This is a genomic window from Shewanella sp. Shew256 (genome assembly GCF_002196695.1).
Taxonomy (GTDB): domain Bacteria; phylum Pseudomonadota; class Gammaproteobacteria; order Enterobacterales; family Shewanellaceae; genus Shewanella; species Shewanella mangrovisoli.
The window spans coordinates 576,713-634,383 of the sequence record NZ_NAJR01000002.1; the positions used below are offsets into that span (position 1 = coordinate 576,713).

Here is a 57,671-nt window from a genome sequence, read left to right on the forward strand (position 1 = left end):
TGATAGTTAACTCAATGAATTAACATCCGCTAAAGTGCCAGTAAACTCAAGGAATACCGCATCCTCGGCGCAAGTTTTGCCTCAGAGTCTGATCTTATTCAAGATTTTGGCTTCTGGAATAGCCAGAGCCTGTTTCTAAAGCGCGATGAGTTTTTGTTTTCATAACCAATAAAAAAGCCCGCAGAAATGCGGGCTTTTGACTATCAATAAACGCAGTTTAGAGCTTGTAACTCATGCTCAGCATCAGCATTTGTGCGGTGTAGTCATGGCTATTGCTGCCAAAGCCTACGACGTTCCAAATGCCATCAACGGCGATATCGTTGGCGGCGTCATTGTCCTTATAGTTCTCAATTTTGTAATCGAAGCGTAGCGCGAGTTTCTCAGTCGCTTGATATTGAGCATATAAGTTAATGTTATGGACTTTGGCGAAATAGTCGCCATAGTCGCCGGTGATACCTTGTCTGACTTGAGTGTTACTGTCGGAGTCTGAGTAAGTGTAATCCAGACCTAGGCGTAACTTATTCTCCAGCAGATTGTTGTAGCTGATGCCTGCGCCCACCACATCCACTTTGTCTTCAATAAAGCCTGTCCAAGTTGGGGTGCTGTAATTGCTGCTACCCGCTTGTTCTGACTCAATGGTTTGGTGGTTGTAGAAGGCCGTTGCCAGTAAGTCAGCGGTGATCATATAGCTGATATTGGCGTCATAACTGGTGTCTTTTGACTCAGTTAAGCCAATCACTGTATCGGTATAATCATCCAGCGCATAACGGGCACCGAAGTCTATGGTCAGGCTGTCGAGTGGCGTATGGGTGATGCGTGCTTCGATTTGGGTTCTGTCACGGTCAGCCAGATTGTACTTACGTAACAGACTGTTGGTTTCAGAAGAGGTCCATTCAGACGCTTGGTATTGTGAGCCGTCACGGTTGCCGTAACTGCCTTTTACCCACATGTCCCACATGTCGAAGCTATTGACGCGCAAACGGGCCCAAACGGTGTTCTCATCCGTGCTTTCACGGTCTTGATACTCACGTTCGTCGCGCTTGAAGTCATAACCACCATCGAGCTTAATGCCGTGGGTAATGCGATAATCCGCCGCCACTTTAAAGCGTTGTGTGCGGTTATCGTAAGGGGTGTTATAGGCCACCTTACCGCTGACATTGTTGATGCTGATCTGCGTCCACTCTTCGATTGGGGTATTGTTGTCACGGTCGTAATAATCGTAACTACCACTCAAGCGAAGCGAGTTGCTGACTTTGCTCACCACTTTGAGGTTCATACCTAACAGGTCGACTTTTGCGTCTACCGCATCCGTTGGCAGTTGATAACCGTAGCCCGAGGTCACCAGTGACTGATCTTGGCTCATTTGTCCGGTTAAAATACGGCCAGACAGTGAGTTACTGCCGTCGTTATACTGACCCATCAGCGACACTGTGTGTGACTGGTTATCGGGATCGAGTGCAATGGCACCAGAGGTTTGCGCACCAAAGGTGGGGTTGAAGGCACTGTCAAAGTTCAGCTGGTTGTATTCATTCTTGAAAATCGAACCATTGTAGCTGAGCGCAGTGAACCAACGATCGCCTTTGAGTTTCACGCCCGCTTCTATGGTGTCAGTGGTGTAATCCACGGGTTCTGCCAACATCATAGATTGGTTGAAGAAGCTACCAGAGGTTTGTTTTAACCCGGTTTTTTCTTCACGCATGTAGTTCACATAGGTGCTCCACAGCGATTCACCCTGATATTCGAACCCAAGGCCTGCACGTTCACGTTTCAGTGATAACTCGAGGCTGTTGAGGCTGTCCATCAATAGTGGCATTTGGCTGCTCGAACCTGCGGTAACCCAGTTATCGGGCAAGGTCAGGTTATTGCCGCCGATACCAGAATAGGGCGAGAGGGCGCTATTGCTATCGTAGGTGGCAATTTGACGGTAGTTTAGATTGATATTGTACTGGCCTTGTTTGCCCGCATTCACATCTAAACGTCCGCCATCCATGCCCAATTGATAGGCTTCAACACTGGCGCGGTAACCTTTTTCACCACGGTAGGCAAGGTCTGCATCGAACTTGCCCGCGACTTCGTTTTTAGAACCAAAGGCATTGGCAGAGCGAATATCCTCTTCGCCATTGTAACCGACGCCGACACCGACAGTGCCAGATACACCGGTTTCAACCACGCAGCCTTTACAGCTCCACGCTGAGAGTTTCACTTTGTCGGTATTGGCATTGGCGAGACCATAACCATCGGCAGCTACGGCGAAACCTGTGTTGGCTAATAACGCTAGAGTGATCAAATTGAGTTTGAATTTCATCTTCTCGTCTCCTTAGCGCTGTAATAGCTTGCCAGATGGATGGTTAGAACCATGGACCTGACTATGGCAATTTAAGCAGCTTCTTCCACCCGTAAAGGCATTGTCACCGACATTTGAACCTAAACCAGTGTTACCTAAGTAGGCATTGCTGGCATGGCCATCGCTGGCGTGACATTGCTGACATAACTGCGGTGCACGGGTTTTCAGCATGGCATCATTCACACTACCGTGAGGATTGTGGCAAGTAACACAACTCTCAGTGACGGGTGCATGCTCCCAGAGTTTTGGGCCGCGCTTCTCGGCGTGACAGGAATAACAAGTTTCGTTAATACTTGGCTTATTCAGATCAGAATCTGTCATGCTCCCATGGGGATTGTGACAGTCGCTACAGGTCATTTGTGCCCATTTGAGTGGGTGACTTGAGCGTTTGTTCATATCCGCTTTTTGCTTAGTGTGGCAGCTTGTACAGACGTCCATCTCAGTGTTTTTAGATAACACAGGGTCTTTCGCGACGTGTACTTGGTGGCACGAGGCACAAGCAACATCGGCGTTGTCATGGTGACCGCCATTCCAAGACATACGCTTATCGTCTTGGTGACAGCTCATACATACGCTGTTTTGCTTGTCGGCACTTAAGGTCGATTGCTTACCAAAAGTGATCATCGGCTCGTTGCCGCCCTTGTTGTGTTGACCTAAAGGTCCGTGGCAAGCCTCACATTGTAGGCCAGCCATTGGGCTTTTAGTGGAGTCAATGGCGCCGTGGACACCTTTGAAAAGGTCCATGACTTTTTCGGATTTTTTATGGCACATCAAGCAAGAGTCGGCACCTTTAGGTGAGTAGTTGCCTTCGGCAAACTTCTTATCTAAGGTCGCTTCGACTTGCTCAGGCGTCATTTTTTCATCCCACTTGGAGGCGTGAGCGCTCGGTGCGATGGCAAATGCCATGACCGCAGACATCATCAATGCCGGCAGTAGGTTTTTCATTTTGTGGCTGTTCTTCATAATAGGCTTCCCAATTTGTCCCAACAAAATTCAAGAAAGGGGGAGCGAACTCCCCCTGCTTGGGCAAATTACATTTTCACTTGAGTGTGATCTGCAACTGTTGGGGTATGGCAGTAGAAACAGGTTTCTGACTGTGCCGCTTGGTTGGCTTGAATATAATCACCGTTCACAATCGCACCCATATTTTCTAAGCCGTGGCCAATTGATTCTGGCGCGTGGCATGAAGTACAAGTTGCTGTGATTGGCGTGGTGTATTTACCAGCAGAAGTGGCCAGTGCACCCTTCACTTTGAATGCGTCTAAGTTGAAGTCGTTGTGGCACTGAGTACATTCTTTGATAACGCCTTGCTCACCGTGAACCACGTGCAGTTTCATTTCGAAACCACCTTTGTTTGCACCGCTTGCGTAGGTACCATCAGGGGTATGACAGGCCACACAGGCATCCACACCGACAATTGGTTTACCGTTTGCGTCTTTAGCATGTGAAACTTGTTCAGTCATCACAAAGCCTGAGTGGTGACCTTTGTGTAGCTCGAAGGTATCACTGTGACAGTTTTGACAAGTGCTGAAGTTCACTGAGTTCACATGGCGCATGCTGGGTGCATTGCCTGATTTAGTACCGAAGACTAAGTCAGCTTTCATGCTGGTGGTTGTGCTATCTGCAGTACAAGCTGTCAGCGTGGTGCCAGTGTTACACATTTCTAGACCGATAAAGGTAAAGGCGGTATCAGTATCGCCAGCACCAAATGGCAGTGCAGGAGTGGTGAATACCAGTTTACCGTCAACTAAGGTCACACCATCTTGCAGTGCACCATCTTTAACGAGGTCTTTGGCTATCTTAGCAGCACCGCTACCTGGGCTCTTGTTGTAGCCCATGATCGGGAAGTTAGGACCGACGTTAGTGATCGTTTCTAAACGTTTGATCTTATCTTGTACGCTTGCTGCATCGATGGCATTACCGTCTTTATCTAAGATAGATACGGTTAATACCGCAGTATTGTCTTCTTGACCCGCGAGTGTGGCAGACATACCTAACTGAGCCATAACCGCTTTCTTCTCAGCGGTTTTACCTGTATGTAACTCGGCAGTCCAATTGCTGTTGTGGCAAGCGATACAGTTAGAGTTATCTAACTGCTGAGAGTGGCCCTTGCCTGCGGCAAAATCAACGGCTGTATGGCAGCTACCACAGGTGGCGGCAGTTGGGATACGTGACCAGTTGCCCCAATCAGGTGCGGCTTCGGTTTCAACGTGACAGCTTTGGCAGCTTTCTAACGAACCTAAGGTGAGGTCTTTATGTTTAGCGTGGACTAACACGTTAAATTCTTTACCTACACCCACTTTGCCAGAAGTATGGCAAGTCGCGCAGTAGTTCACATCTGAGTAAGCGCCGCCGTGTTTCACATTGGCTAAGTCTTGGTGACAAGCATTACAGTTTTCAGTGGCGACGACTTTACGGCTGTAACCCGGTGTTGCACCTGTGTCAGCGGTAAAATCAACATAAGCGTTGCTGTTAGGGACTTGTGTGCCGTCTGGTAATGGCGTGTTGTAAGCGCGGATCAGAACACGTTGAGCCAGCTGGTCGTTATAGGTGATCTTAGCGTTGGCAGTGAGATTCATGTTGAAGGTGTAGCTGTAGTGGCCGTTCTTCATGTCTACGAAGGTACCAGGACAGGTTGATGCCACATCGCAGGTCTCATCACCAAAGTATTGCCATTGAGAGGCATTACCGGCACCTGTTGCACCCTGTGGAATCAGCTGAGCAGCAGCAAAGCGCATTTTTTGCAGGCCCACTACTGGCAAATCGTCTTCGTTAGTCACGGTGAATTCCACACTTGGGACACCGTTAGTCACAACAGATTTGTTAAAGGTAAAATTGAGTTTTTGAATAGCGGGAGCTGGCTCGCCACCTGGCTCACCGGGTTTACCATCATTACCATCGCTTCCACCACAGCCAGTTAAGGCCATAGTGACGGCACTTGCTGCGAGCAGCAGTGCGAATTTTGATTTTTGTACGTTCATCATTTTTTTCCCTGCATAGGTTTGGCATTACTTAACTGCTTATCTCCTGCGCCCGACAGATTCTTTGTCTGTGCTTTGGTCTCGAAGGCAACTTAAGTGGATGCTGGAAATAGAATTCCCCAAAGAAAGGCTAACCTAACATGCCCCTAAAATCTTCAAGGCCTTTGCTAATGTGTGACTTGGATCTTTCTATTTCTAAAGAGGTAGTTAAACCACAGGGGAAAAACAAATTTAGATCAAAAAAACGGCGGATTGTGAGGGGGAAAATAAAAAAGAGAGAGGGGTTACCTCTCTCTTTTTGTCCCGTCTCTTTAATCGCTAAAGAGGTGGTTTATTTAGTTACCGTGTGCTTCGCGTAACTGAGTTGGAGTATGGCAAGTTGCACAGCTTTCAGACGCACGGGTTTGAACATCCGCAGCACTGGTACCATTTAAGATACCGCCGTTAGCTTCAATGTGAGACTTAGCCGCATCAGACAGATACTTCTGGTGACAGCTTAAACATGCACCCGCATCTGAAGATACCCAAATATCAGCGCCACCGTTGGTGATGTCGCCATAGCGCCATACACGCTCAGGAGCACGTCCTAGGGTGATACCTTTATCAGTGTGACAGGTTGAACAATCGGTCTTAAGTACAGTACCTGATTGAACGCCAGCATACTTGAGGTAATGGCCTTCACGTTCGTGCGCTTTCCAAGCAAAGCTGGTTGGGATCTTGCCGCCTGGATAGGCCGCATCATTTTTCAGGGTCTTATCCGATGTATGGCAAGTTTGGCAGTTTACGCCGTTGTCATAGTGGTGGATTTCCTGATTGTGACAGCCTTGGCACTTAGTTGGGTCGATGATTTCACGACGTGTCTTAGCCGTTGCTGCGCTATCTACACCAGTGTCTTTCCAAACGAAGTGGTAAGGGGCTTCTTTCACGGGCACTTTACGCACGTTCGCCACACTACAATCGGTTGGAACGATTTCTGCAACACCGTAACCACCGCTGTTGAAACACACTTCTAATGTAGACCAGAGTTCAAAGGTTTTACCGTTAGCATCCGCTGGTAGGTTGAACTTAGTACCAGTTAATGTATAGGTTTTGGTCGCTTCGTTGTAAGTGCCTTCGCTCAGTGCGATACGACGGTTGCTGTAAGAGGCGTCAGCATAGCTTGGGTAATCTTTATCAGAATCCCATGCCACTACAACGCGTGAGCCTTGGTTTACAAGTGCTTTATCGATAGCGTTGCCATCTTTATCAACCACTTGAACATCAAAGGTAATCTTACCTGTATCATTCACACCCACATTGCTGAACTTGATGCCCATTGCTTGAGTATCAGAATAGGCTTTCAGTACATCACCATGGCGTTTGGCCGCGCTGCCAGTACCGCCGTAAGGCTCAGTAGCATTGTGGCAAGACGTACAATCTGTGCTGCTGTGGTGTGAAGATGGTTTTTCGGTGTGACAAGCAATACAAGCTTGATTGCTTAAATCGGCTTTGAAGAGGTCTGCATTCGCAGGCGCGCCCGCACCTTCAACGTGACATGCAGAACAGTCCGCGGCAGGTTTCAATGGGAAGCCTACTTTGCCGTAGTCGTGTAATGAACCACCGTAACCAACAATCTTGTAAGGTGCTGGAACTTCTGCGCCTGTCTCATCGAAGGTATGACGCTCACCACCTTTGTGGATAGCGTGGATCATGTAAGTGAATTCAATGCTATTGCCTGATTCTGGGTCACCAGAAGTTGCAGTATGGCAAGAGGCACAGTTTTCAAGATCGATACGACGACCACCATGCAGCTCTAAGCTTTCTGGTTGGTGACAGGTGTAACAGGCTTGAATAGAAACCACATTGCGGGTTTGAATGCCTTCAGTTTTGCCTGTAGAGGGTTGCCAATCGAAATGGGCGTTGGCCACAACCTGTGGTAAATCAAGCTCCATTGTGGCGCGTTGAGTCGCGTCGGCACTGTAAGTAACTGTGAGTGGCTCAGTTACATTGGCAATGTTGGCCTGATAGGTGTAGCTATAGCTACCGTCACCGTGGTCAACTAAGCAAGTGTCGCATTTATTTGCCGCTTCAACGTTGGCTTGGAACTGGGCCGATGGATTAAGGTTATCGACACCTGATGGGACAGTGCCAGGCTCTTTTTTGGCATTGATATAGGCTTGCCATTGATAGCCGCGATCAGCTGGTTTAGCTGGATCATCCGTTGCTTCAGTCACATGGGTGAGCTGAGCAATACCGAATCGTAAATCGTGATCTTTCGTTAAGCCGAGTACGGCCACACCATTGGCATTTTCCAATGTAAAATCAACGGTGACTTTGCCAGCATCAACGGTGGCATTTGTGAATTTCGCTTTTAACGTTGAGGTTGAGTCGATATTAACACCAACAACGCCTGGTTTACCGTCTTCACCATCTTTACCGTCACTGCCACCGCAACCAGTGAGAAGAAGTGAAAGTAAACCGGCACCCAACATCGCTTTTGTTGCGGTATTGAAATTGAACCGTTTCATCATGATATTTCCCTGCAATAGTTTTATTCATCATTAAGCGCTTAGCGAATAAGAATAAATCTCATTAACCGCATTTAATGTGTGGAATTAGATCCCACCTGTAAGGCTAACTAAGTCATTGGTATTTATCAGTCACTTTAAGCGGGTAATGTGATTGAGATCTGACTATTTCTTTAGAGGTAGATGACTGCATAGTATGAGTTCCTTTTATATCTGCAGTAGCAGGCCTTTCGGCCTGCATCATAGGGTTATTTTATAGGGTGGACTTTCAATACGTCGGCGACAGCGCCTTGTCCGTGGCAGAAAGCACAGGTTTCTGTACCTGCGGTGGCGTCGGCTTTTGTTCCCGCAAATACCGCGCCTTGTTGCATCATATGGTTGCGGGTGGTATCACTTGAGTGACAGTTACTGCACACCGCAGCTATTGGGCTGGTAAAGGTACCGTTGTTCAGTGCAAGTGGTTGAACTGCCGCGTTTAAGGGGAGGGCAACCGTTGAAACTCCCGCAGCATCTTTGATATGGCATTGAGCACAATTACCGATTTTGCCTGGGTAGTTGAGGTCTTCAAAGCCAGCAAATTGGCTGGTATGGATCCCATGAATTAACTGTTTAAAGTCAAAGGAGGTAATGGAGGGATTTGCGGCTGTTGCATCGGCCTGCATATTCGGGTTGTGGCATAGCTGGCATTGGCCCGCTAAATCGTTGCGTGCACCATGAATATTCAGTTGTTGATCGCCGTGGCAGCTAGCACAGTTGGCATTGCTAATGACTTCGCGTCTGCCAGTGGTACTTAAGGCTGACATATCAAAGTAACTGTGGCTTGCCTTGATAACCAGTACTTCGGCAAGTTCAGTACTGCAATCCACTAATACTTTATCTTTGGCGCAAACTCGGCCTTGAATCGCTAAGCCGCCGTGGTCCGATTCAGTTCCTGCCGGAATCGTGAGACCCGAAATGGTATAAGTGTAAGTGCCGTTGCTGCCAGAGACCGGTGTGGACTCGGGTAGACGAATTGAGCGCGCGGAGCGGGTACTGTAATCGAAACTGGTTCCCCAGTTAGCATAGACCCTTAGGTCGCTGATAAATTTGAGCTTATCTGCGCTATCACTGTATACAGTACCAGTGGATGGATTGCTTAGCGTCACGGCAACTGTCACTGTGCCATTAGCATCCATACTTGCGCTACTGATGCTAGGACTAAACTGGGCTAACGCGGCTGTTTGATCTTCATTACCGTGTACGTTGGCGGTCCAATCGGCATTATGGCAGGCAACGCAATTGCTATTATCTGCTTGCGCAGGATGGCCTTGGCCCGCAGGGAAGTTAATTTGGGTATGGCAGGCTCCACAAGCTTCCATAGTGGGCACCCTATGCCAGTTTTGAGCTTCGGCTAAATCAGGATTATCAACGTGGCAAGTCTGGCAATTACTGATGGATTGAGGGAAACCCGCTAAGTGTTTGCTGTGGATCATTTGCGGGAAAATATCCGCAGGATTGCTGACTTTTTTACTGTTATGGCAAGTTACGCAGGTTTCAACTTGGTTGTAGCGTCCACCATGGAACGCCAAATTACTGTGGCAGCTATTACAGGTTTCAATGGTGACTAAGTTACGGGTGTAGGCTAGGGTATTACCCGAGGTTTGCCAATCGTAGTGTTGATTGGTAATGGGGAGAGCTGTGCCATCGGCTAGAGCATCGCCGCCGAGTTTGATGACGACTCGCTGGGTCGCATCGTTAAGAAAGCTCACACCATTCATACCGTTAAATGTGGCACTAAAACGATAACTGTAATGGCCGTTCTTATGGTCGACAAACGTGCCAGGGCAAGAAGCGGCGCACGTTTCAGAGGTGAAATGTTGCCACTCACTGCTATTACCCGCACCTGTCGCGCCCTGAGGCAGTAATTGCGCTGCAATGAAGGTGGCCGAGGGAATACCGACTACGGCTTCATCATCTTGGTTGCTCACCTGATAATCGACTTGAGCGATGCCGTCGGTCACGGCGACTTTATCGACCATGATGTTTAGGCTAGTAATCGTCATCGCGGGTGGTTTACCTGGCTCACCGGGTGAGCCATCGTTACCGTCACTGCCACCACAGGCGGAAAGCAGGGTGGTTAAGGCCAGTAACAGACTGAATTGTGTGCTAAATCTTGCAAACTTGTTCATATTTCTATCCTTGGAATACGCTGTCAGTGCCTAAGTTACATTTGGTAGCTTAAGGTCAAACCTAAGTAATGAGCATTGTAGTCGTGGCTGATGTCGCCAAAACTGAGCACATTGGGGACTGTGTCCCAAGTGGTGTTTTGGTTTTGCCAGTTTGCATCTTGATATTTCTCGAACAACCAATCGAAGCGTAACGACATACTGTCGGCCAGCTTATATTTGGCATAGGCGTTAATATTGTGCTTGCGGCTGTAATAGTCACCGTAGGGACTGTTGATACCGTAGGTGACTTCGGTGTCGCTTTGGCCGTCGGAGTAGCTGTAGTCCAAGCCCAGATCTAAACGATTATCCAACAGGTTTTGATAGGCGATACCCGCGCCAATCAGGGTCGATTTCTCTTCAGATGTGCTGTACCAATCTGGGGTTGAGAAACGATTGCTTCCAGCCTGATCGGAATCGCGCCAGTCTTGGTTGAGATAGGCGTTGATACTCAAATTATCGCTAATCAAATACTGTGCTGAAACGTCATAGCCAAGGTAAGAGACTTGGGTGAGCCCGACCAAGGTGTGGTCATAGTCATCGTCGATGCTGTGTAAACTCGCTCCCACAGATAAGCCGATATCACTTTGATAATCTGTGTGTAGGGTGATTTTTTGACGTTTCCTGTCCGCGAGGTAGGATTTGCGCAGCCAAGGGTTGCTCGGACTTTGGGTGCTGGTCACAGGATTGTATTCACTGCCATTGCGGTCTAATGCTTCTCCCTTTAACCAAGCAGACCAAGCAGGTGAATAACGGTAGCTAAGTTTGGCAAACAGCCCCGATTCGTCAACGGATTGCCTGTCTAGTTCAGAATAGATAACTTCATCACGGCTATATCCCGCTTCAGCATAGGCTGACGGGGTTAAGCGGTATTTGCCTTTAAGGTCGAATTGTTTGCTGCGTTTATCGTAGAGGCGGTTTTGTTCTGCACCTTGATGAAAACTGTCGGTCACGACCTGTGGGAAATCCAGTTGAGCCGTCTTGTTTTCCCTGTCTTGATAGTTATAACTGGCTTGAACACTCAAATCCTGTGTGATGCGGCCTGAATACTTAAGCACCATATCTAGGATGTCCACTTGGGCATCTAAATTATCGGTTGGCAGTACAGGGGAGGGGCCATTAATGGTAGCAGGAAGAAAAGCTTCATCCTGCGACATTTTGCTGATACCCGCATGCATGAGGATGTTATGGCCATTTTGGCCACCACTGGCCTCGGCGGCGATCCGATAGGCCTTGTTATCTGGGTCGACGGCATTTTGCCCAAAGTAGGCCGCACCAAAGGTGGGAGTATAGGCCGATTGCCATAGCAGCGCCTGATGGTCATTCTTGTATTGGCTTATCTGGCTGTTTATGCCCGCTTGCCAGCCTGCGCCGCCAAAATAGACTCTGGCATCGATTTCATCTGTGCTGTCATCGATTGGCTGCGCCAACATCACACTGTTAGTGAGAATATTTGCGCTGGTCTTTTTCGCGCCGCTGCGGTTTTCATGCTGGTAGTTTACCGAGGCTTTGTAGCGGCTGCTCGATGAGATATGGCCAGCATAGTAACCGCCGAGGTTGAATCTATCCCGCGTAATGCTTAAGTCCTGCTCGATTAAACTCGATTGCAGTAACGGCATGGATTGGGTTGTTGCTCCCTCTACCCAATTTTCAGGCAAGAGCATCTTATCGTTATCGGTGAGATAAGGGCTTTTTAGCTGATTGTATTGGTAATTTGCGAGCCCTTTATAACCCAATTGGATTTGATAGTGCCCGGGTTGACCTGTGGTGAGCTGGGCAGAACCCGTGTCAAATCCCAGTTTATCGGCCTCAAGCCTAGTTTGGTAACCACTCTCAGCTTGGTATTGCATATCGGCGCCCACGGCACCGACCAAGCCATCCTTATCCGTGCCAGTTCGATTACCAAAACGGCTGTCTTCGCCGTCATTGTAGGCGAGCGTGGCGCTGACGTTGCCTTGGCGCCCCGTCTTGGTCTGGCATTGTTTACAGCTCCAAGCCTCACTTTTTATGCCACTACGATTCGCTTTTTGGATTTCATATCCTTCAGCATGGGCGGTGTTGAGGACGCCACTAATCGCCCAAGCCAGTAATGTGAGTGAGAAACAAGCTTTAGGAGTCGATATGTTCATTATTTGCATGATCATTCCCTTGTTATCTCTGGAGCAACTTGCCGGATGGATGGTTTGAACCATGCACTTGTCCATGGCAATTCATACAGGAATTACCCGAGGTGAAGGCATTGGTTTGATTACCAAAGTAAGCATTACTGCTGTGGCCATCGGAGGCGTGGCACTGTTGGCATAACTGTGGCGGTTTACTAATGAGCATGGATTCGTTGACGCTGCCGTGGGGGTTATGGCAGTTCGCGCAATTGTCGGTGACTGGCGCATGTTCCCACAATTTAGGACCGCGTTTTTCGGCGTGGCAGCTGTAACAGTTTTCGTTGACGCTCATTTGTTTCAGACTGGCATCATTTAAACTACCATGGGGATTGTGGCAATCGCTACAGACCATTTGTTGCCATTGCAGTGGATGGGATGAGCGTTTGTGCATATCCGCTTTTTGTTGGGTATGGCATTGGGTACAAATCGCCACTTCGTTGGCTTTGTCGCTGATAGGGTCTTTTGCTACGTGTACTTGGTGGCAGCTACTGCAGGGGATATCGGCATTGTCATGGTGGTTCCCTTTCCACGCGATGCGTTGGTCGTCGTTATGGCAACTCATGCAAACACTGTTCTGTTTTTGCGCGGGAACGGGGGAATGCTGGCCGAAGGTGATCATCGGCTCTTTACCGCCCTTGTTGTGATTACCGAGCGGGCCGTGGCAAGCCTCACACTGTAAATCGGCCATGGGGGAATCTTTGACATTAGGATTGCCATGTACGCCATCAAAAATAGCCATTACAGTGGCACTTTTCTTATGGCACATCAGGCAAGTGTCAGCCCCTTTGGCCGAGTACTTACCTTCGGAAAATTTTTTGTCCAAAGTTGCGACGACCTCCTCGGGGGGCTTGTCATCCCAAGGTGTCGCTAACGTTGAAAGGCTGAGTATCGATAACATCACAGCAAGCATAACCTGAGTTATGCTTTTGAACTTTAACCCAATATCCATGTTCATCTATTCCCGAGTGCGTTTTATTTGTTATTTTTCAAGCTTTCGACATCGCTAATTTAGCTGATTAATACTAGAACAAATTTGCGACAATCGCGTAACATTTTTGTAGGCATTGACAGTAAAGAAGGATGATTTTGCTCGTGATAAATAACGAAGTGTGATCTTGTTCTCACTTTGGTTTGTGGGGCACTCGTTTACAGCTCGTTGACTTTTACTCTAACTTGCACAGCGTGATGTACCTTTATGGGGATTTTTATTTTTGGTCAGGCGTTTATTCATTGAGATTTTTGTCACATAATACTCAACACAATTGAAAACTATTATCGTTACCAGTCATAAAGCTTGATCTAGGTAAAGTTATTAGAGCCATCGCTCAGATACAATGGGCGCAGTTTTTCAAGCTGAAGCTGTTACAAGGTGAAATAGGTAATGAAGTTAAGCGAACTCAGTCCCGGTGACCGTGGCATTATTTCTGAAATCGGGCGATTAGATCTGCCGCAGACAGTGAAGCGTAAATTATTATCCATGGGTATCACCCCAAATACACGATTTTCGTTGATCCGCAGAGCGCCAATGGGCTCTGGTTTAGAGTTGGATATTCGTGGCAGTAAGCTTTGTATGCGCAGAGATCTGGCAGACATCATAGAGGTGGAAAAGGCGAATGACTAAGCAGTTTCATTGCGTCACTGTTGGTAACCCAAACGCGGGAAAATCAACACTCTTTAACGCGCTTACTGGCGCGAATCAACAAGTAGGTAACTGGTCCGGTGTGACCGTTGAGAAAAAAACCGGTCATTTTACCCTTAATGGCGCCGATGTTTACTTAACCGACTTACCCGGCATTTACGATTTACTCCCCGCGGGTAACAGTTGTGATTGTTCCCTCGATGAGCAGATTGCTCAGCAATACCTCGCCGAACAACGTGTCGATGGCATCATTAACTTAGTCGATGCGACCAATATCGAGCGTCACCTCTATTTGACAGCACAGCTTCGCGAACTGTCGATCCCTATGGTGGTGGTATTGAATAAAATCGATGCGGCCATCAAGCGTGGGATCCGTGTCGATTTAAAGAAAATGAGCCAAGAGTTAGGTTGCCCTGTGATTGGCGTGTGTTCTCGCGATCCCGCCGATGTGGCCAAAGTGCAAGCGCAGGTATTGGATTTACTCCAAGGCCGCGTATCAGAAGCACCTTTAATACTCGATTACGACGAGCAAATTGAAGCGGGTGTGCAACTCCTTTGCAGTAAAGACCCCAACTTAAGCCGTGGCCGCGCCTTGGCGATGTTAGGTAATGGTTCTGGTTGTGGCAGTTGTAAAAATGCTGAACTGCAGGATGAAGTGAATACTTGCACCCAGCAAATTGCGCAGCAAGGGCATGATATCGAAGTACTGGTCGCAACGACGCGTTTTAACTTTGTCGAGCGTGTATTCCAGGGTTCAGTGAAAGCTGATGGCTTTCTAACCTTAAGTGACAAACTCGATAAATTAGTCTTACATCCCGTACTTGGCATTCCGGTGTTCTTATTTGTCATGTATCTGATGTTTATGTTCAGCATCAACATTGGCAGTGCATTTATCGATTTCTTCGATGTGCTTGTCGGGGCATTGCTGGTAGACCATTTTGGTGCATTCCTTGGCAACATGGGCGCGCCGGCATGGCTTGTGACGATTCTTGCGGGTGGTGTCGGTCAAGGTATCCAAACCGTTTCAACCTTTATTCCGGTTATCGCAGCGCTATTCCTCGGCTTATCTATTCTTGAAAGTTCAGGCTATATGGCCCGAGCGGCCTTCGTGGTGGATGGCTTAATGCGCCGTATTGGCTTACCGGGTAAAGCCTTCGTGCCCATGATTGTGGGCTTTGGTTGTTCGGTGCCAGCCATTATGGCAACTCGTACCCTCGGCAGTGAGCGTGAGCGTATCGTGACAGGTATGATGGCGCCCTTTATGTCCTGCGGTGCGCGTCTACCTGTGTATGCGTTATTTGCGGCGGCCTTCTTCCCTGATTCTGGTCAAAACCTAGTGTTTTTACTGTATGTGATTGGGATTTTTGCGGCGATTGGTACAGGATTATTACTGCGCAGCACCTTACTACCCGGTACTAGCAGTGCGGTGGTGATGGAGCTGCCAAGCTATGAACTGCCTAAATTTAAAGCCGTGATGGTGCGTACCGGTAAGCGGACTAAGAGCTTTATCTTAGGTGCGGGTAAAACTATCGTACTAGTAGTGACACTGCTCAACTTTATCAATGCGATTGGGGTTGATGGTACTTTTGGTCATGAAGATAGCCAAGCGTCACTCCTAAGTGTGGCGAGCCAAAAGGTGACTCCTATCTTTGCTCCAATGGGGATTGAGCAAGATAACTGGCCTGCGACTGTGGGTATTATCACAGGTATTTTCGCTAAAGAAGCGGTAGTCGGTACACTCAACAGCTTATATACCAATGCAGCCCATGACGATGGCGAATTAACACCATTGGCTGATAGTTTCAGCGAAGCGTTGGCGACGATTCCTGCTAACTTATTCGGTTTGGATTTAGAAGATCCGCTTAAGTTATCTGTGGGTGATGTCTCGAGTACCGATGTTGCCGCAGAGGCGCAAGGTGTCGCAACATCAACCTTTAGTGCCTTGCAGTCAGGCTTTACCACTAAGGTTGCGGCGTTTGCTTATCTGCTGTTTATCTTACTCTATACACCCTGTGTCGCCGCGATGGGCGCCTTAGTTAATGAGTTCGGTACTCGCTGGGCAACCTTTGCCGCCACTTGGACATTCTCACTGGCCTACGGCAGTGCAACCATTGCTTACCAAGCGGCGACCTTTGGCGCACATCCACTGCAATCGAGTCTGTGGATTGGTTTCTTCCTCGTGGCACTTGTGGTGTTCTACCTGTGGCTCAAACGTAAGGGCCGTAGAACCCAACAGATCATTCCAGGCGTTAGGATCATTACCGAGTAACCGCTGAGTAATAAATGTCAGCTTAGTAATGACAAAGATAAAAGCAGCTTTCATGGCTGCTTTTATTGTTTTACTATCCATGCCATAAACCATAGTTTTTTATACTGGGCATTGTAACTGGCCGAGATCTGTAGGATCATGCGGGTTTTGTTAAAATTGCCATTGTTCGCAAAGAGGAATTCCATGAGTCATGTGGACACTGAAGTACGTCCGAGTAACTTTATCCGTAATATCATTGATGAGGATCTGAAAAGCGGTAAGCACACCAGTGTGCAGACGCGTTTTCCTCCCGAGCCAAATGGTTATCTGCATATTGGTCATGCTAAGTCTATCTGTTTGAACTTCGGCATCGCGCGCGATTACCAAGGTCTTTGTAATTTACGTTTTGATGATACCAATCCTGAAAAAGAAGACATCGACTATGTGAATTCTATTCAGGCGGATGTGCGTTGGTTGGGATTCCAGTGGGATGGTGAGGTTCGTTATTCCTCTAACTATTTCGACCAATTACACCAATACGCGGTTGAGTTGATCAACAAAGGCTTAGCCTATGTGTGTTTCCTCAATGCCGATGAAACCCGCGAATACCGTGGCACCTTAAAAGAGCCGGGTAAAAACAGCCCGTACCGTGACACTTCCGTTGAAGAAAACCTGCAATTATTTGAAAAAATGCGTAAGGGTGAATTCAAAGAAGGTGAGTGTGCGCTGCGTGCCAAAATCGACATGGCGTCGCCTTTCATGTGTATGCGCGATCCGGTGATTTACCGTATTCGTTTTGCTCACCATCATCAAACAGGTGACAAGTGGTGCATTTACCCAATGTACGACTTTACCCACTGTATCTCCGATGCGCTGGAGCACATTACTCACTCGTTATGTACGCTTGAGTTCCAAGACAATCGTCGTCTTTACGATTGGGTTCTCGACAATTTAGATGATTTCCAAGCGCCGAACCGTACTCGTCAGTACGAGTTTTCTCGCTTAAATCTTGAATATACGCTGATGTCTAAGCGTAAATTAAATGACTTAGTGACGCGTAAGTTAGTCTCTGGATGGGATGACCCACGTATGCCAACAATTGCTGGCCTGCGTCGTCGTGGTTATACCCCAGCGTCTATCCGCGAGTTTTGCCAACGTATTGGTATCACTAAGCAAGAAAACATGATTGAAGCGGCAATGCTGGATGCTTGTATCCGTGAAGAGCTCAATGAGCATGCGCCACGTGCGATGGCCGTACTGCGCCCATTAAAAGTCGTGATTGAGAACTACCCAGAAGGTCAAATCGAGACGATTCAAGCGGCTTCTCACCCAAGCGATGAAAGCATGGGTACACGCGAACTTGCCTTTGGCCGCGAACTGTATATCGATGTGGCGGATTTCAGAGAAGAAGCCAATAAGCAGTACAAGCGTCTAGTAATGGGCAAAGAAGTGCGCCTGCGTAACGCTTATGTGATTAAGGCTGAGCGTTGTGACAAAGACACCGAAGGCAATATCACCACGGTTTACTGTAGCTACGATGCGGATACCTTGGGTAAAAACCCTGCCGATGGTCGCAAGGTAAAAGGCGTAATCCATTGGGTTGAAGCCACTACGGCTAGACCTGCGGAATTTCGTTTATACCAACGCTTGTTCACGGATCCAAATCCTGCAGCAGCAGAGACAGTGGATGAAGTGCTTAATCCTAACTCACTTGAAGTGGTGAATGGTTTAGTTGAGGCAAGCCTTGCGAATGCGCCAGCGGAAAAAGCATACCAGTTTGAACGTGAAGGTTATTTCTGTGCTGACAATAAAGACTCGTCAGCCGAGCATTTAGTCTTTAACCTAACAGTTGCACTGCGTGACTCGTTTGAATAGCAAGTCGTTAGTCGCGAGTAATGGTTGTCACTCTATGATTCATTGCTGTCGCTGCTAGCAACAAACTGCATTAACGAATAAAAAGGCCCTTAGTGATATAAAACCTAAGGGCCTTTGCTTTTTACATCTTTTAGATTTCACAATTTTTATCAGCTGTTATCGCTACTTTTAAGCCATCTCTTGCTTGTTGATTAAACGTCTACTGATACCTTATTGGTACATAGGACCAAAGCCAATGCTCCAGAGGATTACGCTGGTGGCCATTAGACCGACCAAGAGCACTAAACCCGCAGTGACCATAGAGCTAGCGTAAATAAAGCCTTTCTCTTCAGGGATATTCATAATGATAGGCACACCTGCGTACAGCAGATAAACCGAGTAGGCTAAGCCAATCAACCCAACAATCATAATAAACCAGAGTACCGGGTAGAGCGCCGCCAGACCGACCATAAACAGCGGTGTTGCAGTGTAGGACGCGAGTTCTAATGCTTGGGTGAAAGTCGGCTGGGCATCGAAGGTTTTTGCCATCCAATAGGCTAAATAGGCGAGGGCAAAGACACCCACAATCAGGCCAAAGTACATTCCCACAGACATAAACATGGCGCTTTGTGGCGTGAGATAAATCGGATCACCCGAACCCGGATTCCAACCAATATATGCGGTGGCGATAAAGCTACAAACCGCCGGAATGAGTGCGATGAGAATAACGTGACTTAAACTACTTTTGAGTGCCTCGTGATTCTTCTCAATCGCGTGCCACTCTTGTTTTGGATGAGTGTATAACCCCATTAAGTGATTCAGTATCATTATAATTATCCTTGTTCAGCATTGATGATGGCTCGCCAAACGTCAGACGAGCTGACAACAGCTCTACAATCAGGGTTAAACGCTCTCCTATCCCTCAACGCCCGACTGTGTACACTCCGAATTGAGATGCTATGTGATCAGGATCTCAGTTCTTAAGGTGTAGATTATTTATTGAACAAAAAGTTCATCTCGTCAAGTTTACTGCGGTGTAAAGCTATAGCTTGTCGATAATTACGCGTAAAATATGACGATATTTTTTTAATGATTTTGAGTGATCCCATGCTGCAATTATTGGCACCTGTTAATGCGTTTCTTCGTTGTGAGACGCCGCAAACTTGGATTGATATGGCTCGAGCCTCTGCCTCGTTAGATGAACTCTTAATTGACCATTGTAATTGTGAGCTAAAAGCGGCGCAGACTGCGATGTTCTTATTGAGGCGATACGCATTAGATAAAGACAGCGGGCAATCGCTATTGGCGTGGGCAAAACCCTATGAAGAATTTGTTTATCACAAGGATCGCGATATCGAGCTGTTTTTGGCTCGCGACGTTAAAAAGAACGAGCTGGTTGCCAATCTACAGCCGAATCAGCATTTTGCCTTTGCTCAGGATCTTATTCCGCCACTGATCCGTTTGATAAAAGAAGAATTCCATCATTTTGAGCAAGTGCTGGAGCTGATGCACGCACGGCACATTTCGTATCGCAATATTCGCGCGGGACGTTACGCCAAGGGCATGATGAGCCACGTGACCACCCATGAGAAGGATATTCTGCGGGATAAATTGATTGTGGGCGCGTACATTGAGGCGCGCTCCTGTGAGCGCTTTGCTAAATTAGCGCCTTACTTGGATGCAGAGTTAAGTAAGTTTTATGTGTCCTTGCTGCGCTCTGAGGCGCGTCATTTTGAGGATTATCTTAAGCTGGCGCAGCTGGTTTCAACGGAAGATATTACCGAGCGGGTCGCTTATTTTGGCGAGAGGGAAGCCGAATTGATTATGGCGCCCGATGACGAGTTTCATTTCCACAGTGGTCAACCCTTAGTTGCCTAGTGAAAATACACATAGCGGCCTCAACCATATACAGGTATGAGGCCTAAGCGCTTCGATGCGTTAATGGTGAAGACGCTATGGGTTCTTAGCTGGCGTCGAAGGGCAGGCTTTTTAACTCCACGCCATCTGTGCTGACCACTAACACACTGCCTTGCTCGTACCAATCACCGACCACAATACGTTTACAGCCATGAGTTAAGTCGTGGATGGCGGGTCTGTGGGTATGACCGTGGATCATCTGCTTGCAGTGGGTCTGGGCAAATAACGCATCCACCGCACTCGGTTCCACATCCATGATGACATAGCTTTTTTGTTGATTGCTGCTCTGACTATTGCTGCGGATCTTATTGGCAATGGCTTGACGTTTTTTCTTCGGCAAACAGCTATACAGCCAACGGGCAAAGGCAAAACTGCGTAATTTGCGAAAGCGTTGGTAGGCTTTATCTAAGGTACACAGGCTATCGCCGTGTAAGATAACCGTATTAACACCATAGAGATCTAAGCAAGTGACTTCGGGCAATATTTGCATACCCGCAGCATCGGCAAATTGTTTGCCTAACATAAAGTCACGATTACCGTGAATAAAGTAGATGGGCAATCTTTGGGAGACTTGCTTGAGCTTGCGCGCTAATTCGAGGGCAAAAGGCGCGGCTAAATCGTCGCCGACCCATACCTCAAATAAATCCCCCAGAATGTAGAGGGCATCGGCATCATCAAGTTCTGTATCGAGGAAACGATTAAAGGCTTGGGTGATATCGAGGCGATCGGCACTTAAGTGCAGATCGCCAATAAATAAGGTCCGCATCCTAGGGAATTAGGCCGCACTGACTTTTTCAATCACAACCGCTTCTAATGGCACATCTTGGTGCATGCCACGGTTACCAGTGCTGACAGCTTTGATTTTTTCAACGATGTCCATGCCTTCAACCACTTCACCAAATACGCAGTAACCCCAGCCTTGCATGCTTTCAGATTTGAAATCGAGGAAGGTGTTATCGTTGACGTTGATGAAGAATTGAGCCGTCGCTGAGTGTGGATCTGAAGTACGCGCCATCGCGATAGTACCAGTACGGTTTGATAAACCATTGTTGGCTTCGTTTTTCACTGGCTCATGGCAACGTTTTTGGCTCATTTCAGCGGTAAAGCCACCGCCTTGGATCATAAAGCCGTCAATTACACGGTGGAAAATGGTGCCGTCGAAGAAACCTTCGTCAACATATTTCATAAAGTTTGCCACGGTCAGCGGTGCTTTTTCGGCGTTCAGTTGCAGTTTAATGTCGCCAAAATTAGTGTGTAATGTGATCATGTTTTCATACTCTCAGTAAATAGTGGCGCGATTCTAACTTATCTCGGATTGCACGCAAAGTGCAGTATTCAAAACCCTCGCCAGCGTGGTAGACTGACCCCTTGATTTTACACTCGAATCTATCATTGAAGAGAATGCCGATGTTGAAGATTTACAACAGTATTACCCGCCAAAAACAGGAATTTAAGCCAATTACTCCCGGAAAAGTTGGGATGTATGTATGCGGAGTGACCGTATACGATCTGTGTCATATTGGCCATGGGCGTACTTTTGTTTCCTTCGATATGATCGTTCGCTACCTGCGTTACGCGGGTTATGAAGTGAATTTTCAACGTAATATCACTGACATTGATGACAAAATCATCAAACGCGCCAACGAAAATCAGGAAGATTGCAATACATTAACCGATCGCTTGATTGGTGAAATGCACAAGGATTTCGATGCGCTGAATATGATCCGTCCCGATTTCGAGCCACGTGCCACTCTGCACATTGCCGAAATTATCGATATGGTTGAGCGTTTACTCGCTCGCGGGCATGCCTATGTGGCTGCCGATGGCGATGTGCTGTTCAGTGTGGCTTCTTTCCCTGAGTATGGCCGCCTATCAGGTCAGAACCTGGAGCAATTACAGGCGGGTGCACGGGTTGAGGTTGACGATAACAAGCAAAATCCAATGGATTTCGTGCTGTGGAAAATGTCTAAACCGGGCGAGCCAACATGGGAATCGCCATGGGGACCGGGTCGTCCAGGCTGGCATATCGAATGTTCGGCAATGAACAGCAAGCACTTAGGTCTGCATTTCGATATTCACGGTGGCGGTTCAGATTTACAATTCCCGCACCATGAGAACGAAATTGCTCAGTCTTGCTGCGCCCATGATACGCCATACGTGAATTACTGGATGCACACTGGCATGGTGATGGTTGATCGCGAGAAGATGTCAAAGTCTTTAGGTAACTTCTTCACCATCCGTGATGTATTAGGCCATTACGACGCAGAAACCGTGCGTTACTTCCTGCTATCGGGTCACTATCGTAGCCAAATCAACTACTCAGAAGAAAACCTCAAGCAGGCGCGTGCCGCCTTAGAGCGTTTATACACTGCGATTAAAGATGTTGACCTGACTGTTACTGCTGCACCTGCCGAAGAGTTTGTCGCTAAATTTAAAGCGGCCATGGACGATGACTTTAATACGCCAGAAGCCTACTCAGTGCTGTTTGATATGGTACGTGAGATCAACCGTTTGAAAACCACCGATATGGCGCAGGCGTCAGCTATGGCCGTTGCCATGAAGCAACTGGCCGATGTATTGGGCTTATTGCACCAAGCGCCCGATGCCTTCTTTAAAGGCGAAGGTAGCGATGATGAAGTGGCAGAGATTGAAGCGCTTATCGTTGAGCGTAATCGTGCCCGCGCCGAGAAAGATTGGCCTGCGGCTGATGTTGCGCGTAATCGTTTAAATGAGCTTGGTGTAGTCTTAGAAGATGGTCCAAGCGGTACTACTTGGCGTAAGAAATAAGTTGGCGTAAGAAATAATCCCATCGCCTAAGTTAGATTTGCATCGATAATAAAAAACCTGCCAATGGCAGGTTTTTTATGGCCTCACGCGTTTGATTAAGCTCACGTTATTGCGTTACAGACTACTGGAGCTTAGATGGCTAAATAGCAGGTTTAAATGCTGCGATTTACGCCATAACTTACGTTATAACTTAAGCCATTATCTACGCGATGGCGAAGCACATTAGTCGTGATATTGCTCGGCCGCATACAGGGTATTCTCAAGTAAGCTGGCAATCGTCATTGGGCCGACACCACCTGGGACTGGGGTGATAAAGCTGGCATTTTGCGCAGCAACATCGTATTGCACATCGCCCACTAAGGTGCCGTTTTCTAAGCGGTTGATGCCCACATCGATAACAATAGCGCCGGGTTTAATCCATTCACCAGGGATAAAGCCGGGTTTACCCACGGCAACGACCACTAAATCTGCCTGACGGATTTTTTGTTCGAGATTTTTTGTAAAACGATGGCATGTGGTTGTGGTGCAGCCCGCAAGCAATAGCTCCAGTGTCATTGGTCGACCGACAATGTTTGAGGCGCCTACTACAACGGCATCTAATCCATAGGTATCTACACCCGTTGATTTGATTAAGGTCATGATCCCCATTGGGGTGCATGAACGTAATACGGGAATGCGCTGGGCTAAACGGCCAACGTTATAGGGGTGGAAACCGTCGACATCTTTATCGGGACGAATGCGCTCGATCACTTTAGAGTCTTCAATATGCGCAGGCAGAGGAAGCTGCACTAAGATACCGTCGATCGTCGGATCATCATTGAGTTCGTCGATAAGGGCTAATAAGGCTTCTTCGGTATAACTGGTATCGAGATCGTAGGAGCGAGAAATAAATCCCACTTCTTCACAGGCTTTACGTTTACTACCAACATAAACCTGAGAAGCGGGGTCGGCTCCCACGAGAATGACGGCTAAACCTGGTACGCGTTGTCCTGCCTCTTTGCGGGCGGTTACTTTTTCGCGAAGTTGTGTGCGGATGGATTGAGCAATCGCCTTGCCGTCGATTATTTGGGCTGTCATGGGTGTAGGATATCCTTTATATGGGCGATGGTGAAAACTGTCGTTAACACAGAGAGTGGCAATCGCGGCTATTTTAACAGGGCGTTGCGGGTGTGTCATGGTGAAAGCCGCGGCGAAATGGATAAAAACAGGCGTATTCGCCTGATAATTCAGCATCTAGTTTGAATGCTTAAAAAAATCGTTGACGGGTGCAAAGTGAGGGGCTAAGATGCGCTCCGTTCTCAAGCAGATGTGCTCATTTGCTCTGAAAACAATGATTCTCGGTGATTAGCGCAGTCCGGTAGCGCATCTGGTTTGGGACCAGAGGGTCAGAGGTTCGAATCCTCTATCACCGACCACTTTAATATTATTGGCTCATGATTATTCAGTTAATTTGAGTGGGTAATAGCGGATAACCTAAATTAGTTATCCCACGTAGGTTAGGATACAGCAGAGTCTGTAAACCATGCGCCCGTAGCTCAGTTGGATAGAGCATCCGCCTTCTAAGCGGATGGTCGCAGGTTCGAATCCTGCCGGGCGTGCCAGTTTCAGTGGTGATTGTAGCTCAGTTGGTAGAGTCCCGGATTGTGATTCCGGTTGTCGTGGGTTCGAGCCCCATCAGTCACCCCAATTTTAAGTACTTTGAGTACAAAATAAAAAAAGCGACCTCTGGTCGCTTTTTTTTATACCCTAGATTCGGCCGTAGAGGCTCGACTCTGCACAAAACGGTGGCTATAATGTCGCGTCTTGATAGATATCAACTAACAGCGACCTGTGCCGAAAGCCAATAGTGGTGGGCATTGTAGTCAAATTTAATGATCAAGAAACGAATACCTGAATAGTTGATCACTCGACTATTACAAAGGACGTTAGACAAATTTCGAGGTAAAACAATGCAAGTTTCTGTTGAAGCAACCCAAGGCCTAGAGCGTCGCCTGACCATTTCTGTTCCTGCTGAACAAATTGAAAAACTGGTTAAAGACAGTTTACAACGTGAAGCTAAGCGTGCTCGTATCCCAGGTTTCCGTCCTGGCAAAGTGCCTGTTACTGTAATCAACAAACGTTATGGCGCCGCTATTCGTCAAGACATCACTGGTGAAGTGATGCAACGTAACTTTATCGAAGCGATCATCGCTGAGAAATTAAACCCAGCTGGCGCACCCACTTTCGTACCTGGTGCGACTGACGGTGAAAAATTCGAATTCGTAGCGACTTTCGAAATCTACCCAGAAGTTGAGCTGAAAGGTTTAGATGCAATCGAAGTAGAACAACCAAAAGCGTCTGTAACCGATGCTGACGTAGACAGCATGATCGAAACTTTACGTAAGCAACACGCGACTTTCGCCGCTGTTGAGCGTGAAGCGGCTGACGGCGACAAAGTGAAAATGAACTTTGTTGGTTCAGTTGACGGTGTTGAATTCGAAGGCGGTAAAGCTGATGATTTCGAACTGCAATTAGGCAGCGGCCGTATGATCCCTGGTTTCGAAGCGGGTATCTTAGGTCACAAAGCGGGTGAAGAATTCGTTATCGACGTGACTTTCCCAGAAGAATATCACGCTGAAAACTTAAAAGGTAAAGCAGCTAAGTTTGCTATCACTCTAACTGAAGTGTTAGCGGCTAACTTACCAGAAGTAAACGATGAGTTTGCTGCATTATTCGGTATCAGCGAAGGCGGCTTAGAAGCGCTGAAAACTGAAATCCGTAAAAACATGAACCGTGAACTTGAGCAAGCGTTAAAAGCAAACGTGAAAGAGCAAGTGATCACTGGTTTATTAGCTAACAACGACATCGAACTGCCAAAAGCACTGATCGATGGCGAAGTTAACGTACTGCGTCAACAAGCGATGCAACGTTTCGGCGGTCAAACGGCTAACATGCCAGAACTGCCAGCTGAATTATTCACTGAGCAAGCGGCTCGTCGCGTGAAAATCGGTCTGTTATTAGGCGAAGTTATCAAGACTAACGAGCTGAAAGCGGAAGATGAGCGTGTACAAGCGTTAATCGCTTCTATGGCTTCTGCATACGAAGATCCAAGTGAAGTTGTTGCGTATTACAACAGCAACAAAGAGCTGATGCAAAACATGCGCAACGTTGCGCTTGAAGAGCAAGCTGTTGAAGCACTGCTTAAATCTGCCAAAGTGACCGAAAAAGAAGTCGCTTTTGAAGAATTTATGAACAAGGCTACAGGTCGCGCATAACCTAAGCTTGACTTGATTGGCAGTTCGCCATTTATAATGGCTCGTATGAGGCTCCTCATGCGAGCCATTTTTATTTAGGGAAACGAATAATGCATAATGCGTCAGACATACAAAGTGCTTTAGTGCCTATGGTGATCGAACAGACGGCTAAGGGTGAACGCTCATTCGATATTTATTCTCGTCTGTTAAAAGAGCGGATTATCTTCTTAGTGGGTCAAGTTGAAGAGCATATGGCGAATCTGATTGTGGCGCAGTTGCTATTCCTCGAGTCAGAAAGCCCAGATAAAGATATCTTCTTATATATCAACTCACCCGGTGGTTCAGTCACTGCGGGCATGGCGATTTACGATACCATGCAATTTATTAAGCCGAACGTCAGTACTGTGTGTATTGGTCAAGCGGCCAGCATGGGCGCGTTTTTATTAGCGGGCGGCGAAAAGGGCAAGCGTTTCTGCTTACCTAACTCACGCGTGATGATCCACCAACCACTGGGTGGATTCCAAGGTCAGGCTTCTGATATTGCTATTCATGCCCAAGAGATCTTAGGCATCAAGCATAAACTGAACCTGATGTTGTCAGAGCACACTGGCCAGCCACTCGAAGTGATTGAACGTGATACCGACCGCGACAACTTCATGAGTGCGACTCAAGCGGTTGAATATGGTTTAGTTGACGCAGTGATGACTAAACGCGGCTGATTTTTACTTTTGACTGGGCTATGCTCTATTAAGCAAAGCCCAGTAAAGGGTTAGCAAGTTTAAGACAAGCAGTAGAGCAGACTGCAAATGAGGTAATTAATGGGCGACAACAAAAATAATGGTGACAGCGGTAAATTGCTGTACTGCTCTTTTTGCGGTAAGAGCCAGCATGAAGTCAGAAAACTGATTGCAGGCCCATCAGTATACGTATGCGACGAATGTGTTGAATTATGCAACGACATCATTCGTGAAGAGATTAAAGAAATCTCCCCTAAGCGTGATAATGATAAATTGCCAACGCCACATGAGTTGCGTGCGCATTTAGACGATTATGTGATTGGTCAGGACAGAGCCAAGAAAGTGCTGTCTGTGGCTGTGTACAATCACTATAAACGCCTGAGAAATTCTTCTCCTAAAGATGGCGTGGAATTAGGCAAGAGTAACATTCTGCTGATTGGTCCAACGGGCAGTGGTAAGACTCTGCTGGCCGAAACGCTTGCGCGCTCATTGAATGTCCCATTTACTATGGCGGACGCCACCACCTTAACCGAAGCGGGTTATGTGGGGGAAGACGTTGAAAACATCATTCAAAAGCTGCTGCAAAAGTGCGATTACGATGTTGAAAAGGCACAGCGCGGTATCGTCTATATCGACGAAATCGACAAAATCAGCCGTAAATCGGATAACCCATCGATTACCCGTGACGTATCGGGTGAAGGCGTGCAGCAAGCACTGCTGAAACTTATCGAAGGTACAGTTGCCGCGGTTCCACCTCAAGGTGGTCGTAAGCATCCACAGCAAGAGTTCTTACAGGTAGATACCTCTAAGATCCTGTTTATCTGTGGTGGTGCATTTGCTGGCCTTGAAAAGGTGATTGAACAGCGTGCTCACGTAGGTTCAGGTATAGGTTTTGGTGCGCAGGTTAAGGGCGAGAAAGATAAGGCAACGATTTCGCAAACCTTATCTCAAGTCGAACCCGAAGATTTAGTCAAATACGGCTTGATCCCTGAGTTTATCGGCCGTCTGCCCGTTGTTGCGACGCTGACCGAGCTGGACGAAGAAGCACTAGTGCAAATCCTGTCTGAGCCTAAAAACGCGCTGACAAAACAGTACAACGCGCTGTTTGAGATGGAAGGGGTTGAGCTAGAGTTTCGCGAAGATGCGCTCAAAGCGATTGCACATAAAGCCATGTCACGCAAAACCGGTGCCCGTGGTCTACGTTCAATCGTTGAAGGTATCTTACTCGATACTATGTACGATATTCCTTCAATTGAGGGCGTGGTGAAGGCGGTTGTCGATGAATCTGTAGTGAATGGTGAGTCTGCACCTATCCTGATTTACGAGCGCAACGAAGCGCAAGCGGCCTCTGGCGAGCAATAATTGTACTGATTGCTAATAATCTGAAAATCAAGGAGTCCATCGGGCTCCTTTTTTTATTTTGCCCATTGAAACCCTGTAAAGCGCCCCAATATACTCCTTAACTAATCCCTTTCATCTAAACGGAATCGAACTATGACCTTAGAGCGTGAAGCGCATATCGAACTCCCCGTGCTACCACTGAGAGATGTGGTGGTCTATCCCCATATGGTAATTCCGTTGTTCGTTGGCCGAGAAAAATCGATTCGTTGTCTCGAAACGGCAATGGCCCAGGATAAGCAAATTATTTTAGTCGCTCAGCGTGACGCTGAGTTAGACGAGCCGACCAAAGACGATATCTTTGAAGTCGGTACAGTGGCGTCTATTCTGCAACTGCTTAAACTGCCTGACGGTACGGTAAAAGTACTGGTCGAAGGTGGTCGCCGCGCTCGTATTACTCGTTATACCCAAGAAGTGGATTTCTTTGTGGCTAAGGCGGAGTATCTAGAATCTGAGCCTTTAGAAGATAAAGAAGAGGAAGTCTTGGTTCGCAGCGCGATTGGCCAATTTGAAGGCTATATCAAGCTCAACAAGAAGATCCCGCCTGAAGTCTTAACCTCGCTTTCTGGCATTGATGAAGCGGCGCGCCTTGCCGATACCATGGCGGCCCACATGCCACTCAAGCTTGAGGACAAACAGTCCGTGCTGGAGATGACTAACGTCGGTGAGCGTCTGGAATATTTAATGGCGATGATGGAGTCGGAAATTGACCTGCTACAGGTCGAGAAACGTATCCGTACCCGCGTTAAAAAACAGATGGAAAAGAGCCAGCGTGAGTATTATCTGAACGAGCAGATGAAAGCCATCCAAAAAGAATTGGGTGACTTAGACGAAGGCCACGACGAGTTTGAAGTCTTAAATCGTAAGATTGAAGAAGCCAACATGCCTAGCGATGCCAAAGAGAAGGCCGTCGCCGAGCTAAACAAATTACGCATGATGTCACCTATGTCTGCCGAAGCGACCGTGGTTCGCAGCTACGTGGATTGGATGACCTCAGTGCCTTGGAGCCAACGCTCTAAAATCAAACGTGATTTAGCCAAAGCCCAAGAAGTGCTAGATACCGATCACTATGGCCTGGAAAAGGTCAAAGACCGTATTCTGGAATACCTGGCAGTACAGAGCCGTGTGCGTCAACTTAAGGGGCCTATCCTGTGCTTAGTCGGCCCACCAGGGGTAGGTAAAACCTCATTAGGTCAATCGATTGCCAAAGCTACTGGTCGTAAGTATGTGCGTGTTGCCTTAGGCGGCGTGCGTGATGAAGCGGAAATCCGTGGTCATCGCCGTACTTACATTGGCTCAATGCCGGGTAAAGTCATTCAAAAGATGGCGAAAGTGGGCGTGAAAAACCCCTTATTCTTGCTCGATGAAATCGACAAAATGAGCTCGGATATGCGCGGTGACCCAGCGTCAGCACTGTTAGAGGTGCTTGATCCTGAACAAAACGCGACCTTTAACGACCATTACCTCGAAGTCGATTACGACTTATCCGATGTGATGTTCGTGGCGACCTCGAACTCGATGAATATTCCTGGTCCATTGCTGGACCGTATGGAAGTCATTCGCCTGTCGGGTTACACCGAAGATGAGAAGCTCAATATCGCTAAGCAGCATTTACTGACCAAGCAAATCGAGCGTAACGGCCTTAAAGCGAACGAAATTCATATCGAAGACAGTGCAATAGTCGGTATCATCCGCTACTACACCCGTGAAGCTGGTGTGCGTGCACTAGAGCGTGAATTGTCGAAGATTTGCCGCAAGGTCGTGAAAATGATCCTGCTGGATAAATCCATCAAGTCAGTCACAGTGACCGCGGACAATCTCAAGTCTTTCCTCGGTGTGCAGCGTTTTGACTACGGTAAGGCGGAGTCGAACAACCAAATCGGTCAAGTCACAGGTTTGGCGTGGACCGAAGTGGGTGGCGATCTGCTCACCATTGAAGCGACCTCAGTGCCAGGCAAAGGCAAGTTGACCTACACAGGTTCACTTGGCGATGTGATGCAAGAGTCGATTCAAGCGGCGATGACCGTCGTGCGTGCCCGTGCTGAACAATTAGGTATCAACGGCGACTTTTATGAGAAGCGGGATATCCATGTTCACGTGCCAGAAGGGGCGACGCCAAAAGATGGTCCATCTGCGGGCGCGGCAATGTGTACTGCATTAGTGTCTAGCTTAACGGGTAACCCTGTGCGTGCCGATGTGGCGATGACGGGTGAAATTACCTTACGCGGAGAAGTGTTACCTATCGGCGGTTTAAAAGAAAAACTGCTCGCGGCACACCGTGGTGGCATTAAATTGGTACTTATTCCAAAAGAAAACGAGCGTGATCTGGAAGAAATTCCTGCCAATGTGATTGCCGATTTGGAAATTCGTCCCGTGCGTTGGGTCGACGAAGTGTTAAAACTGGCGCTAGAAAGACCGGTTGAAGGCTTCGAAGTGGTTAAAAACTTGGCATAACGCAAGAAAATGCGCTATCACGCTAAAAAAAATGAAAAAAGGGGCTTAACAAAGCGCAGACCTGTGGTAGCCTAGGTCTGTGGAGAGTCGGTTGCTCCAAGCCCTTGGCGCAACTGGCTTTGAGCTGTATCCAGTTTTATTTCTTTGGTTTTCGAACTCAGCTTGAACTTTGAATTCAAGCTTGTTATAAAAGCCTCCGCAGACCGCTCTAGAGACGGATTTGGTTGCGGCGCAAAAAAATTACATTCAAGGGGATGACATGAACAAATCTGAACTAATCGAGAAAATCGCTTCTGGTGCTGACATTTCTAAAGCCGCTGCTGGCCGTGCACTGGATTCTTTTATCGCTGCTGTGACTGAAGGTCTGAAAGAAGGCGATAAAATTTCTCTTGTTGGTTTTGGTACTTTTGAAGTGCGTGAACGTGCTGAGCGTACTGGTCGCAACCCACAAACGGGTCAAGAAATCAAAATCGCAGCAGCAAAAATTCCAGCATTCAAAGCTGGTAAAGCTCTGAAAGACGCTGTCAATTAATTTTTGATATCGTAGCCTTTGTAAGGCGTTCGTAATGATAAGCACTGTTTAAACAGTGCTTTTTACGAATTGAAAGTAATGGATTTTGAAGCACAATTTCTACCATTACTCGGGGTTTTAGCACTTACCAGTGGTAGCGTCTGAATAATCCCCATAAATTACAGAAAGGCGCATCTCAAGTTGATGCGCCTTTTTATTTTGTTAATCGCAACGAGCGAGAAATCTGATGTTAGAAAAGATCCGCGACGGTTCGCAAGGCGTGATTGCTAAAGGCATTCTCGTACTTGTGATTTTATCTTTTGCATTTGCAGGCGTGAGTAGCTATTTAGGCTCAAAATCGGACGTCCCTGCCGCAGAAGTCAACGGTGACAAAATCACTAAAGCCGAGTTAGAGCAGGCCTATCAGAGCGAACGCGCTCGTATGGAGCAACAACTGGGCGAAATGTTTGCTGCGTTATCTGCCGACGAAAGATACCTAGAAAACATCAAGCAGAGCGTACTCGAACGTTTAGTGGCCGATAAATTGATTGACCAAGCTGCCGCCGCGATGGGGCTGCGTGTGTCTGACGAGCAAATTATCACGGCGATTAAATCAGAACCCGCTTTCCAAACCGATGGCAAATTCGATAACGACCGTTATCAAGCGATTTTGCGTCAGTTAGGCTACCAGCCACAAACTTTCAGAAGCATGATGCGTGTCGATATGACCCGTCGTCAGTTAACTGCAGCGTTAGTGGGCACTGAATTCGTATTACCCGGTGAAGCTAAGCAATTAGCTGAGCTGCAAGGTCAAACTCGCGACATTCGCTACTTAGTAGTCGATTCTGCGCCATTCCTTGCTAATGCCTCTGTGACAGACGAGCAAGTTAAAAACTACTACGACACTAATCAAGGCCAGTTTATGAGCCCTGAGAAGGTGAGCTTAGAGTATGTTGAGTTAAACGCGGCTGATTTTGCTAAAGACAGCAAAGTGACCGATGAAGAAGCTCAGGCTTACTACGATGAACATAAGACGCAATATGTGTCTAACGAGAAACGTTTAGCGGCGCACATTCTGATTGGCCCAGGCAGCGATGAAGCGGCGGCAAAAGCCAAGGCTGAAGATTTAGCTAAACAGTTAGATAACGGTGCTGATTTTGCTGAGTTAGCTAAAGCCAATTCTGAAGATACCTTAAGTGCGGAGCAGGGCGGTAAATTAGACTGGTTTGAACCCGGTGTCATGGACCCAAGCTTTGATACTGCACTGTTTGCACTGCAAAAAGGTCAGCATTCAGCGGTAGTGAAAACGGATTTTGGTTTCCACATCATCAAACTGTTAGACGTTCAGCCTGGTACTACCGTGCCATTTGCGGATGTGAAAGCGAAGATTGTGGCTCAGCTACAAGAGAAGAAAGCGGTCGATCAATTCTATAGCTTACAAAGCAAACTAGCTGATACCAGCTACGAGGTGCCTGATACCTTAGCTGAAACCGCAAAAGTGGTGGGCGTTGAGATTAAGACTACGCCAATGTTCTCACGTGATGATGTGCCAGCGGCATTGAACAAGCCTGATGTGGTTAAAGCGGCATTCTCTGACACTGTGTTACGCCAAGGCTTAAACAGTGAAGTCATCGAGCTTGAGCCAAACCATGTTGTGGTTATCCGTATGAAGGAACATCACGATGCGGGCACTATGCCATTAGCCGAAGTGAAGGCTGACATCGCTGAGCGTTTGAAGCAAGATCAAGCGAACGAAGCAGCACGTGCTAAAGCTCAAGAGCTGATGACCCAAGTTAAAGCGGGCGCGACTGATGTGAGTTTAACGGCTAAGACTAAACTAGGCCGTGGCGCACAAGACGTAGACGCAGCGATTGTAGGCAAAGCCTTCCAAATGCCAACACCGAGTGCTGCACCTGTGGTTGACACTGTTGGTTTAGCCAATGGCTATGCTGTGATTGCGCTGGATAAAGTGAACGCGGCAGAGTCGGTTAGCGATGAGTTAGTCAATGCGCTGAAACAACGCTTAAATGCACAATACAGCGAAGCGGATTACCGCGGTCTGATTGAGTCACTCAAAGCGAATGCGAAAGTTCATTACCCTGTAGAAGGTTAATGATGATAAGGGATAACTGAGCTTATCCCTTATATTTGCGAAGCAATAAAAGCTTTCGCGAAGCAAATAGAAAAGGCCAAGTGTTTACTTGGCCTTTTTGTTTATCTTGAAACCGTGTTATCAAACGATCTGGGCGCTATACTAGCCGCTTAATCATCCACGCCAATCATCACGCTGCTAGCTTTAATGAGTGCGTAAGCCGAATCACCCACCTTCAAGTTTAAACGCTCACAGGAGGCTTTAGTCACGACAGAGGTTAACACTACGCCAGGTGCCAGTTCGATAGTGATTTCGTTGTTTACAGAGCCAATTTCAATCGCGGTAATAGTGCCACTCAGGGTATTACGTGCACTGATCTTCATTCTTTGTCCTTAGTTAGTGTTTGAATGGTCATGCTAGTTTAGCCTATTGCCGTGGGTTTGCAGCAAATAAAAACGCCACCCGAGGGTGGCGTTTAAAGGTAAGGTGTCATCGCCGATTACAGCTCGATCACATCGAACTCAACGTATGGATTCACATCAGCATCGTAGTCGATGCCTTCGATACCAAAGCCGAACAGTTTAATAAACTCGGCTTTATATTCTTGATAATCGGTCAGTTCTGACAGATTTTCAGTGGTCACTTGTGGCCACAGATCACGGCAATGCTGCTGGATATCTTCTCGCAGTTCCCAATCGTCTAAACGCAGACGGTTGTCGCTGTCGGTCTCTGGTTTTGCACCATCGGCACGGAACAGGCGCTCGCTGAACATGCGGTAGATTTGTTCCATACAGCCTTCGTGCAGGCCTTCTTGGCGCATCTTCTTAAATACCATCGCGATATACAGTGGCATTACTGGGATAGCAGAGCTGGCTTGAGTGACAACGCTTTTGAGCACGGCAACGTTAGCGCTACCGCCTTTGGCCGCGAGTTTATCATTTAAGGCTTTAGCCGCGCGGTCTAAGTCCATCTTGGCTTGACCTAATGCGCCGTGCCAGTAGATTGGCCAAGTTAGCTCAGTGCCGATATAGCTGTAGGCAACGGTTTTGCAGTTATCGCTTAATACGCCAGCCTCGGCGAGTGCGTTAATCCACAGTTCCCAATCTTGACCGCCCATCACAGTGACAGTATCGGCAATTTCTTGCTCAGTCGCAGGCTCAACGGTGGCTTCGATAATGCAGTCTTTGTTGGTATCAACGGCGGTCGCTGTATACACTTCACCGATTGGCTTGAGTGCAGAACGCACTAGCTCACCTGAGTCAGGCAGTTTGCGCACGGGTGATGCTAATGAATAGACCACCATGTCCACTTGACCTAAATCTTGCTTGATAAGCTCGATAACTTTTTGCTTAGCTTCATGGCTGAAAGCATCGCAGTTGATGCTCTTAGAGTACAAACCTTCAGCTTTGGCAAACTTGTCGAAAGCGGCAGAGTTGTACCAGCCCGCGGTACCAGGTTTTGCTTCAGTACCAGGCTTTTCGAAGAACACACCAATGGTTGCAGCATCGCTACCGAAGGCGGCGGCAATGCGTGAAGACAGGCCATAGCCACTTGATGAACCAACAACAAGTACTTTCTTTGGACCGTTGGCGATTTTGCCTTTGGCTTTGGTTAAAGCAATTTGTTCTTGAACGTTAGCTTCACAACCAACGGGATGAGTTGTGGTACAAATGAATCCACGAATTTTGGGTTTGATAATCATGTTTAAGCTTCTTCTATCAAAATGACCAATAGGATAAATACTTCGGCGGCTAAATGGCATCTATTTTTAGCTAATTCGCCTGAATATTTAAGTGGTTGGAGCAGTTTAACGCTTATGAACAAACAGGCTCTGCTCCTGAATCAGCCTTTGGGTATATTCGTGCTGAGGCGAATTAAATATCTGTTCTGTTGGGGCTTTCTCAACCATCACGCCTTTGTGTAACACCATAATTTTATCGCTGACATGGCGAATAATATTCAGGTTATGGGACACGAAGATGTAGGACAAGCCTAAGTCCTTCTGCAGTTTAAGCAGCAGGTTGAGGATCTGTGAGCGTACCGAGAGATCCAAGGCGGTTAATGCTTCATCGGCAATGATAATCTTCGGATTGAGCATCAGCGCCCGCGCCACTGCAACCCGCTGTTTTTGACCTTCGGAAATCATATGGGGATAAAAATCCGCATGCTCGGGTAATAAGCCGACTTTCCTTAAGGTATCAATCACTTGGCCACTACGCTCCTTGGCGGATAACTCAGTGTTAAAGCGCAGCGGTTCATCCAGTAATTGGCCAATGGTGAGCCTTGGGTTGAGTGAAGTATTGGGATCTTGGAAAATCATCCGAATAAGGCGACAGCGCTGCTTAATATTGCGACTATCAAGCGCCTCGCCCTCAAAGTAAATTTCACCGCCGCTGCGGGGCTCTGCGCCCACCAAAATACGCGCTAACGTACTCTTACCTGAACCCGCTTCACCCACAATCGCTAGGGTTTCGCCGCGGTTTAATTCAAAGGAAACCGGGGCTAAGGCATCGTTATATTGGCGGGTAAAGCCTTTATAGCCGGTATCGTACCTCTTAAAGAGATCGTTAACTTTAAGCAGTGGGGTCGTCATTTGTCGTTTCACCGTGGTAAGGGAAATGGCAGGCAAAGTAGCGGTCGCGTAAATGACTCAAACTTGGCTGATTAACACATTTCTTTTGTGCCTCAGGGCATCTTGGCCCTAGGCGACAACCAATGGGCAGATGCTGCAGGGCGGGGGCCGAGCCTGGCAGAGTCGGCATGATGGCCTTGTGCGCCTCTATCCCCGAGTAATCCGGCATATTATCCAAGAGTGCCTTAGTGTAAGGATGATAGGGCTGATTGATCAGTTCTTCCGTTGGGCCAGATTCCATCACTTGGCCGCAATAGAGCACGGATAGGTGATCGCACCACTGAGCCAGCGTTTCAAGCTCGTGGCTGATGATTAAAATAGACACGTTTTGCAGTTGGTTAAGCTGTGATAGCAGACGGAAAATCTGCGCCTGAGTGCTCAGCTCCATCGAGTTGGTCGGTTCGTCGGCAATCAATAATCGCGGTTGGTTGGCAATCGCCATGGCGATCATCACTTTTTGGCATTCGCCTTCCGAAAGCTCCCAAGCATAGCTCGACATCACTTTTTGCGGATTTTTAATCCCGACCTTATGCAGCCACTTTTGTGCCGTGAGTTTGGCATGTTTGTGTTTTTGCCAAAAGTAAGCCTTCGGATTCTTAGGCATGGCCTGCATCAGCTGACTGCCCACGGTTTGCGAAGGGTCAAGGCTGCCAGACGGGTCTTGGAAGATCATTGCCATATCTGAGCCCATCAGATTACGGCGCTCCTTCGAGGTCATGGCCATCAGATTATTACCGTCCCACATCATGCGGTCGGCGGTAATGGTCCAATTGGGGCCTGGGATCCCAAGAATGGCTCTGGCGAGCAGACTGCGGCCCGAGCCCGATTCACCCACCAGACCGTGAATTTCCCCCGCGTTCAGGGTCAAACTCACTTTCTCAAGGGCGCGCACTCTGCCGTGGGGTGTGTCGAGCTCAATGGTCAGGTTTCTAACGTCGAGTAATGGCATAGGTTAGTTTCTGATGGGCGCAAGCGCCGATCTCAAGCCATCGCCTACCAAGTTAATGGCGAGCACACTAAAAAGAATTGCCAACCCTGGAATGGTCACAGTCCAAGGTGCGGTCAATAAATTATCCATGCCTTGGGCGACCATTGCACCCCATTCAGGACTGGGAGCTTGGGCGCCAAGGCTTAAAAAGCCAAGGGCGGCAATATCTAAAATCGCGGCAGAAATGGCTAAGGTGGTTTGAATAATCACCACTTCCCACACGTTTGGCATGATCACATACCAAAAAATCTGCAGCGAATTGGCGCCGTCTAAACGGGCGGCAGTTACGTATTCTTTCTGTAACTCTTCATGCACCGATTGATGAATGGAGCGTACAAACTGCGGCGTTAAGGCAATGCCCACAGCCCAGAAGACGTTTTCAAGCCCTGGCCCCATCACGGCAACCACTAAAATCGCCATTAATAGTGAAGGAATCGACAGCAATGCATCGAGCAAGTGCCCCAAAATACTGGACTTTAAGCCGCGCATCATGCCTGAGAGCGAGCCTATGATGAAACCCATAAACAGCGCGGTGCCGACAATCATTAGTGCCATGCCGAAGGTTAAATGCGCCCCATGTAGCAAGCGGCTAAAGATGTCTCGGCCCAGATCGTCTGTGCCTAAAAAGTGCGCCACTGTGCCCGAAGGGTCCCAAGAGGGCGGTAACAGCAAAGCCCGTGGATCCTGTGCCTCGGGTGAGAAGGGGGCAATCATTGGCCCGAATAGGGTGAGCAGCAGCAGAAAAGCAATGGTCCACAAACCCGCTAAGGCAAAGGGGTTTGCCGAAAAATTCTGCCAGACCCGCATCATCGGCGAGGCGATTTGATCTTCCTGATAAATTTTAATTGGAGGCATAAAGATCTTTTCTGCTCAAGGGATTGAAGACGGTATGCAGCACTTCAATCAAAATACTTAAAAAGATGATCAACAAGGCCACGGCTAAAATCCCGCCTTGGATAACCGTATAATCCCGTTGATAAATACCCGACACCAACCAAGAACCGACACCCGGCCAAGAGAAAATCATTTCAACAACAATCGCATAGCTCGCAAATGCTCCGAGCATTAATCCTAAGTGCTTCAATACGGGGATCAGCGCGTTGGGTAAGGCGTGGCGCAAAATAATGGTGTTGGTGTGCATGCCTCTGGCTTCGGCGGCGCGGATAAAGGTTTGGTTCATCACATTCATCATCGCCGAGCGCGTGCTGCGTACTACCACGGTAAAAGGCAGCACGGCGAGCGTGGTGGCGGGCAGGACGATATGCAATAAGGCATCTTTAAAGGCCGATATCCGATATTCAGAATCAGACAGCAAAATGTCGACCAACATAAATCCCGTAACAGGTTTTATCTCATATAACAGATTGAGTTGCCCCGAAATTGGCAGCCAGCCTAGGTCGACACCAAACCAGAGTGACAAATACAAACCTAACCAGAATACAGGAACGGAATAGCCCGTCAGGGTAATCGCCATAATGGTATTTTGGGTGAGTTTATGTTGGCTCTGGGAGGCCAACACGCCAAGCGGCACACCTAAACCAATGGCTATCACGGCCGCCATAACCGCAAGTTCGAAGGAGGCGGGTAGCACAGAGCTTAATTCTTCGGCCACGCTCTGGTGCGAGGTGACGGAGACGCCCAAATTGCCGCTCAGCCTTTGCTGTAAATAAGCAATAAACTGCATGGCCTTATTGCTATCTAACTTATAGTCCTGCTCAATTTGCACCAGTTGGCTCTCTGACGGTGCATGGATACCCGTTAGGGCGAAGGTGCGTTCAACAGGAAACAATCCTGTTGCATAAAACAGTACGCCGACCATCACGAGCGAAGTGGCAAGAAACAGATTGAGGCGCCGTAACAGGTATCTGAACATCAGAGTGTCTCCTGCTCAGCTTGGCTGGTTCGGGCAAATGAGATGCCACCAAAGGGGGTCAACTGCATATCATGAATATTGCTGCGACTGAGAGCGACTCGCTTGGCATGGGCCAGACTCAACATTGGCACTTGCTCAGCTAAGAAGGCTTCGGCTTCCTGGTAAATCTCCTTGCGCTCGGCCTGAGTCGAGACTTCCCTCGCTCTGTCTAGAATGGCATCAAACTCTTTATTGCACCAGCGAGAGCGGTTGTTGTTTGATTGCATCGCCGAGCAACTTAGCAGTGGTGTGAAGAAGTTATCGGGGTCACTGTTATCGGCGTTCCAGCCGATGAGGACTGAGTCATATTCATCTCGACTCAATCTTTGGCTAAAGACGCTCCAATCGTAACTGATAATATTGACCTTAACGCCGATATTAGCCAAGTCAGATTGAATTAACTCGGCGGTCTTCAACGCGTTAGGGTTGTAAGCACGGGCGACGGGCATGGCCCAAATATCGATGCTGAGATGTTTGATCCCCGCTTCTTTTAACAAATCCCGCGCTTTTTGCGGATTGTAATCTAACAGTTTTTTATTGCTGTCGTAGGCCCAAGACGCTGGCGGCAGCACTCCAATGGCTTCTATTGCGGTGTTTTGATACACGGCACGTAAGATATTCTGCTTATCCACGGCATAGGCGAGGGCTCGGCGCACGCGTACATCATCTAAAGGAGGTTTTTGTGTGTTAAAGGCCCAAAACGCGACGTTAAGACCGGGTTGAGACTCAATGCTCAGCTGTTCATGTTGTTTGATAACGGGCAGTTCCCCCGCCTTGGGCAGGGCCGATACGCTGCAGTCACCGGCGATAAGTTTTGCCAGTCTCACCGTGCTTTTTGGGGTGATATCGTACACCAGCATATCGACTTTGGCGGGCTCTCCCCAAAAGTCGGGATTGCGGCGATAGCGAATATATTCGTTTTTAGCGTAGTGCACTAAGGTAAAAGGCCCTGTGCCGATGGCGAAATGATCAAGATTTTCAGGGTGCCCCAGTGCCAGTTGCTGATCGGCATATTCGCTCGAGAGGATGACGGCAAAGTCGGTGGCGAGATTCGATAAAAACGACGCATCTTTGCGCGCTAGGCGAAAGATAACCTCGTGATCATTGATTTTTTCGACACTTTTAACTTGTTCTGAAAAGCCAATACTTTGGAAAAAGGGATAACCGGTACGTGATACGCCATGGTAAGGGTGATGTTTGTCGATAATTCGATTGAAGGAAAACAGCACATCGTCGGCATTAAAATCGCGACTCGGGGTAAAACGGGATGAATGTTGAAACTTAACATTTTCCCTGAGAGTGAAACGGTAACTTAAGCCATCGTCGCTCTCGGCCCAACTGGTTGCAAGTGCTGGCACGAGCTGGCCTGAGAGAGCATCATAGTCCACTAAGCGGCTATAAATTTGGTGTGAGGTCGCGTCGATAGTGGTGCCAGAGGTTACCAACTGCGGATTAAAAGACTCGGGATTCCCTTCGGAACAATAGACCAAACCAGAAGGGAGTCGTTGGGGGCCACATGCAACCAACAACCCACTCATGCAGAAAACTGCAGTTGATAGGCACAGGCGTCTTATTAGCACACTCATTTATAAATCATTATTTTATCGACTATGAACGGCTATTTTAGCAGTGCATCTCGCCCGTGGGCAATCTGCTTATGCTTTATCGAGCAAATTGTACTTTTTCAGAATGCCGCGCAGCTGGTGATAGCTTAAGCCAAGGATTTCAGCCGTCTTCTTTTGATTGTACTGACTGGCCGACAAGGCTTGTTGGATAAGCTCCATCTCATAACGTTCGGTCTGCTCTTTAAAATCCAAGGGGAAACTAAACGGGTTGCTCATGGACTCTGCAATGGCGGCCGTGTCGGTATCGGTTTTGGCCGACGTGATCACGGGCGCGCTCAGCGGCGCTTCGGGTGCGGAGATTTGGCGCTCTCGGGTACGCACTCGCGTTGTGGGGCGATAGGGAGAGGCAAAGGGGTCGAGAATAATCTGCTCAATAGGGCGGTTTTCGCTGCTACTGCGATACACACTGCGCTCGACGACGTTCTTAAGTTCACGGATATTCCCCGGCCAGTCATGGCTCATCAGCTGATCGACCGCGCTGGCACTGAAGCCACTGAAGAGTTCCAGCTTAAGTTGCCGCGCCATGCCAACGGCAAAGTATTCGGCTAAGGTCATGATATCTTCGGGGCGACAACGCAGCGGCGGCAAGGTAATCACATCGAACGCTAAGCGGTCGAGTAAGTCGGCCCTAAATTCGCCGGCGTCGGCGAGAGAGGGTAAATCTTCGTTAGCCGCGCAGATAAGGCGCACATCCGCTTGAATGGTTTTACTGCCGCCGACACGTTCAAATTCACCGTATTCGATGACCCGCAGCAGTTTTTCTTGAATTAATCCCGAGGTGTTGGCTAACTCATCGAGGAATAGGGTGCCACCGTCGGCGCGCTCAAAACGGCCTTCGTGTTTGCCTTTGGCGCCAGTAAAGGCACCTGACTCATGGCCGAATAATTCACTTTCGAGCAAATTTTCACTCAAAGATGAACAATTTAGCTTAATAAAACTTTGATCCCAGCGTTTAGACAGATAATGTAAGCGTTCAGCAATCAGCTCCTTACCCGTACCCCGTTCACCAATAATGAGCACAGGTTTAGAGAGCGGCGCTATCTGTGACACATGCTCTAACACTTCGAGTAGGGCGTTCGATTGGCCGATGAGGTTGTCTTGCTGAAATTTATTATCCACGATATTTTTTAGTCTTTCGCGCTAAATTTTGGTGAAAATGATAATAAGTGGCTTGAGCCATAAAATAAAGAAAAAGTTAAAAATATGTTTATCTTTATGAATTTAAACATAAAATAAAAGTTGGCACACTTAGTGTATTACCCTAAGCGAGACCAACATCAATTTGAGGATAGCATTATGGGAATTTTCTCTCGTTTCGCCGATATCATTAACTCCAATATCAGCGCATTACTCGATAAAGCAGAAGACCCTGAAAAAATGGTTCGTCTGATTATCCAAGAGATGGAAGATACACTGGTAGAAGTTCGTTCAACGTCAGCAAAAGTGTTAGCTGAAAAGAAAGAATTAATCCGTCGTATCAGCCGTGTTGAAGAACAAGTTCAAGATTGGCAAGACAAAGCGGAGCTGGCACTGTCGAAGGATCGCGAAGATTTAGCCAAGGCCGCTTTAGTTGAAAAACAAAAAGCCGCGGGTTTAGTGGATACCTTAAACCAAGAGTTGGCTGTGATCGACGAACACATTGTGCGCTTAAAGGATGAAGTTAGCCTGCTGCAAGAAAAGTTACTGGATGCTAAGGCGCGCCAAAAGACCATTATTTTGCGTAAACAAACCGCCTCATCACGTTTAGAAGTGAAGAAGCAGTTAGACTCAAGCAAAATCGACAACGCTATGCTGAAATTTGAGCAATATGAGCGCCGTGTCGAAGGGTTAGAAGCGCAGGTTGAATCCTACGATCTGGGTAATAAAAAGACATTAGCCGATGAGTTTGCCGCACTGGAAGCTGAAGATTCAGTGAATGCCGAGCTGGAAGCATTAAAGGCCAAAGTAAAAGGCAAAGCTGCGACTAAGTCAAAAGAATAACAATTCAGAGGTGAGTTATGGATATGGACATACTAATGGCACCAATTATCATCTTTATGATAGTGGTGGCGCCCATATGGTTAGTTCTTCATTATCGCAGTAAGCGACAAGTGAGCCAGGGACTCACTGAGGAAGAGTTTTCACAGCTCAATGATTTGATTGCTAAAGCCGATAAGATGGCTGCACGCATCGAAACCTTAGAGGCCATTCTGGATTCAGAATCGCCTGAATGGAGGGGCAAACATGAGAGGAACTAGTGGCCGTACTATGTATCGCATTCCCCATTCAGGTAAAGTCGCAGGTGTGTGTGCGGGGATAGCCGAATACTTTGCAATTGAAACATGGTTAGTGCGAGTACTTGCGGTTTCTATCTTCCTATTAGGTGGTTCGGGCGTCGTGTTTATCATCTATGTTGCGTTATGGGTGATACTCGACATCAAACCCCAAAATAGCACTGTTAGGGATGACATTGAGGTGAAGAAGAAACCTTGGCAATCGGGAGAGCCAGCTAAACAAGCGCTGAGCGATGTGAGCAGGCAATTTAGAAGCCTAGAGGTGAGACTGCAAAACCTTGAACGCCATGTAACATCTGATAACTTTGATTTAAAAAGACAAATCAATAGTTTGTAATCCCTCTAAAGGGCGGCCATGTCCGCCCTTGTTGCTTAATCTCCCGTCAAATCCAGTGTATAGTTAACCTCATTCAACATTTAGGGACATCCTTATGGGAATGCTTGACGTTTCGCTCCATAAATTAACTCAGAAGAGCCAATCCCTGCTCCATAGAACGGCTGACAGGCATTTACGACTCGCGGTAACAGGGTTATCGGGGGCGGGCAAAACCGCATTTATTACCGGATTAGTCAATCAACTACTCAATAGTGGCGCGGCTTCTCAGGTCTCCCATTCCCGCCATGGGAATGCCTTGCCATTGTGGCAAGTGAGCCGTGAGCAACGTTTGCTTGGGGTAAAGAGGGCGATGCAGCCGGATCTTGAAATTGCCAGCTTCGATTATCAGGGCGCAATGTTAGCGCTTACTTCGACGCCGCCGACTTGGCCGGCATCGACTCGCACGATTTCGGAGCTGCGTTTAGCCATCAAATATCAACCGCAGAAGGGGCTGCTAGCCAAGTTTGCCGATACCGCTACGCTGTATTTAGATATTGTCGATTATCCCGGCGAGTGGCTATTAGATTTACCTATGCTGCGCCAAAGCTTTATCGAGTGGTGCAGCGCGCAGCAACAACGTGTCGCTGTGTTAAAAAGCTCGCCTTTATATGCTGAGTTTCAAACTTCGTTAAGTGCGCTTAATTTAACCGAGACGGCCGATGAGCTGCAGCTCAAACGCATTGCCGACGAGTATCAACGGTTATTGCACGATTTAGTGCATGTGCAGGGCTATTATCAGGCGCAACCCGGACGAATGTTATTACCAGGGGAGTGGGAAGGCGCGCCGCTGCTGGCGTTTTTTCCGCTGTTATCTGTGACAGATAATCAGTGGAGCGAGCTTAAACAAAGCGATAGGCACAGCGCCTTTCATGTCCTAGAAAAACGCTATCAAGAATATGTCGCCAAGGTTGTAAAACCTTTCTATAAACAGCACTTTGCGGGGTTTGATCGCCAGTTAGTACTGGTTGATTGCTTCAGCGCCTTAAACCGTGGCAAAACCCAGTTTGAGGATATGGGCGCGGCGTTAAATGCCATTATGGAAAGTTTCCAATACGGCCAATCCAGTTACTTACGCCGATTGTTTGCGCCGCGGATAGACAGATTATTATTTGCCGCCAGTAAGGTTGACCATGTGACGCGGGATCAACAAAGTCATGTGTTATCCCTGCTCACCGATATGCTTAAACACAGCCAGCACTTTGCCAGTTTCGATGGTTGTAAAGTCGAGACTATGGCCATTAGTGCCATTAAGGCGACGCGTCATGGCATGGTGACCACTCAAGAAGGGGATGTGGAAGTTGTGCAGGGGATTGGATTGAACGGCCAAGCCCTGACGCTTTTTCCCGGCGAAGTGCCCACTCGCTTACCCGAGCCCAACTTTTGGCGCGATCAAGGGTTTCATTTTATGGGATTTGCTCCGCCGAATAACAGCAATGTCGATCCATCTGCGGTGCATTTTGACTATATCCGTCTCGATCACCTTCTGCAGTACCTCGTGGGGGATAAACTGGAATGAGTTTAGATTCGTTATCAGCTTCAAGTGAGTCAGAGACAAACGGGCTCGATAAGCCAGTGTCTGAAAATACACTTGAAAGCCAACCGCTCAAAAAACAACAAGTATTTGATTCTGAGAAGGTCAAACTTCAGTCAGCATCCGATGAGCTTAAGAGTGCCCAAGCTTTTGCACCACAGACACCCTTAAAAGCGGTGGATGAGGTTGTCGATGATAGCTTAGCGGCCCATCCGCAAGCATTGGATGTGTCATCCATTCGGCCAGCACTACATCAATCTCGCCGTTGGTCTTGGCTGGCGCGCTTTTCCGTCTTTGGATTATTACTACTGGTTTTAGTGCAAACGGGATTAGGTTTGCGGGACGCTTGGTTAGCAAGTCCTTGGTTATTTAGCTTTTATGGCGCCGTACTCGGTTTAGTCGGCAGCTGGGCTATGGTCGGAGCCTTGGGCGAATACCGTAAATTAAAACGCCTCAAGCAGGTTGCCGATACGCAAGAGTCGGGCGCAAGGCTTGCCCTCAGTATGCAAATGGGGGAGGCCGATGGTTTTATCAATAGCATAGTGCGCCATTATCCCGATAGTCAGGGGCTACAGCGGCTGCGTCAGTCGCTCAAAGATGAACACAATGACGCCGAAAAAGTGCTGCTATTTGAAGACTTAGTGCTGACAGAGCGGGATGAACTCGCGAAAAAAATCGTCCGTCGATACGCGGCCGAGTCAGCAGTGTTGCTTGCCGCGAGTCCACTGGCTGCATTGGATATGGCCATTATTCTTTGGCGTAACCAACGCATGCTGCGGGATGTCGCCGCCTGTTATGGGATAGAGTTAGGCTATTGGAGCCGGATTAAACTTATTCGCAGCATCATCATTAACATCATCTATGCCGGTACCAGCGAGTTAGTGACCGATTTGGGTACCCAACTGCTGTCGGTCGAGATGACGGGGAAATTATCCGCACGGCTCGCCCAAGGCTTAGGGGGCGGATTGCTCACGGCGCGTTTAGGGTATCAAGCCATGGCGCTATGTCGACCTATTCAGTTTAGGGAGGAGCAGCGCCCCAAATTGTCCAAAGTTCATCAAGAGTTGTTGATTGAGCTCAAACAGTTTGCCGGTAAGTTATTGACTAAAGATGGGCGCGATGCGCTTAAGAGCCAATTGGAGGCTGCTGAACTTAAAACAGGCTCAACACCCAAAGAGAAGTAACCTAGCTGAATGCACAACACCGCGAGTGCACTTAAGGCTAAATGCTAATGCGCTAATGACCCTGTCATTAGCGCATTTTTTATTGCTGATTGTCTGCCAAAAATCCTTGAATGTAACAACTTAGTTACAGCGCCTCTGATGCTATTTTCACCATGGCACTGGTTTCGCCTGCCCGGCGGGGTATGTTAGTGCTTATTCGATAGGGCTAATGTTTCATTAACTTATCAATAGGACTTATCAAGATGCTAAGCATGGTCTCATTCAAACAAACTATGAAACAACAAGCGAATGAGGCACTGCGACAACAAGGAGTGAGCAATGCAAGATGAATCAAGCAAGCCGTGGAAAGCCGCAACCCAAGCCATTCATGCCGGGCATGAGCGAGAAGCCTTTGGTACTTTGGTGACGCCACTTTATCAAACGGCGACATTTGTCTTTGAGTCGGCGCAGCAAGGTGGCGAGCGATTTGCTGGCAACGAACCCGGTTATATTTATACTCGCCTAGGTAACCCGACCGTTGCCGAGCTGGAGCGTAAAATGGCGATTTTAGAAGGGGCAGAAGCGGCGGCGGCAACGGCCTCTGGCATGGGGGCTGTGTCGGCGGCGCTGCTGGCTAACTTGCAGATGGGCGATCATTTAGTGGCTTCCAATGCGGTTTATGGTTGTACTTTTGCCCTTATGACCAGCCAATTTGCCCGTTTTGGCATCGAAGTCACCTTAGTCGATTTTACCGATTTAGCCGCGATTGAACTGGCCATCAAACCCAACACTCGGGTGATTTTTTGTGAAACTCCGGTTAATCCTCATCTACAGGTGTTTGATCTCAAAGGTATCGTCGATATTGCGAAACGGCATCAACTTGTCAGCATTGTCGATAATACTTTTATGACACCATTACTGCAGCAACCCTTAGCATTCGGTATCGATTTAGTGGTACACAGTGCGACTAAGTATTTGAATGGGCACGGCGATGTAATTGCTGGCATCGTGTGTGGCAGTGAAGAGCAACTGCACAGAGTGAAATATGAAATCCTAAAGGATATCGGTGCAGTGATGTCTCCCCACGATGCGTGGCTGATTTTGCGAGGGCTGAAAACCTTAGATGTGCGTTTGCAGCGCCATTGTGACAGTGCCCAGCGTGTCGCCGAGTTTTTGGAGCAACATCCCGCAGTGACTCGGGTGTATTATCCCGGGCTCAAATCCCATTCAGGGCATCGATTTATCGGTGGACAGATGGCGAGAGCTGGTGGCGTGATAGCCTTTGAGTTAGCCGCCTCTCTTGAACAAGCCATGGCCTTTGTCGGTAACCTTAAGCTGTTTTCAATTGCTGTGAGTCTAGGGGATGCGGAGTCTCTTATCCAGCATCCGGCCTCCATGACCCATTCACCCTACACGCCAGAGGCACGCCAGGCAGCTGGAATAAGCGATAATTTACTGCGGATCTCAATCGGCTTAGAGGATTGTGACGATATCATCGAGGATTTAAACCAAGCTTTGGCGATGCTGGCGTAATGGTTTTGTGGTTCTTAGCCAAAGGATGCCCTTTGGCATCCTTTTTGTTTTATGGCACGACGTATTGTGTGCTACATCACCAACAACGCTATCAGCAAAGAATGGGTTATGTTAGCGATTCGCAATATTTGTTTTGAGCCGTTTGGAAATTCATAAAAGCTTCGTCTATGTTTGATTGAAGGCCACGGAAGTAGGACGAAAGGCCGAATTTCAAGGAGAGAGGAAGCATTATGAAAATAACACATCGTTTACCCGCGATGGTGAGTGCCATTGCATTTTCCACCCTATTCGCTTTACCTGCGATGGCGGCGGATCCCGCAAAAGATGTTAGCAAAGTTCAAGCGCAAGCTCAGACAGAGGTTAAAAAGGCAACTACCGATGCTAAGCAGGCCATGCCTGATTCGGCTCAGGTGAATATTAATACCGCTTCATCTGAACAGTTACAGCTGCTTAAGGGCATTGGAGCGGCTAAGGCGCAGGCCATCATAGACTATCGAACGCAAAATGGTAAATTTAAGGCCATTGATGAGCTAGCCAATGTCTCTGGCATTGGCGCTAAGTTAATTGAGCAAAATCGTCATATGATAAAGCTCTAGGGATAAGGCACCTCCAGACTCTTGGTGCTGGAGCCCTTATAAAAAAAAGCCTGCATTAGCAGGCTTTTATCATTTTCACTTGGCTAGTTTGCCTATAGATTGTCCAATTAAACCGGATATTTGCCAAACGGACGGATTAGCACTTGATCCCATAGGAGCCATGGGGGATAATCCGCGTCGTTCAGTGATCATCCACCAAGTGATACACTCGAAGTTATGGTGACCCTAGGGTCCCCCCGCAATGATAACTTGTGAACTCGGCCAGGCCCGGAAGGGAGCAACCGCAGCAAGCGACTCGTGTGCCGGGGTGTCGGCTCTAGGGGAACCTCCAAATTCCTTTATTTTCCAATGATTTAATTAGTTTTGTCTCTGGTGGTACACTAGGTGGTACACTTGAGCAGAAATTCATTGTCAGTTTCATTCCCATATCTGTTTAGATCGCGTCATGGTATCTGGTATGCCAGATTAGTCGTGCCTGAAGAAAAGCGAAATGCTATCGGGAAAGGGGAGCTTCGGAAATCCTTAGAAACAAGAGATAGACTCGAGGCTGTTAGACGTTCTTGGGAAGTCCTGCAATTACTCAGTAAAGTGGTTGAGGGTAGTTCAAGCCAGACTATAACCACGCCATATACAGATAAAAAATATCCTAAAGAAGTGGTTAGAGTGTCTGGGACTGCACCTAAGCAGATACCTAAAGCACCAGTTTTGAGCTCTGTTGTCGCCTCATTCTGTAGAGAGAAATTAGTTCAGAGGGCTTGGTCTCCACATACTGAGCAGCACAATCGTTCCACATTCTCGGAGTTGATTAAGGTTGTTGGTGATGTTGAAATCACTAAATTCAACAGGTCACTTTCGCTGAAATACAAACAGTATATTATCAAAAATAACAGTAAGTTATCTGTAACAACTCTCAATAAAAAATTAACCCGTGTGTCGGCTATGATGCAATGGGCTGTGCCTCATTATGATGTAACTAATCCCATGATTGGATTGAGTATTAAGATTACTTCTAAGGTTAAGGCCAGTAACCAAAGGGAAGCCTTAACAGATATTCAAGTTAAACAGTTATTGACAGCTATCCCAGACGTTTCAGAGCTAAGTCGACCTTTCAAAGCATGGATTCCACGTTTAGCTCTGTACACTGGGGCTCGTATCGGAGAGTTATCTCAGTTGTATCTAGATGATTTCACAGTTATTGATGGTCATCCATGTATCTTGATTCGTGCTGTCCATCCCGACCAGACAATAAAGACCCCTACATCAGAACGGGCTATTCCTATTCATCCTAAGTTAATAGCGATGGGGTTACTTCAGTTTGTGGAATGGCAGCGTAGCTTAGGACATCAAAGGTTGTTCCCAGAATTGACAAAGAACTTTGATAGAGGGTACTCCCATCAGGTGTCTAAGTGGTTCTCAACTTTCAAGGGGAAGTTGGGGTGGACCAATGTTGAGACTTTGCACGGTATAAGACACTCTGTTGCTACACAACTCAAGCGGAAGGAGTTTAATTCTGACTTGGTTGCAGGGTTGCTAGGGCATTCCCATGGTTCCATAACCTTTGATCGGTACGGTAAAGAATATAAGGTAGAGAATTTACTGAAGGTAGTAACGGCGCTGGATTGGGAGTGAGGTGGTTAAGGGATATGGTAACAATTCCTGAATTTCTCGGTGCTGTGACTGGCATTAATAAGAAAAGAGAGACTTAGAGTCTCTCTTTTTTAGGAGATTAACAGCTTAAATAATGTATTTCTCAGGAGTCAGGCTAAGATTGGATGCGTGTTTCATTCCTATCTCAATTGCTTGAATCGACTCAGAACAATCATCAAACCCAGACTTTAGCTTTATGCCCTTTATCATAGCCTTGCTACAATGGCGGCCTTTTTCATAGCCTTTCTCCACTAAGCGTTTGGTCATGATATTACGAGTCATCTTCCAGTCACCATCGCGTTCAGCCCACTTCCGGAAGACATCGTAAAGCTCATCGGTGTATACAAAGTCACCTCGGCTAGTGCATTCCTCAAGGAACATAGCTAGTAAGTCTGACTCATGACGATATTCTGAAATTCCAGACTTAATAGAATCTGGTATTGAGGCTTTAATACCATCTTTAAGCCACATACGAACACCTTCAAGAGCCCAATTGAGGATACCAGGTAGTTCACCATAGAGTTTCTCCAACAGTCGAGGATCCATTTGTTGCTGGTTGAAACTGGCATCAAAGGGAAGGAGGATCATCCGTCGCCACATACCAGGACTAGTATCTCTGATGACTGGTTTATGGTTACCCACCATAATGAGCTTAAACATAGGGGTATACTCAAGTTCTAACTTGGCGTAAAGCTGACGAGCGACAATTACATCATTACCTGTCATCGACTTCACAAGGTTTTCATCCATGCGAGAACCTTCAGGGAGCTCATTTGCAACGACAAGACGACTACCTATTAGCTTCGCTAATGATGGGTTCGGTCCTTTACTGCTGTTATTAGTTTGCAGTAAGACATCACTACTTATCTGATGATAATATCCACCCATTAACTCCTGGATAATATTCATAAAAGTGCTTTTACCGTTACAGCCATGACCGTGTAAGAAAAACAGGACTTGTTCATCTGTACGACCTGTCAGGATGTAGCCAACCATTCGCTGTAGAAACTTAGCGTATTCGACATCCCCACACGTGATCTCATCGATAAACTGGAGCCAGCGTGGACAATGAGCCTCACAATCGTAGTCGAGGTTACTTGAACGGCTAATATACATATCCGGTTCTGCTCTAAAGAACATCCCCGTATACAAATCTATTACCCCTCCATTAATCCCCATAACCATTGGTTCGGAATCGAATTTACTCGCCGGAACTTGATTGGCGGATTTGAAAATCTCTAGCATATCCGTCAATTTTTTCCGGTTAAGCGTCTGGCGACCAAACCGTAATAGGTGCCCAGCTTCCTCCTGCATGGATTGGTTCTTGGTGCGAAAAGATTCTTCAATCATCCAATTAGCTTGAGTAATGATTGCCTCACCTACTTTACGGGCAAGTATTAATTCTCGTCCATTGCTGGGAACCCACTTGTCCCCCTCATAGATATGTGTGCAATTTAACTCTGGTACGTAGACAACTCTGTCATCAAAAAGCACATTGAATCGATCAGCATTACCAACATCGTTCAAAGTATTTTCATCAAACTCATTGAAAATAGATGATTGGCAATGCTCATCTGTATCATCTTGAGATTGGTTGCTAAGTACTTCAATCGCTCTATCTTGGTTGATGGCTGGACTTGAAACAGTCGGCACTTTCTTCGCGATAACGCCGTATTGTTCGACAAGTTCATCTATGGATAGAGAATCTTCAAGCCTTAGATAATCATCGATATCTTTCCCCTGTCCCTCGGGTAAGATCACTTGAATCAGTGAATCCAAACCAAGCTCTTGGAATAGGGCACGATAATGCTCACCAGCATTGTCACTATCGAAAAAAGTAACAACTTTACGACTATGTAGGTGCTGAACGATCCAATCTCGTTGACTTTGTCCTATTGAGCCATTGGTGGCTAAGATAGCACCTTCCCAGCCATGTTCATATAACGCCAACAGGTCGTGTTCACCTTCAACAATGGCTACCGAGCCTTTACTAGTGATAGAGTCTTGTCCATAGAACTGGATATCATTTAGCCAGTACTTTCTAGGGAGCTGATACTGCCTCTCTTTCAAGGGATCTTTAAAGGTAAATCGGCAGATATCGCCTGACTCATCATAATGAGGAAAGATGTAGACATTCTTTGGAAAGTAGTCCCGAGGTGAAAAATTTCCTTCTTCGACTAGTCCTGAGTCATATAGATCTTGAAGCTCAAACCCCTTTTCTAAGAGGTAACGCCACAATTCGCCTCGTGAATATCCTACGCCATAATCCACCAGCGTCGACTTGCTGATTTTTCGTTTCGTGGCTAGCTGATTGAGAGGCTGTTCATCACCATCAATCATTTGCTCAAAGTAATATTCCCAAGCGGCCACAAACACTGCTTGTCTGCGTTGGTATTGCTCTGGAGTCAATACTATCGGTTCAGCTTTGGGTTTCTTGGGCCGTGATTCAGTGATGATGGTTGCTTCTTCAATCTCACCATTTAACAGCTTATTGGCAGCATCAAAGGCATTTTCAGCCAATTCTTGCGACTCGAGAAACTGAAAAATATCTCCATGAGCCTCACAGGAGAAACAGTGATAATTCTGATTATCTGGATCACTGTGGTAGATCTTAAAGCATCCTTGATGCCCGCAGAATGGACATTCGTCTTCCTCTAGCTGGCAATAATCGCTTTGGGTGGGTTTGATTGAATTACCTAACAACGAAGCGATCACTTCAGGTAAATCAAACATTGCTTTAACACCTACGAGGCCCTTTTCGTCTAATGTAGTGTGGTTAAAGCCGCTTTTGGGCAGGTTAGTAACTGATGCCATTTTGACATCTCCTATTACAGTTGCCTCAGACTAAAATAAATGTGTCATTGATTTATTTTGTCTTATTGGCGATCGAGCCTATATGTTGGCTCTTCCCCGATTTAGCACTATATCCATTAGTGTTCGGTCGGGGCATTTACTCTTAGTCGAACAAGCGACTGTAGAGAGAGACTCCTTTCAACCTTGAAGGAGCTTGGTATTCTGTACTGATAAGAAGTCCTGATATTTCTAAGCGTTTGATATGCCGTCTAGCAGTTCTTAGAGAATAGCCACACCGTTTCACCAAGGCCTTTGCGAGACTTTCTCTTCCTCCCAACAGTAAACCATCCACCAGCGGCATACGGCTTATCTCGAACATCGTTTGGCCTAAGTTGTCGTTAAACAACTCATACGGCATCCGGTAGATTACTGTATTATTACTTTCAGAGAGTGTAGAAACTTTCGCTGTAGTCTCTTGATTTTGCATCTCATTGCTCCTGTCAGCGGGACATATTATGTCGCCGACAACATTAATTTAATAATTTTTAAGCAATAGTCAATGGGTAATTTTTAGACAATCTGAAGATTTTGATAAAAGTGCCGAATTGCTGCGTAAAAACACGAACATTAATTTTTTTTAATGTTTGTTAGAATTGCTTTCTCAATGTGCAAGAGCAGTAAACGTGTAGTTTGTTTTTCTGCGGTCTTGCTTCTTCCTCTAGGTTTGCCGAAAAATCAGCAAACTTACCAAACTATTCTTACTACTTCTTCCTATAGTACTTTCTAAAAATGCTGAAAAATCAGCAGCACAAAGATCTCTATATAGCTATTGGCTCATTAATTCTAGGGGCAGGTGAGGAGCTTTCAGATAGATAAAATTAGATTCCTACCTCATCCTAACTATCGGATTTCTAGTGCTGTGAGAAAACAGGCTTGGGAGTTTTGTTGTGGGAAAGACCGATATCATTTCAGTCCTGAATGCTTAAAAGCTGGTTTTTCTTGGCTTTGTTTATGTGATGCTCTCTTTTTCAGGCGTCAATTGGGCATCTTTGAGTAATTCAGCATTGGGATGTGTGATTTTTTGAGTATTCGGTTTTTCCCGATGTGTGATTTGCTAGGTGCACAATATGTCACCGCTTTTAATGTCTAGTGGTGCGTGCTAATTCACTTATACCGTCATTTTTCACCATGGAATAAGGCATAAGAAACCTGATGTATATCAATAAGTCAGGAGAAGATTATGTCTGTTTCATCACAAACCAGAAGTATTCGATATGCCGCTCAGGATTCCGTTATCAGAGAAGCGATTGCAATCCTTGAGTCTCGCTATCACCGTGTTACCCAGCACACGTTAACATCCCCTCAACTCGTTAAAGATTACCTTTGGCTCAAGATGGCGGAATATGAGCGGGAAGTCTTTTCAGTATTACTACTGGATAGCCAACACCGTCTAATTGCCTGTGAAGAACTCTTCTTTGGCACCATAGATTCCGCTTCAGTCTATCCAAGGGAGGTTATCAAGCGAGTTGTCCATACAAACGCAGCAGCAGTGATATTCGCTCATAATCATCCGTCGGGTATGCCAGAGCCTTCAGAAGCCGATAGACGCATTACAGAGCGCCTCAAGGTGGCTCTTGCAACCATCGATGTGCCTGTCCTTGATCATTTTGTGGTGGGTCATGAGGATGTGGTGTCGTTTGCCGAGCGGGGATGGTTATGAGCGATTCATTACAGATAGCCCATGAGGCAGTGACTCAAGTGTTACCAGTGACGCTAAGTCTGACTCAAATCATCACGCGATTGCTGGTGGACTGTTGGCGTCCAGAAGAGTCTAAGGGAGTCACAGTTAACTTCCGTGATCCTGATTACTCCCCAGATTCAGGTGGGTTTCATCCTGTCGAGATCCGTTTGGAGTACTCATCAATCACTGGCAAGTGGCACCTGTGTTACATCACTGACTTTGCCTATTTTGGCCGCCCGTACCCTGAGTTGGAGAAGGAGGTAGACTTCAATTTCTCTGCTGGTACAGGGTATCAGGCTTATGTTGGATATCATCCCTTAAGCCATTTCAAAGGTCTTTACCGACTTTGGGAAGCCAACTTCAGAAGCTACGTTATCGATGAGGTTTATCTGATAACGATCACCTGGGACTAACCCCAACTCCCTTCAAGCAACCTTAAGCCAATCGCTACCAGAATTCCGGTTGTGGGCTTTCGGCTACCTGAAAAACCACCATAGGAGAAAGACGTATCGACTTACTTAAGACGGTCGCTAAAGCTGCACTACTGACCATAGTGCCAATCCTTATCCAAGCATTCGCTGAACGATATCTATCGGAAGAAGAGCCCTGGGTAAGACAACCAACAGAGCATGACTTGAACAATGAGGATGAGGAAAAGGAGATTTCCTAGAGTTCATCGTTCAGGTCAATAGACCAAGCCCATGTGACATAGCAAGAACGGACGCTAAAACCGTGTCACATGGGTTCATTTCCGACTTTTGACACGTTTGGTCAGTGAGCCTAGACCCTATTGACCAACTAAGGAGAGCCATTATGGCAATTATTGGATATGCCCGAGTATCAACCACAGGACAAAGCTTAGATGCTCAACTCGCAGCACTAAGCACATGCGATAAGGTATTTCAGGAGAAAGTCAGCGGTGCTAAGGATGACCGCCCACAGCTAAGGCTGATGTTAGAGTTTGTTCGAGAAGGTGACTCAGTCGTCGTTACCAAGCTAGACAGACTGGCAAGGAATACCCGCCATCTGCTGGAAATTGCGGAGTTTCTAGCTAACAAGAAAGTCGCCCTAAAAATCCAGAACCTCGGGATTGATACAGGGACACCCACAGGTAAGCTCATGCTTACTATGGTTGGTGCTATAGCCACCTTTGAGCGTGAATTAATGCTTGAACGGCAAGCAGAAGGCATCGCTATAGCAAAATCCAAGGGCAAGTATAAAGGAAGGGCTCCAACAGCGATGTCGAAGAAAGCAGAGGTTGCTGCTCTTCTTGCTCAGAACGTACATAAATCGGAAATTGCAAAGCGCCTTGGGATATCGCTGTCGAGTGTTCAACGAGCTTCATTAAGGCAATCTTAGGGTTGCCTTAATCATATTCCGATGCCCTAAGAAATTGCTGGGTGTCAATTGTAAAACTTATTAATATTCATTAAATTGCTGTTAAAGGAAGTTGGTTGGCGTATGATTATTAGTCACCATGAGTGGCTTATAACGCCGGTGGAACCAAACTTCATATTGGCGAACTAATTCTAAGAGATGGATTTCTAATGGCTGCTAAATTCAACTTACATCAAATCTATGATCACAATCTCAATTTCCTTCTTGGTGCGGGTGCTTCGGTAGGTTTTTTGCCAACACTAGCATTAGAAATTAAAGATGAGCATGGAAATAAGCAAACATTTGAAACGTTGGCAAAGCATTACGAAGATGATGCACAAATGACAACCATGCTTTTTATGTTGTATTACCGAGAGTGCATCAAACCTGGTTTACCAACACCGCCACCTAGACCCCCAAGATTACCTCAAAAAGAAAAAGTTATTCACGAATATAAGCGGTTCATCTTTACTTTGATTCAGGTTTTGAATAAACAGAAACCAACTGCCAAGCGAGCCAATATTTTTACTACTAACTACGATAATTGTCTTGAAATCGCCAGTGAAGAGTTAATGGCTGAAAAGAAATTTCAGTTTGACGTAAATGATGGGGGAGCAGGATTTCAAACTCGGACATTTCATACAAGAAACTTTAACAATCGTATAGTAAATAAAGGGATACTAGACCGTCATGATCAATTCCTTCCTCAAATAAACTTATTGCATGCTCATGGCTCAGTTAATTGGGAAAAGAATTATAAAGGTGATATTGAAATTAACTACGCTGCTAGCAACTACTTTTTCAACTTCAATGAAAAGGAAACTCAGATTCTAGATGAATGCAAGGATATTCTTTACGATAAAACGAAGACACTAGTTGATCTAGATGCAAATATTGAAGAATATGATGATCTTTCTGAATTAAGAGCTGATGAGTTTTGGCGAGGTTATGACCAGATGCCAATTGTTAACCCTACAAAGTGGAAATTTCATGAAACGGTGTTCGAAGATGCTTACTACCAAATACTTAGACATTTGAGCTATGAACTTGAACGGCCACAATCAGTGCTTATCACTTTTGGATTTTCATTCGCCGATGAGCATATCCTTAGCCTCGTTCAGCGTGCATTGTCAAACCCATCTCTTACAGTATATGTTGTGTGCTATAGCAAACATGGCAAAAATTCGATGGAACAATTGTTTGGTCAATACCCTAACGTAAAATACATTTTCTCTGAGGACCAAAATTTAGACTTCGAGTTATTAAATGATGAGTACTTCACTATTTTCAAGCCTAAGGATGTTGTAGATGAGAACGTAATTAAGATGCCTGAAGTTATTGGTGGAAAGCAATGAGTATTGAAGTCGGTGAAGTGATCTCAGTTAAGGGTACTAATATCATTGTAGAGTTGTATGAAGAATCTAATATGGAAACTCTGTTTTATAATGGAGAAAGGTTTAGTGGCGTTTCAATTCAGGAGTTTATATTGATTCGTCGTGGTTTCAAGGATATTGTGGCTAGGGTTCAAGGTGAATATCTTGATGAGCGATTTAAAGATGAAGAGAACAATTTCTATATTCGGAAGGTAGAGCTGATACCAATCGGTTATTTCGAATTTGACGAATTTCACGAAGGTATAAAGCATCTTCCGATGATTCGCGATATTGCATATCTTATCAGTGAATCGCAAGTTAAATCTATTTTTGGAAAGCCCGATGAAAGCTTCATTGTCGGCGAGACACTTACAGAAGAAATTCCTGTTTCTTTGCCTTGGCAGAAATTATTCAATACCCATATTGGTGTGTTTGGTAATACTGGGAGTGGTAAATCAAATACTCTCACCAATCTTTATACCATTTTATTTAAAAATAAATTGGATAAATTTAGAGATAATAGTCACTTTGTTATTTTGGATTTTAACGGTGAATATACGAAGAATCAGTTGATCTCAGAAGGTGCGAATAAAAAAGTATATCAACTCGATACTCGTACAGGCGATGGTGATAGATTTCCATTAACCAGTGATGTGTTTTGGGATGATGAGTTATTCGGTATTTTATTCAAAGCAACAGAGAACACTCAAAAGCCATTTCTTAGTCGGATAGTATCAGGTAGAAACAAGTATAAAGATAGACCTGATAGTTTGCAGATATACGTGAAGTTAACGGTTGAACGAGCATTAACTAGTATAGCTCAAAAAAAAGAGTTTGTAGACCTTATCAGTACAATATCTAAGCTAGTTAAAGCGAAAGGTTTAGAGCTAAAAGTTAAAGAACTCGGATGGCATGGGCAACAATCGAAATTGTATTTTCCAAATTCAAATGAGTATTTAAGTGGCGGAATTAACGACAGTGCATATAGAAATAATTTTCAAAATCTTGTACAAAATCTAACAATAAATAAATTATCACCTTTC

At 46.8% G+C, this 57,671-nt stretch carries 45 protein-coding genes, 3 tRNA genes and 1 other RNA gene (1 of these 49 cut by a window edge); 28 read left to right on the forward strand and 21 right to left on the reverse strand.

What is annotated here, in order from left to right:
• Positions 1 to 217 precede the first annotated feature (217 nt).
• The 7 genes from B5P39_RS05345 to B5P39_RS05380 all read right to left on the reverse strand — a co-directional run bounded on the left by B5P39_RS05345 (position 218) and on the right by B5P39_RS05380 (position 13,153).
• Positions 218 to 2,305 (reverse strand): MtrB/PioB family decaheme-associated outer membrane protein, encoded by a 2,088-nt coding sequence (locus B5P39_RS05345; RefSeq protein ID WP_088210728.1) that lies wholly within the window; start codon positions 2,303 to 2,305, stop codon positions 218 to 220.
• 12 nt (positions 2,306 to 2,317) lie between these two features.
• Entirely contained in the window at positions 2,318 to 3,307 is a 990-nt protein-coding gene (mtrA, locus tag B5P39_RS05350) for a decaheme c-type cytochrome MtrA (protein ID WP_088210729.1), read from the reverse strand.
• Between the two features lie 68 nt (positions 3,308 to 3,375).
• Positions 3,376 to 5,328 (reverse strand): OmcA/MtrC family decaheme c-type cytochrome, encoded by a 1,953-nt coding sequence (locus B5P39_RS05355; RefSeq protein ID WP_088210730.1) that lies wholly within the window; start codon positions 5,326 to 5,328, stop codon positions 3,376 to 3,378.
• A 332-nt stretch (positions 5,329 to 5,660) separates the two neighbouring features.
• Complete coding sequence (locus B5P39_RS05365) at positions 5,661 to 7,835, reverse strand: OmcA/MtrC family decaheme c-type cytochrome (RefSeq protein ID WP_088210732.1); 2,175 nt, start codon at positions 7,833 to 7,835, stop codon at positions 5,661 to 5,663.
• A gap of 245 nt (positions 7,836 to 8,080) precedes the next feature.
• Positions 8,081 to 10,000, reverse strand: coding sequence for an OmcA/MtrC family decaheme c-type cytochrome (locus tag B5P39_RS05370; RefSeq protein WP_088210733.1), 1,920 nt, complete (start codon positions 9,998 to 10,000; stop codon positions 8,081 to 8,083).
• A 35-nt stretch (positions 10,001 to 10,035) separates the two neighbouring features.
• Positions 10,036 to 12,174, reverse strand: coding sequence for an MtrB/PioB family decaheme-associated outer membrane protein (locus B5P39_RS05375; protein ID WP_088210734.1), 2,139 nt, complete (start codon positions 12,172 to 12,174; stop codon positions 10,036 to 10,038).
• A 13-nt stretch (positions 12,175 to 12,187) separates the two neighbouring features.
• Positions 12,188 to 13,153 (reverse strand): DmsE family decaheme c-type cytochrome, encoded by a 966-nt coding sequence (locus B5P39_RS05380; RefSeq protein WP_088210735.1) that lies wholly within the window; start codon positions 13,151 to 13,153, stop codon positions 12,188 to 12,190.
• Between the two features lie 426 nt (positions 13,154 to 13,579).
• On the opposite strand from B5P39_RS05380, the gene B5P39_RS05385 reads away from it, so the two are divergent.
• From B5P39_RS05385 to glnS, 3 genes are all read left to right on the forward strand, one after another.
• Positions 13,580 to 13,819 carry a FeoA family protein gene (locus tag B5P39_RS05385; protein WP_011623257.1) on the forward strand — a complete coding sequence of 80 codons (240 nt, stop codon included), beginning with the start codon at positions 13,580 to 13,582 and terminating at the stop codon, positions 13,817 to 13,819.
• Complete coding sequence (gene feoB / locus B5P39_RS05390) at positions 13,812 to 16,106, forward strand: Fe(2+) transporter permease subunit FeoB (RefSeq protein ID WP_088210736.1); 2,295 nt, start codon at positions 13,812 to 13,814, stop codon at positions 16,104 to 16,106. Before B5P39_RS05385 ends, feoB begins: the two co-directional genes overlap by 8 nt.
• A 183-nt stretch (positions 16,107 to 16,289) precedes the next feature.
• Positions 16,290 to 17,960: a glutamine--tRNA ligase gene (gene glnS, locus B5P39_RS05395; protein WP_088210737.1), complete on the forward strand. Its 1,671-nt coding sequence runs from the start codon at positions 16,290 to 16,292 to the stop codon at positions 17,958 to 17,960.
• A 210-nt stretch (positions 17,961 to 18,170) separates the two neighbouring features.
• Here the strand turns inward: glnS and B5P39_RS05400 are convergent, their stop codons facing one another.
• A complete protein-coding gene (locus B5P39_RS05400) occupies positions 18,171 to 18,767 on the reverse strand; it encodes a Yip1 family protein (RefSeq protein WP_088210738.1) in 597 nt (198 codons plus the stop codon).
• Positions 18,768 to 19,046: 279 nt separating this feature from the next.
• Between B5P39_RS05400 and miaE the strand changes: the two genes are divergently transcribed.
• Positions 19,047 to 19,817: a tRNA isopentenyl-2-thiomethyl-A-37 hydroxylase MiaE gene (gene miaE / locus B5P39_RS05405; protein ID WP_088210739.1), complete on the forward strand. Its 771-nt coding sequence runs from the start codon at positions 19,047 to 19,049 to the stop codon at positions 19,815 to 19,817.
• Positions 19,818 to 19,902: 85 nt separating this feature from the next.
• Here the strand turns inward: miaE and B5P39_RS05410 are convergent, their stop codons facing one another.
• Together B5P39_RS05410 and B5P39_RS05415 are read right to left on the reverse strand one after the other, a co-directional pair.
• Positions 19,903 to 20,622, reverse strand: a complete 720-nt coding sequence (locus B5P39_RS05410) for a UDP-2,3-diacylglucosamine diphosphatase (RefSeq protein WP_088210740.1) — start codon at positions 20,620 to 20,622, stop codon at positions 19,903 to 19,905.
• Between the two features lie 9 nt (positions 20,623 to 20,631).
• Positions 20,632 to 21,123 carry a peptidylprolyl isomerase gene (locus B5P39_RS05415; RefSeq protein ID WP_011623251.1) on the reverse strand — a complete coding sequence of 164 codons (492 nt, stop codon included), beginning with the start codon at positions 21,121 to 21,123 and terminating at the stop codon, positions 20,632 to 20,634.
• 140 nt (positions 21,124 to 21,263) lie between these two features.
• Between B5P39_RS05415 and cysS the strand changes: the two genes are divergently transcribed.
• Positions 21,264 to 22,643 carry a cysteine--tRNA ligase gene (gene cysS / locus B5P39_RS05420; RefSeq protein WP_041412675.1) on the forward strand — a complete coding sequence of 460 codons (1,380 nt, stop codon included), beginning with the start codon at positions 21,264 to 21,266 and terminating at the stop codon, positions 22,641 to 22,643.
• 222 nt (positions 22,644 to 22,865) lie between these two features.
• On the opposite strand, the gene folD is transcribed toward cysS, so the two are convergent.
• A complete protein-coding gene (folD, locus tag B5P39_RS05425) occupies positions 22,866 to 23,720 on the reverse strand; it encodes a bifunctional methylenetetrahydrofolate dehydrogenase/methenyltetrahydrofolate cyclohydrolase FolD (RefSeq protein WP_011623249.1) in 855 nt (284 codons plus the stop codon).
• Positions 23,721 to 23,981: 261 nt separating this feature from the next.
• On the opposite strand from folD, the gene B5P39_RS05430 reads away from it, so the two are divergent.
• From B5P39_RS05430 to ppiD, 9 genes are all read left to right on the forward strand, one after another.
• Positions 23,982 to 24,058: transfer RNA gene (locus B5P39_RS05430), tRNA-Pro, on the forward strand.
• A 109-nt stretch (positions 24,059 to 24,167) separates the two neighbouring features.
• Positions 24,168 to 24,244, forward strand: a tRNA-Arg gene (locus tag B5P39_RS05435).
• Between the two features lie 9 nt (positions 24,245 to 24,253).
• A tRNA-His gene (locus B5P39_RS05440) sits at positions 24,254 to 24,329 on the forward strand.
• A 263-nt stretch (positions 24,330 to 24,592) separates the two neighbouring features.
• Entirely contained in the window at positions 24,593 to 25,897 is a 1,305-nt protein-coding gene (gene tig / locus B5P39_RS05445; RefSeq protein ID WP_086902561.1) for a trigger factor, read from the forward strand.
• Between the two features lie 89 nt (positions 25,898 to 25,986).
• Complete coding sequence (clpP, locus tag B5P39_RS05450; RefSeq protein ID WP_011717550.1) at positions 25,987 to 26,595, forward strand: ATP-dependent Clp endopeptidase proteolytic subunit ClpP; 609 nt, start codon at positions 25,987 to 25,989, stop codon at positions 26,593 to 26,595.
• A gap of 99 nt (positions 26,596 to 26,694) precedes the next feature.
• Positions 26,695 to 27,975, forward strand: coding sequence for an ATP-dependent protease ATP-binding subunit ClpX (gene clpX / locus B5P39_RS05455; RefSeq protein ID WP_011717549.1), 1,281 nt, complete (start codon positions 26,695 to 26,697; stop codon positions 27,973 to 27,975).
• A 132-nt stretch (positions 27,976 to 28,107) separates the two neighbouring features.
• The gene (gene lon, locus B5P39_RS05460) at positions 28,108 to 30,465 is read left to right on the forward strand and encodes an endopeptidase La (RefSeq protein ID WP_088210741.1); all 2,358 of its coding nucleotides are present in this window, start codon (positions 28,108 to 28,110) and stop codon (positions 30,463 to 30,465) included.
• A 259-nt stretch (positions 30,466 to 30,724) separates the two neighbouring features.
• On the forward strand, positions 30,725 to 30,997 hold the full coding sequence (hupB, locus tag B5P39_RS05465; protein WP_011717547.1) for a nucleoid-associated protein HU-beta: 273 nt from the start codon (positions 30,725 to 30,727) through the stop codon (positions 30,995 to 30,997).
• 226 nt (positions 30,998 to 31,223) lie between these two features.
• Positions 31,224 to 33,089 carry a peptidylprolyl isomerase gene (gene ppiD, locus B5P39_RS05470; protein WP_088210742.1) on the forward strand — a complete coding sequence of 622 codons (1,866 nt, stop codon included), beginning with the start codon at positions 31,224 to 31,226 and terminating at the stop codon, positions 33,087 to 33,089.
• Between the two features lie 149 nt (positions 33,090 to 33,238).
• Here the strand turns inward: ppiD and B5P39_RS05475 are convergent, their stop codons facing one another.
• The 8 genes from B5P39_RS05475 to pspF form a co-directional block, all read right to left on the reverse strand.
• Positions 33,239 to 33,451: a TOBE domain-containing protein gene (locus B5P39_RS05475; protein WP_011717545.1), complete on the reverse strand. Its 213-nt coding sequence runs from the start codon at positions 33,449 to 33,451 to the stop codon at positions 33,239 to 33,241.
• Between the two features lie 116 nt (positions 33,452 to 33,567).
• Positions 33,568 to 34,770: an enoyl-ACP reductase FabV gene (fabV, locus tag B5P39_RS05480; protein WP_011717544.1), complete on the reverse strand. Its 1,203-nt coding sequence runs from the start codon at positions 34,768 to 34,770 to the stop codon at positions 33,568 to 33,570.
• Between the two features lie 105 nt (positions 34,771 to 34,875).
• Positions 34,876 to 35,661: a peptide ABC transporter ATP-binding protein gene (locus B5P39_RS05485; protein ID WP_011717543.1), complete on the reverse strand. Its 786-nt coding sequence runs from the start codon at positions 35,659 to 35,661 to the stop codon at positions 34,876 to 34,878.
• Entirely contained in the window at positions 35,642 to 36,649 is a 1,008-nt protein-coding gene (locus B5P39_RS05490; protein ID WP_023267527.1) for a peptide ABC transporter ATP-binding protein, read from the reverse strand. The genes B5P39_RS05485 and B5P39_RS05490 overlap by 20 nt, the downstream gene beginning before the upstream one ends.
• 3 nt (positions 36,650 to 36,652) lie before the next feature.
• The gene (locus B5P39_RS05495; protein ID WP_011623240.1) at positions 36,653 to 37,543 is read right to left on the reverse strand and encodes an ABC transporter permease subunit; all 891 of its coding nucleotides are present in this window, start codon (positions 37,541 to 37,543) and stop codon (positions 36,653 to 36,655) included.
• Positions 37,530 to 38,561, reverse strand: coding sequence for an ABC transporter permease (locus B5P39_RS05500; RefSeq protein ID WP_011623239.1), 1,032 nt, complete (start codon positions 38,559 to 38,561; stop codon positions 37,530 to 37,532). Before B5P39_RS05500 ends, B5P39_RS05495 begins: the two co-directional genes overlap by 14 nt.
• Entirely contained in the window at positions 38,561 to 40,186 is a 1,626-nt protein-coding gene (gene sapA, locus B5P39_RS05505) for an ABC transporter substrate-binding protein SapA (RefSeq protein WP_088210743.1), read from the reverse strand. Before sapA ends, B5P39_RS05500 begins: the two co-directional genes overlap by 1 nt.
• Positions 40,187 to 40,255: 69 nt before the next feature.
• The gene (gene pspF / locus B5P39_RS05510) at positions 40,256 to 41,344 is read right to left on the reverse strand and encodes a phage shock protein operon transcriptional activator (protein WP_088210744.1); all 1,089 of its coding nucleotides are present in this window, start codon (positions 41,342 to 41,344) and stop codon (positions 40,256 to 40,258) included.
• A gap of 177 nt (positions 41,345 to 41,521) precedes the next feature.
• Here pspF and pspA point away from each other — a divergent pair, with 177 nt between their 5' ends.
• From pspA to B5P39_RS05555, 9 genes are all read left to right on the forward strand, one after another.
• The gene (gene pspA, locus B5P39_RS05515; RefSeq protein ID WP_011717539.1) at positions 41,522 to 42,205 is read left to right on the forward strand and encodes a phage shock protein PspA; all 684 of its coding nucleotides are present in this window, start codon (positions 41,522 to 41,524) and stop codon (positions 42,203 to 42,205) included.
• A 17-nt stretch (positions 42,206 to 42,222) separates the two neighbouring features.
• Entirely contained in the window at positions 42,223 to 42,462 is a 240-nt protein-coding gene (gene pspB, locus B5P39_RS05520) for an envelope stress response membrane protein PspB (RefSeq protein ID WP_011071929.1), read from the forward strand.
• Positions 42,449 to 42,835: an envelope stress response membrane protein PspC gene (gene pspC, locus B5P39_RS05525; protein ID WP_088210745.1), complete on the forward strand. Its 387-nt coding sequence runs from the start codon at positions 42,449 to 42,451 to the stop codon at positions 42,833 to 42,835. The genes pspB and pspC overlap by 14 nt, the downstream gene beginning before the upstream one ends.
• A gap of 94 nt (positions 42,836 to 42,929) precedes the next feature.
• Positions 42,930 to 44,390 (forward strand): YcjX family protein, encoded by a 1,461-nt coding sequence (locus B5P39_RS05530; protein WP_088210746.1) that lies wholly within the window; start codon positions 42,930 to 42,932, stop codon positions 44,388 to 44,390.
• Positions 44,387 to 45,589 (forward strand): TIGR01620 family protein, encoded by a 1,203-nt coding sequence (locus B5P39_RS05535; protein ID WP_088210747.1) that lies wholly within the window; start codon positions 44,387 to 44,389, stop codon positions 45,587 to 45,589. Before B5P39_RS05530 ends, B5P39_RS05535 begins: the two co-directional genes overlap by 4 nt.
• A 318-nt stretch (positions 45,590 to 45,907) precedes the next feature.
• Complete coding sequence (megL, locus tag B5P39_RS05540; protein WP_088210748.1) at positions 45,908 to 47,101, forward strand: methionine gamma-lyase; 1,194 nt, start codon at positions 45,908 to 45,910, stop codon at positions 47,099 to 47,101.
• Between the two features lie 230 nt (positions 47,102 to 47,331).
• Positions 47,332 to 47,697, forward strand: a complete 366-nt coding sequence (locus B5P39_RS05545; RefSeq protein WP_088210749.1) for a ComEA family DNA-binding protein — start codon at positions 47,332 to 47,334, stop codon at positions 47,695 to 47,697.
• A gap of 225 nt (positions 47,698 to 47,922) precedes the next feature.
• An RNA gene (gene ffs / locus B5P39_RS05550) (signal recognition particle sRNA small type) lies at positions 47,923 to 48,020 on the forward strand.
• Positions 48,021 to 48,090: 70 nt separating this feature from the next.
• The gene (locus B5P39_RS05555; RefSeq protein ID WP_140418324.1) at positions 48,091 to 49,326 is read left to right on the forward strand and encodes a site-specific integrase; all 1,236 of its coding nucleotides are present in this window, start codon (positions 48,091 to 48,093) and stop codon (positions 49,324 to 49,326) included.
• Positions 49,327 to 49,431: 105 nt separating this feature from the next.
• On the opposite strand, the gene B5P39_RS05560 is transcribed toward B5P39_RS05555, so the two are convergent.
• Positions 49,432 to 52,158 carry a phage/plasmid primase, P4 family gene (locus B5P39_RS05560; RefSeq protein ID WP_088210751.1) on the reverse strand — a complete coding sequence of 909 codons (2,727 nt, stop codon included), beginning with the start codon at positions 52,156 to 52,158 and terminating at the stop codon, positions 49,432 to 49,434.
• Positions 52,159 to 52,300: 142 nt separating this feature from the next.
• Positions 52,301 to 52,624 carry a transcriptional regulator gene (locus B5P39_RS05565; protein WP_088210752.1) on the reverse strand — a complete coding sequence of 108 codons (324 nt, stop codon included), beginning with the start codon at positions 52,622 to 52,624 and terminating at the stop codon, positions 52,301 to 52,303.
• 753 nt (positions 52,625 to 53,377) lie between these two features.
• On the opposite strand from B5P39_RS05565, the gene radC reads away from it, so the two are divergent.
• The 5 genes from radC to B5P39_RS05590 form a co-directional block, all read left to right on the forward strand.
• Positions 53,378 to 53,857 (forward strand): RadC family protein, encoded by a 480-nt coding sequence (gene radC / locus B5P39_RS05570; protein ID WP_088210753.1) that lies wholly within the window; start codon positions 53,378 to 53,380, stop codon positions 53,855 to 53,857.
• Positions 53,854 to 54,291 (forward strand): DUF2787 family protein, encoded by a 438-nt coding sequence (locus tag B5P39_RS05575; RefSeq protein WP_088210784.1) that lies wholly within the window; start codon positions 53,854 to 53,856, stop codon positions 54,289 to 54,291. The genes radC and B5P39_RS05575 overlap by 4 nt, the downstream gene beginning before the upstream one ends.
• Before the next feature lie 400 nt (positions 54,292 to 54,691).
• Positions 54,692 to 55,237, forward strand: a complete 546-nt coding sequence (locus tag B5P39_RS05580) for a recombinase family protein (protein ID WP_088210754.1) — start codon at positions 54,692 to 54,694, stop codon at positions 55,235 to 55,237.
• A gap of 188 nt (positions 55,238 to 55,425) precedes the next feature.
• Complete coding sequence (locus B5P39_RS05585; protein ID WP_088210785.1) at positions 55,426 to 56,610, forward strand: SIR2 family protein; 1,185 nt, start codon at positions 55,426 to 55,428, stop codon at positions 56,608 to 56,610.
• Positions 56,607 to 57,671: the 5' portion of an ATP-binding protein gene (locus B5P39_RS05590; protein WP_088210755.1), read on the forward strand. 708 nt of this gene lie beyond the right edge of the window; 1,065 of the gene's 1,773 nt are visible here — the first part of the coding sequence; it begins with the start codon at positions 56,607 to 56,609; its stop codon lies off the right edge, out of view. Before B5P39_RS05585 ends, B5P39_RS05590 begins: the two co-directional genes overlap by 4 nt.

What these genes read in the sequence shown, in the direction of transcription:
- B5P39_RS05345 (WP_088210728.1), bottom strand. Translation starts at nt 2,305, where the DNA reads ATGAAATTCAAACTCAATTTGATCACTCTAGCGTTATTAGCCAACACA.
- mtrA (WP_088210729.1), bottom strand. Translation starts at nt 3,307, where the DNA reads ATGAAGAACAGCCACAAAATGAAAAACCTACTGCCGGCATTGATGATG.
- B5P39_RS05355 (WP_088210730.1), bottom strand. Translation starts at nt 5,328, where the DNA reads ATGATGAACGTACAAAAATCAAAATTCGCACTGCTGCTCGCAGCAAGT.
- B5P39_RS05365 (WP_088210732.1), bottom strand. Translation starts at nt 7,835, where the DNA reads ATGATGAAACGGTTCAATTTCAATACCGCAACAAAAGCGATGTTGGGT.
- B5P39_RS05370 (WP_088210733.1), bottom strand. Translation starts at nt 10,000, where the DNA reads ATGAACAAGTTTGCAAGATTTAGCACACAATTCAGTCTGTTACTGGCC.
- B5P39_RS05375 (WP_088210734.1), bottom strand. Translation starts at nt 12,174, where the DNA reads ATGCAAATAATGAACATATCGACTCCTAAAGCTTGTTTCTCACTCACA.
- B5P39_RS05380 (WP_088210735.1), bottom strand. Translation starts at nt 13,153, where the DNA reads ATGAACATGGATATTGGGTTAAAGTTCAAAAGCATAACTCAGGTTATG.
- B5P39_RS05385 (WP_011623257.1), top strand. Translation starts at nt 13,580, where the DNA reads ATGAAGTTAAGCGAACTCAGTCCCGGTGACCGTGGCATTATTTCTGAA.
- feoB (WP_088210736.1), top strand. Translation starts at nt 13,812, where the DNA reads ATGACTAAGCAGTTTCATTGCGTCACTGTTGGTAACCCAAACGCGGGA.
- glnS (WP_088210737.1), top strand. Translation starts at nt 16,290, where the DNA reads ATGAGTCATGTGGACACTGAAGTACGTCCGAGTAACTTTATCCGTAAT.
- B5P39_RS05400 (WP_088210738.1), bottom strand. Translation starts at nt 18,767, where the DNA reads ATGATACTGAATCACTTAATGGGGTTATACACTCATCCAAAACAAGAG.
- miaE (WP_088210739.1), top strand. Translation starts at nt 19,047, where the DNA reads ATGCTGCAATTATTGGCACCTGTTAATGCGTTTCTTCGTTGTGAGACG.
- B5P39_RS05410 (WP_088210740.1), bottom strand. Translation starts at nt 20,622, where the DNA reads ATGCGGACCTTATTTATTGGCGATCTGCACTTAAGTGCCGATCGCCTC.
- B5P39_RS05415 (WP_011623251.1), bottom strand. Translation starts at nt 21,123, where the DNA reads ATGATCACATTACACACTAATTTTGGCGACATTAAACTGCAACTGAAC.
- cysS (WP_041412675.1), top strand. Translation starts at nt 21,264, where the DNA reads ATGTTGAAGATTTACAACAGTATTACCCGCCAAAAACAGGAATTTAAG.
- folD (WP_011623249.1), bottom strand. Translation starts at nt 23,720, where the DNA reads ATGACAGCCCAAATAATCGACGGCAAGGCGATTGCTCAATCCATCCGC.
- tig (WP_086902561.1), top strand. Translation starts at nt 24,593, where the DNA reads ATGCAAGTTTCTGTTGAAGCAACCCAAGGCCTAGAGCGTCGCCTGACC.
- clpP (WP_011717550.1), top strand. Translation starts at nt 25,987, where the DNA reads ATGCATAATGCGTCAGACATACAAAGTGCTTTAGTGCCTATGGTGATC.
- clpX (WP_011717549.1), top strand. Translation starts at nt 26,695, where the DNA reads ATGGGCGACAACAAAAATAATGGTGACAGCGGTAAATTGCTGTACTGC.
- lon (WP_088210741.1), top strand. Translation starts at nt 28,108, where the DNA reads ATGACCTTAGAGCGTGAAGCGCATATCGAACTCCCCGTGCTACCACTG.
- hupB (WP_011717547.1), top strand. Translation starts at nt 30,725, where the DNA reads ATGAACAAATCTGAACTAATCGAGAAAATCGCTTCTGGTGCTGACATT.
- ppiD (WP_088210742.1), top strand. Translation starts at nt 31,224, where the DNA reads ATGTTAGAAAAGATCCGCGACGGTTCGCAAGGCGTGATTGCTAAAGGC.
- B5P39_RS05475 (WP_011717545.1), bottom strand. Translation starts at nt 33,451, where the DNA reads ATGAAGATCAGTGCACGTAATACCCTGAGTGGCACTATTACCGCGATT.
- fabV (WP_011717544.1), bottom strand. Translation starts at nt 34,770, where the DNA reads ATGATTATCAAACCCAAAATTCGTGGATTCATTTGTACCACAACTCAT.
- B5P39_RS05485 (WP_011717543.1), bottom strand. Translation starts at nt 35,661, where the DNA reads ATGACGACCCCACTGCTTAAAGTTAACGATCTCTTTAAGAGGTACGAT.
- B5P39_RS05490 (WP_023267527.1), bottom strand. Translation starts at nt 36,649, where the DNA reads ATGCCATTACTCGACGTTAGAAACCTGACCATTGAGCTCGACACACCC.
- B5P39_RS05495 (WP_011623240.1), bottom strand. Translation starts at nt 37,543, where the DNA reads ATGCCTCCAATTAAAATTTATCAGGAAGATCAAATCGCCTCGCCGATG.
- B5P39_RS05500 (WP_011623239.1), bottom strand. Translation starts at nt 38,561, where the DNA reads ATGTTCAGATACCTGTTACGGCGCCTCAATCTGTTTCTTGCCACTTCG.
- sapA (WP_088210743.1), bottom strand. Translation starts at nt 40,186, where the DNA reads ATGAGTGTGCTAATAAGACGCCTGTGCCTATCAACTGCAGTTTTCTGC.
- pspA (WP_011717539.1), top strand. Translation starts at nt 41,522, where the DNA reads ATGGGAATTTTCTCTCGTTTCGCCGATATCATTAACTCCAATATCAGC.
- pspB (WP_011071929.1), top strand. Translation starts at nt 42,223, where the DNA reads ATGGATATGGACATACTAATGGCACCAATTATCATCTTTATGATAGTG.
- pspC (WP_088210745.1), top strand. Translation starts at nt 42,449, where the DNA reads ATGAGAGGAACTAGTGGCCGTACTATGTATCGCATTCCCCATTCAGGT.
- B5P39_RS05530 (WP_088210746.1), top strand. Translation starts at nt 42,930, where the DNA reads ATGGGAATGCTTGACGTTTCGCTCCATAAATTAACTCAGAAGAGCCAA.
- B5P39_RS05535 (WP_088210747.1), top strand. Translation starts at nt 44,387, where the DNA reads ATGAGTTTAGATTCGTTATCAGCTTCAAGTGAGTCAGAGACAAACGGG.
- megL (WP_088210748.1), top strand. Translation starts at nt 45,908, where the DNA reads ATGCAAGATGAATCAAGCAAGCCGTGGAAAGCCGCAACCCAAGCCATT.
- B5P39_RS05545 (WP_088210749.1), top strand. Translation starts at nt 47,332, where the DNA reads ATGAAAATAACACATCGTTTACCCGCGATGGTGAGTGCCATTGCATTT.
- B5P39_RS05560 (WP_088210751.1), bottom strand. Translation starts at nt 52,158, where the DNA reads ATGGCATCAGTTACTAACCTGCCCAAAAGCGGCTTTAACCACACTACA.
- B5P39_RS05565 (WP_088210752.1), bottom strand. Translation starts at nt 52,624, where the DNA reads ATGCAAAATCAAGAGACTACAGCGAAAGTTTCTACACTCTCTGAAAGT.
- radC (WP_088210753.1), top strand. Translation starts at nt 53,378, where the DNA reads ATGTCTGTTTCATCACAAACCAGAAGTATTCGATATGCCGCTCAGGAT.
- B5P39_RS05575 (WP_088210784.1), top strand. Translation starts at nt 53,854, where the DNA reads ATGAGCGATTCATTACAGATAGCCCATGAGGCAGTGACTCAAGTGTTA.
- B5P39_RS05580 (WP_088210754.1), top strand. Translation starts at nt 54,692, where the DNA reads ATGGCAATTATTGGATATGCCCGAGTATCAACCACAGGACAAAGCTTA.
- B5P39_RS05585 (WP_088210785.1), top strand. Translation starts at nt 55,426, where the DNA reads ATGGCTGCTAAATTCAACTTACATCAAATCTATGATCACAATCTCAAT.